This is a genomic window from Amnibacterium sp. CER49, assembly GCF_029846255.1.
GTDB lineage: Bacteria > Actinomycetota > Actinomycetes > Actinomycetales > Microbacteriaceae > Amnibacterium.
The window spans coordinates 1,178,653-1,231,233 of record NZ_JARVWQ010000001.1 but is presented as its reverse complement, the minus strand read 5'-3'; the positions used below and the strand labels follow the sequence as shown (position 1 = coordinate 1,231,233).

At 73.6% G+C, this 52,581-nt stretch carries 65 protein-coding genes and 2 tRNA genes (2 of these 67 cut by a window edge); 29 read left to right on the top strand and 38 right to left on the bottom strand.

Translation table 11 applies throughout. From position 1 onward, the window contains the following. On the bottom strand, positions 1-447 hold the 5' portion of the coding sequence (locus QDR37_RS05925; protein ID WP_279712683.1) for an SDR family NAD(P)-dependent oxidoreductase. The gene continues 315 nt to the left of window position 1, outside the view; only the first 447 of its 762 coding nucleotides appear in the window; it begins with the start codon at positions 445-447; its stop codon lies off the left edge, out of view. A 228-nt stretch (positions 448-675) separates the two neighbouring features. Here QDR37_RS05925 and QDR37_RS05920 point away from each other — a divergent pair, with 228 nt between their 5' ends. Then, on the top strand, positions 676-2,091 hold the full coding sequence (locus tag QDR37_RS05920; RefSeq protein ID WP_279712682.1) for a four-carbon acid sugar kinase family protein: 1,416 nt from the start codon (positions 676-678) through the stop codon (positions 2,089-2,091). Then, the gene (gene denD / locus QDR37_RS05915) at positions 2,088-3,074 is read left to right on the top strand and encodes a D-erythronate dehydrogenase (protein WP_279712681.1); all 987 of its coding nucleotides are present in this window, start codon (positions 2,088-2,090) and stop codon (positions 3,072-3,074) included. The genes QDR37_RS05920 and denD overlap by 4 nt, the downstream gene beginning before the upstream one ends. Positions 3,075-3,081: 7 nt before the next feature. On the opposite strand, the gene QDR37_RS05910 is transcribed toward denD, so the two are convergent. From QDR37_RS05910 to QDR37_RS05900, 3 genes are read right to left on the bottom strand one after another with little or no spacing between them, the layout of a single operon-like run. Further along, positions 3,082-3,750, bottom strand: coding sequence for a CE1759 family FMN reductase (locus QDR37_RS05910; RefSeq protein ID WP_279712680.1), 669 nt, complete (start codon positions 3,748-3,750; stop codon positions 3,082-3,084). Continuing rightward, positions 3,747-4,238, bottom strand: a complete 492-nt coding sequence (locus QDR37_RS05905) for a MarR family transcriptional regulator (RefSeq protein ID WP_279712679.1) — start codon at positions 4,236-4,238, stop codon at positions 3,747-3,749. The genes QDR37_RS05910 and QDR37_RS05905 overlap by 4 nt, the downstream gene beginning before the upstream one ends. 2 nt (positions 4,239-4,240) lie before the next feature. After that, positions 4,241-5,431 carry an LLM class flavin-dependent oxidoreductase gene (locus tag QDR37_RS05900; protein WP_279712678.1) on the bottom strand — a complete coding sequence of 397 codons (1,191 nt, stop codon included), beginning with the start codon at positions 5,429-5,431 and terminating at the stop codon, positions 4,241-4,243. Between the two features lie 226 nt (positions 5,432-5,657). Here QDR37_RS05900 and QDR37_RS05895 point away from each other — a divergent pair, with 226 nt between their 5' ends. Continuing rightward, positions 5,658-6,290 carry a hypothetical protein gene (locus QDR37_RS05895; protein ID WP_279712677.1) on the top strand — a complete coding sequence of 211 codons (633 nt, stop codon included), beginning with the start codon at positions 5,658-5,660 and terminating at the stop codon, positions 6,288-6,290. Between the two features lie 79 nt (positions 6,291-6,369). On the opposite strand, the gene QDR37_RS05890 is transcribed toward QDR37_RS05895, so the two are convergent. The 5 genes from QDR37_RS05890 to QDR37_RS05870 are packed head-to-tail and all read right to left on the bottom strand — an operon-like array spanning position 6,370 to position 9,772. Continuing rightward, entirely contained in the window at positions 6,370-7,614 is a 1,245-nt protein-coding gene (locus QDR37_RS05890) for an excalibur calcium-binding domain-containing protein (RefSeq protein WP_279712676.1), read from the bottom strand. Between the two features lie 55 nt (positions 7,615-7,669). Further along, positions 7,670-8,566: a DMT family transporter gene (locus QDR37_RS05885; RefSeq protein WP_279712675.1), complete on the bottom strand. Its 897-nt coding sequence runs from the start codon at positions 8,564-8,566 to the stop codon at positions 7,670-7,672. 39 nt (positions 8,567-8,605) lie between these two features. Beyond that, a complete protein-coding gene (locus tag QDR37_RS05880) occupies positions 8,606-8,962 on the bottom strand; it encodes a DUF3566 domain-containing protein (RefSeq protein ID WP_279712674.1) in 357 nt (118 codons plus the stop codon). Then, a complete protein-coding gene (locus QDR37_RS05875; protein WP_279712673.1) occupies positions 8,959-9,108 on the bottom strand; it encodes a hypothetical protein in 150 nt (49 codons plus the stop codon). Before QDR37_RS05875 ends, QDR37_RS05880 begins: the two co-directional genes overlap by 4 nt. A 46-nt stretch (positions 9,109-9,154) precedes the next feature. Next, positions 9,155-9,772, bottom strand: a complete 618-nt coding sequence (locus QDR37_RS05870; RefSeq protein ID WP_279712672.1) for a class I SAM-dependent methyltransferase — start codon at positions 9,770-9,772, stop codon at positions 9,155-9,157. Positions 9,773-9,848: 76 nt separating this feature from the next. On the opposite strand from QDR37_RS05870, the gene QDR37_RS05865 reads away from it, so the two are divergent. After that, a complete protein-coding gene (locus QDR37_RS05865; protein WP_279712671.1) occupies positions 9,849-10,889 on the top strand; it encodes an AAA family ATPase in 1,041 nt (346 codons plus the stop codon). Positions 10,890-10,943: 54 nt separating this feature from the next. After that, positions 10,944-11,717, top strand: coding sequence for an alpha/beta hydrolase (locus QDR37_RS05860; RefSeq protein ID WP_279712670.1), 774 nt, complete (start codon positions 10,944-10,946; stop codon positions 11,715-11,717). A gap of 3 nt (positions 11,718-11,720) precedes the next feature. On the opposite strand, the gene QDR37_RS05855 is transcribed toward QDR37_RS05860, so the two are convergent. From QDR37_RS05855 to QDR37_RS05840, 4 genes are read right to left on the bottom strand one after another with little or no spacing between them, the layout of a single operon-like run. Next, a complete protein-coding gene (locus tag QDR37_RS05855) occupies positions 11,721-12,167 on the bottom strand; it encodes a hypothetical protein (RefSeq protein ID WP_279712669.1) in 447 nt (148 codons plus the stop codon). Then, on the bottom strand, positions 12,164-12,718 hold the full coding sequence (locus QDR37_RS05850; protein ID WP_279712668.1) for a GNAT family protein: 555 nt from the start codon (positions 12,716-12,718) through the stop codon (positions 12,164-12,166). The genes QDR37_RS05855 and QDR37_RS05850 overlap by 4 nt, the downstream gene beginning before the upstream one ends. 3 nt (positions 12,719-12,721) lie before the next feature. Beyond that, complete coding sequence (locus QDR37_RS05845) at positions 12,722-13,216, bottom strand: 2'-5' RNA ligase family protein (RefSeq protein WP_279712667.1); 495 nt, start codon at positions 13,214-13,216, stop codon at positions 12,722-12,724. A 49-nt stretch (positions 13,217-13,265) separates the two neighbouring features. Then, complete coding sequence (locus tag QDR37_RS05840) at positions 13,266-13,814, bottom strand: hypothetical protein (RefSeq protein ID WP_279712666.1); 549 nt, start codon at positions 13,812-13,814, stop codon at positions 13,266-13,268. A 207-nt stretch (positions 13,815-14,021) separates the two neighbouring features. Here QDR37_RS05840 and QDR37_RS05835 point away from each other — a divergent pair, with 207 nt between their 5' ends. The 3 genes from QDR37_RS05835 (at position 14,022) to QDR37_RS05825 (ending at position 15,456) form a co-directional block, all read left to right on the top strand. Further along, the gene (locus QDR37_RS05835) at positions 14,022-14,405 is read left to right on the top strand and encodes a cupin domain-containing protein (protein ID WP_279712665.1); all 384 of its coding nucleotides are present in this window, start codon (positions 14,022-14,024) and stop codon (positions 14,403-14,405) included. 117 nt (positions 14,406-14,522) lie between these two features. Continuing rightward, positions 14,523-14,942 carry an ester cyclase gene (locus QDR37_RS05830; protein WP_279712664.1) on the top strand — a complete coding sequence of 140 codons (420 nt, stop codon included), beginning with the start codon at positions 14,523-14,525 and terminating at the stop codon, positions 14,940-14,942. A gap of 100 nt (positions 14,943-15,042) precedes the next feature. Next, positions 15,043-15,456, top strand: a complete 414-nt coding sequence (locus tag QDR37_RS05825; RefSeq protein WP_279712663.1) for an ester cyclase — start codon at positions 15,043-15,045, stop codon at positions 15,454-15,456. A 13-nt stretch (positions 15,457-15,469) separates the two neighbouring features. Here QDR37_RS05825 and QDR37_RS05820 read toward each other — a convergent pair whose 3' ends face one another. The 4 genes from QDR37_RS05820 to QDR37_RS05805 form a co-directional block, all read right to left on the bottom strand. Next, the gene (locus tag QDR37_RS05820) at positions 15,470-15,874 is read right to left on the bottom strand and encodes a nitroreductase family deazaflavin-dependent oxidoreductase (RefSeq protein ID WP_279712662.1); all 405 of its coding nucleotides are present in this window, start codon (positions 15,872-15,874) and stop codon (positions 15,470-15,472) included. 67 nt (positions 15,875-15,941) lie between these two features. Then, positions 15,942-16,616, bottom strand: a complete 675-nt coding sequence (locus QDR37_RS05815; RefSeq protein ID WP_279712661.1) for a hypothetical protein — start codon at positions 16,614-16,616, stop codon at positions 15,942-15,944. 201 nt (positions 16,617-16,817) lie between these two features. Then, a complete protein-coding gene (locus QDR37_RS05810; protein WP_279712660.1) occupies positions 16,818-17,810 on the bottom strand; it encodes a calcium-binding protein in 993 nt (330 codons plus the stop codon). 336 nt (positions 17,811-18,146) lie between these two features. Next, on the bottom strand, positions 18,147-18,587 hold the full coding sequence (locus QDR37_RS05805; RefSeq protein WP_279712659.1) for a helix-turn-helix domain-containing protein: 441 nt from the start codon (positions 18,585-18,587) through the stop codon (positions 18,147-18,149). 79 nt (positions 18,588-18,666) lie between these two features. Between QDR37_RS05805 and QDR37_RS05800 the strand changes: the two genes are divergently transcribed. Then, a complete protein-coding gene (locus QDR37_RS05800; RefSeq protein WP_279712658.1) occupies positions 18,667-19,863 on the top strand; it encodes an MFS transporter in 1,197 nt (398 codons plus the stop codon). Further along, a complete protein-coding gene (locus tag QDR37_RS05795) occupies positions 19,860-20,549 on the top strand; it encodes an SDR family oxidoreductase (protein WP_279712656.1) in 690 nt (229 codons plus the stop codon). Before QDR37_RS05800 ends, QDR37_RS05795 begins: the two co-directional genes overlap by 4 nt. 83 nt (positions 20,550-20,632) lie before the next feature. Here QDR37_RS05795 and QDR37_RS05790 read toward each other — a convergent pair whose 3' ends face one another. Beyond that, positions 20,633-21,112 carry a cupin domain-containing protein gene (locus QDR37_RS05790; protein WP_279712655.1) on the bottom strand — a complete coding sequence of 160 codons (480 nt, stop codon included), beginning with the start codon at positions 21,110-21,112 and terminating at the stop codon, positions 20,633-20,635. A 111-nt stretch (positions 21,113-21,223) separates the two neighbouring features. On the opposite strand from QDR37_RS05790, the gene QDR37_RS05785 reads away from it, so the two are divergent. After that, positions 21,224-21,805: a hypothetical protein gene (locus QDR37_RS05785; RefSeq protein WP_279712654.1), complete on the top strand. Its 582-nt coding sequence runs from the start codon at positions 21,224-21,226 to the stop codon at positions 21,803-21,805. A gap of 131 nt (positions 21,806-21,936) precedes the next feature. On the opposite strand, the gene QDR37_RS05780 is transcribed toward QDR37_RS05785, so the two are convergent. Further along, positions 21,937-22,617: a hemerythrin domain-containing protein gene (locus tag QDR37_RS05780; protein ID WP_279712653.1), complete on the bottom strand. Its 681-nt coding sequence runs from the start codon at positions 22,615-22,617 to the stop codon at positions 21,937-21,939. Between QDR37_RS05780 and QDR37_RS05775 the strand changes: the two genes are divergently transcribed. Together QDR37_RS05775 and QDR37_RS05770 are read left to right on the top strand one after the other, a co-directional pair. Continuing rightward, on the top strand, positions 22,564-24,153 hold the full coding sequence (locus QDR37_RS05775; RefSeq protein ID WP_279712652.1) for an Nramp family divalent metal transporter: 1,590 nt from the start codon (positions 22,564-22,566) through the stop codon (positions 24,151-24,153). The genes QDR37_RS05780 and QDR37_RS05775 overlap by 54 nt on opposite strands. Positions 24,154-24,430: 277 nt before the next feature. Then, a complete protein-coding gene (locus tag QDR37_RS05770; protein WP_279712651.1) occupies positions 24,431-25,090 on the top strand; it encodes an alpha/beta hydrolase in 660 nt (219 codons plus the stop codon). Between the two features lie 257 nt (positions 25,091-25,347). On the opposite strand, the gene QDR37_RS05765 is transcribed toward QDR37_RS05770, so the two are convergent. The 9 genes from QDR37_RS05765 to QDR37_RS05725 all read right to left on the bottom strand — a co-directional run bounded on the left by QDR37_RS05765 (position 25,348) and on the right by QDR37_RS05725 (position 30,747). Then, positions 25,348-25,420, bottom strand: a tRNA-Arg gene (locus tag QDR37_RS05765). A gap of 59 nt (positions 25,421-25,479) precedes the next feature. Beyond that, positions 25,480-26,499: a PHP domain-containing protein gene (locus QDR37_RS05760; RefSeq protein WP_279712650.1), complete on the bottom strand. Its 1,020-nt coding sequence runs from the start codon at positions 26,497-26,499 to the stop codon at positions 25,480-25,482. A gap of 157 nt (positions 26,500-26,656) precedes the next feature. Next, positions 26,657-26,746 (bottom strand) — tRNA-Ser (locus QDR37_RS05755). A 313-nt stretch (positions 26,747-27,059) separates the two neighbouring features. Next, positions 27,060-28,331 (bottom strand): MFS transporter, encoded by a 1,272-nt coding sequence (locus QDR37_RS05750; RefSeq protein WP_279712649.1) that lies wholly within the window; start codon positions 28,329-28,331, stop codon positions 27,060-27,062. Continuing rightward, the gene (locus tag QDR37_RS05745) at positions 28,324-28,797 is read right to left on the bottom strand and encodes a MarR family transcriptional regulator (RefSeq protein WP_279712648.1); all 474 of its coding nucleotides are present in this window, start codon (positions 28,795-28,797) and stop codon (positions 28,324-28,326) included. The genes QDR37_RS05750 and QDR37_RS05745 overlap by 8 nt, the downstream gene beginning before the upstream one ends. A gap of 198 nt (positions 28,798-28,995) precedes the next feature. Next, a complete protein-coding gene (locus QDR37_RS05740) occupies positions 28,996-29,385 on the bottom strand; it encodes an ACT domain-containing protein (protein WP_279712647.1) in 390 nt (129 codons plus the stop codon). Continuing rightward, positions 29,382-30,377 (bottom strand): LLM class F420-dependent oxidoreductase, encoded by a 996-nt coding sequence (locus QDR37_RS05735; RefSeq protein WP_279713564.1) that lies wholly within the window; start codon positions 30,375-30,377, stop codon positions 29,382-29,384. Before QDR37_RS05735 ends, QDR37_RS05740 begins: the two co-directional genes overlap by 4 nt. Positions 30,378-30,385: 8 nt before the next feature. After that, entirely contained in the window at positions 30,386-30,532 is a 147-nt protein-coding gene (locus QDR37_RS05730; protein WP_279712646.1) for a hypothetical protein, read from the bottom strand. After that, entirely contained in the window at positions 30,529-30,747 is a 219-nt protein-coding gene (locus QDR37_RS05725) for a hypothetical protein (RefSeq protein ID WP_279712645.1), read from the bottom strand. The genes QDR37_RS05730 and QDR37_RS05725 overlap by 4 nt, the downstream gene beginning before the upstream one ends. Positions 30,748-30,861: 114 nt before the next feature. On the opposite strand from QDR37_RS05725, the gene QDR37_RS05720 reads away from it, so the two are divergent. From QDR37_RS05720 to QDR37_RS05705, 4 genes are all read left to right on the top strand, one after another. Beyond that, positions 30,862-31,305: a nitroreductase family deazaflavin-dependent oxidoreductase gene (locus QDR37_RS05720; RefSeq protein WP_279712644.1), complete on the top strand. Its 444-nt coding sequence runs from the start codon at positions 30,862-30,864 to the stop codon at positions 31,303-31,305. A 61-nt stretch (positions 31,306-31,366) separates the two neighbouring features. After that, the gene (locus tag QDR37_RS05715) at positions 31,367-31,642 is read left to right on the top strand and encodes a hypothetical protein (protein WP_279712643.1); all 276 of its coding nucleotides are present in this window, start codon (positions 31,367-31,369) and stop codon (positions 31,640-31,642) included. Continuing rightward, on the top strand, positions 31,639-32,838 hold the full coding sequence (locus QDR37_RS05710; RefSeq protein WP_347882098.1) for a glycosyltransferase: 1,200 nt from the start codon (positions 31,639-31,641) through the stop codon (positions 32,836-32,838). Before QDR37_RS05715 ends, QDR37_RS05710 begins: the two co-directional genes overlap by 4 nt. Further along, on the top strand, positions 32,835-33,833 hold the full coding sequence (locus QDR37_RS05705; RefSeq protein ID WP_279712641.1) for a glycosyltransferase family 9 protein: 999 nt from the start codon (positions 32,835-32,837) through the stop codon (positions 33,831-33,833). The genes QDR37_RS05710 and QDR37_RS05705 overlap by 4 nt, the downstream gene beginning before the upstream one ends. Here the strand turns inward: QDR37_RS05705 and QDR37_RS05700 are convergent. Continuing rightward, the gene (locus tag QDR37_RS05700) at positions 33,830-33,961 is read right to left on the bottom strand and encodes a hypothetical protein (RefSeq protein ID WP_279712640.1); all 132 of its coding nucleotides are present in this window, start codon (positions 33,959-33,961) and stop codon (positions 33,830-33,832) included. The genes QDR37_RS05705 and QDR37_RS05700 overlap by 4 nt on opposite strands. A gap of 106 nt (positions 33,962-34,067) precedes the next feature. On the opposite strand from QDR37_RS05700, the gene QDR37_RS05695 reads away from it, so the two are divergent. Continuing rightward, positions 34,068-35,117, top strand: coding sequence for an LLM class flavin-dependent oxidoreductase (locus tag QDR37_RS05695; RefSeq protein WP_279712639.1), 1,050 nt, complete (start codon positions 34,068-34,070; stop codon positions 35,115-35,117). A 28-nt stretch (positions 35,118-35,145) separates the two neighbouring features. Here the strand turns inward: QDR37_RS05695 and QDR37_RS05690 are convergent, their stop codons facing one another. From QDR37_RS05690 to upp, 4 genes are all read right to left on the bottom strand, one after another. Next, entirely contained in the window at positions 35,146-36,420 is a 1,275-nt protein-coding gene (locus QDR37_RS05690; RefSeq protein ID WP_279712638.1) for an LCP family protein, read from the bottom strand. A 110-nt stretch (positions 36,421-36,530) separates the two neighbouring features. Then, the gene (locus QDR37_RS05685) at positions 36,531-37,970 is read right to left on the bottom strand and encodes a deoxyribodipyrimidine photo-lyase (RefSeq protein WP_279712637.1); all 1,440 of its coding nucleotides are present in this window, start codon (positions 37,968-37,970) and stop codon (positions 36,531-36,533) included. A gap of 399 nt (positions 37,971-38,369) precedes the next feature. Then, positions 38,370-39,044 carry a winged helix-turn-helix domain-containing protein gene (locus tag QDR37_RS05680; protein ID WP_279712636.1) on the bottom strand — a complete coding sequence of 225 codons (675 nt, stop codon included), beginning with the start codon at positions 39,042-39,044 and terminating at the stop codon, positions 38,370-38,372. 473 nt (positions 39,045-39,517) lie between these two features. Further along, entirely contained in the window at positions 39,518-40,156 is a 639-nt protein-coding gene (upp, locus tag QDR37_RS05675) for a uracil phosphoribosyltransferase (RefSeq protein WP_279712635.1), read from the bottom strand. Positions 40,157-40,189: 33 nt separating this feature from the next. Between upp and tadA the strand changes: the two genes are divergently transcribed. Beyond that, positions 40,190-40,666: a tRNA adenosine(34) deaminase TadA gene (tadA, locus tag QDR37_RS05670; protein WP_279712634.1), complete on the top strand. Its 477-nt coding sequence runs from the start codon at positions 40,190-40,192 to the stop codon at positions 40,664-40,666. On the opposite strand, the gene QDR37_RS05665 is transcribed toward tadA, so the two are convergent. Continuing rightward, positions 40,647-40,940, bottom strand: coding sequence for a hypothetical protein (locus QDR37_RS05665; RefSeq protein WP_279712633.1), 294 nt, complete (start codon positions 40,938-40,940; stop codon positions 40,647-40,649). The two genes, tadA and QDR37_RS05665, sit on opposite strands and share 20 nt — an antisense overlap. Before the next feature lie 100 nt (positions 40,941-41,040). Here QDR37_RS05665 and proC point away from each other — a divergent pair, with 100 nt between their 5' ends. From proC to QDR37_RS05650, 3 genes are all read left to right on the top strand, one after another. Next, entirely contained in the window at positions 41,041-41,841 is an 801-nt protein-coding gene (gene proC / locus QDR37_RS05660) for a pyrroline-5-carboxylate reductase (RefSeq protein ID WP_279713563.1), read from the top strand. Positions 41,842-41,931: 90 nt separating this feature from the next. Beyond that, a complete protein-coding gene (locus QDR37_RS05655; RefSeq protein WP_279712632.1) occupies positions 41,932-42,357 on the top strand; it encodes a metalloregulator ArsR/SmtB family transcription factor in 426 nt (141 codons plus the stop codon). Positions 42,358-42,487: 130 nt separating this feature from the next. Next, the gene (locus QDR37_RS05650; RefSeq protein WP_003792170.1) at positions 42,488-42,586 is read left to right on the top strand and encodes an AURKAIP1/COX24 domain-containing protein; all 99 of its coding nucleotides are present in this window, start codon (positions 42,488-42,490) and stop codon (positions 42,584-42,586) included. A gap of 3 nt (positions 42,587-42,589) precedes the next feature. Here the strand turns inward: QDR37_RS05650 and QDR37_RS05645 are convergent, their stop codons facing one another. Further along, positions 42,590-43,345 carry an HAD-IB family hydrolase gene (locus tag QDR37_RS05645; protein WP_279712631.1) on the bottom strand — a complete coding sequence of 252 codons (756 nt, stop codon included), beginning with the start codon at positions 43,343-43,345 and terminating at the stop codon, positions 42,590-42,592. Positions 43,346-43,405: 60 nt separating this feature from the next. On the opposite strand from QDR37_RS05645, the gene QDR37_RS05640 reads away from it, so the two are divergent. After that, the gene (locus tag QDR37_RS05640) at positions 43,406-43,657 is read left to right on the top strand and encodes a glutaredoxin family protein (protein ID WP_279712630.1); all 252 of its coding nucleotides are present in this window, start codon (positions 43,406-43,408) and stop codon (positions 43,655-43,657) included. A gap of 7 nt (positions 43,658-43,664) precedes the next feature. On the opposite strand, the gene QDR37_RS05635 is transcribed toward QDR37_RS05640, so the two are convergent. Both QDR37_RS05635 and aspS read right to left on the bottom strand, forming a co-directional pair. Continuing rightward, positions 43,665-44,735 carry an AI-2E family transporter gene (locus QDR37_RS05635; protein WP_279712629.1) on the bottom strand — a complete coding sequence of 357 codons (1,071 nt, stop codon included), beginning with the start codon at positions 44,733-44,735 and terminating at the stop codon, positions 43,665-43,667. Next, complete coding sequence (gene aspS, locus QDR37_RS05630) at positions 44,732-46,042, bottom strand: aspartate--tRNA(Asn) ligase (RefSeq protein WP_279712628.1); 1,311 nt, start codon at positions 46,040-46,042, stop codon at positions 44,732-44,734. Before aspS ends, QDR37_RS05635 begins: the two co-directional genes overlap by 4 nt. A gap of 115 nt (positions 46,043-46,157) precedes the next feature. Between aspS and QDR37_RS05625 the strand changes: the two genes are divergently transcribed. From QDR37_RS05625 to ccsB, 5 genes are all read left to right on the top strand, one after another. Then, entirely contained in the window at positions 46,158-46,793 is a 636-nt protein-coding gene (locus QDR37_RS05625) for a histidine phosphatase family protein (protein ID WP_279712627.1), read from the top strand. Continuing rightward, positions 46,793-47,362, top strand: a complete 570-nt coding sequence (locus QDR37_RS05620) for a TlpA disulfide reductase family protein (RefSeq protein ID WP_279713562.1) — start codon at positions 46,793-46,795, stop codon at positions 47,360-47,362. Before QDR37_RS05625 ends, QDR37_RS05620 begins: the two co-directional genes overlap by 1 nt. Beyond that, positions 47,359-48,093, top strand: a complete 735-nt coding sequence (locus QDR37_RS05615; protein ID WP_279712626.1) for a cytochrome c biogenesis protein CcdA — start codon at positions 47,359-47,361, stop codon at positions 48,091-48,093. The genes QDR37_RS05620 and QDR37_RS05615 overlap by 4 nt, the downstream gene beginning before the upstream one ends. Next, a complete protein-coding gene (locus tag QDR37_RS05610; RefSeq protein WP_279712624.1) occupies positions 48,077-49,708 on the top strand; it encodes a cytochrome c biogenesis protein ResB in 1,632 nt (543 codons plus the stop codon). Before QDR37_RS05615 ends, QDR37_RS05610 begins: the two co-directional genes overlap by 17 nt. Positions 49,709-49,798: 90 nt before the next feature. Further along, positions 49,799-50,752: a c-type cytochrome biogenesis protein CcsB gene (ccsB, locus tag QDR37_RS05605; RefSeq protein WP_279713561.1), complete on the top strand. Its 954-nt coding sequence runs from the start codon at positions 49,799-49,801 to the stop codon at positions 50,750-50,752. Between the two features lie 79 nt (positions 50,753-50,831). On the opposite strand, the gene QDR37_RS05600 is transcribed toward ccsB, so the two are convergent. After that, on the bottom strand, positions 50,832-51,827 hold the full coding sequence (locus tag QDR37_RS05600) for an o-succinylbenzoate synthase (protein ID WP_279712623.1): 996 nt from the start codon (positions 51,825-51,827) through the stop codon (positions 50,832-50,834). A gap of 47 nt (positions 51,828-51,874) precedes the next feature. Between QDR37_RS05600 and QDR37_RS05595 the strand changes: the two genes are divergently transcribed. Further along, positions 51,875-52,581, top strand: partial view of a 1,4-dihydroxy-2-naphthoyl-CoA synthase gene (locus QDR37_RS05595; RefSeq protein WP_279713560.1) — the 5' portion only. It continues 187 nt past the right edge of the window; only the first 707 of its 894 coding nucleotides appear in the window; the start codon lies at positions 51,875-51,877; its stop codon lies beyond the right edge, outside the window.

Below are 52,581 nucleotides of genomic sequence, written 5' to 3'. Positions count from 1 at the left end.
GTTCAGCCCGGTCGGGCTGCCCGTGAGGATGATCGAGCCGCCTCCGGTGTGGAGCATGGAGCGCACCGCGTGCTTCACGGTGAGGAAGGTGCCCGTGAGGTTCACGTCGATCGTGCGCCGCCAGTGCTCGAGCTCGAGGTCGGCCGCCTTGGCGTCGAGGCCGAACAGCTGCACGCCGGCGTTCGCGACGACGACGTCGGGGCTCCATCCGGCTGCTGCCAGCTCGGCGAACGCCCGCTCGACCGAGGACTCGTCCGCGATGTCCATCACGGCCGCCCGCCCTCGGCCCTCCGCGGTCGCGCCGGCCGCGGCCCGCGCCCCCTCGTCGTCACGGTCCGCGTAGACCACGCGCGCGCCCTCGCGCGCGAAGCGGTCGGCGACCGACCGGCCGATGCCCGTCGCCGCACCCGTCACGAGCGCCGTCCTGCCCGCCAGTCGACCTGTCATCCGACTCCTCCTCGCGTCCGGCAGTCAGCGTAGCAACCGGTCAACCGGTTGCGCAGGAGAGGCGCTCGACGGGCTCGACGCACACACGGGCCTCGGAGGAACACGCCCTATTGTTGCGCCTGTGCAACGAACGGTTGCGCATCGACGGCTTCGTACGGAAGGCGGGCGCACATGACGAGGACAGGCGTCCGACGCGGAGCGAGCGTCGAGCCGGGGCGCGTCTAGCCCGTGGCGGATCCCGACCAGGACCTTCCTTCCGCCCGGCCGGTACCCGTCGAGACCGTGCGACGGGCGCTCCCCGGCGCTCGCCGGACCGTCGTGCTCGACGACGACCCGACCGGCACCCAGACGATCCGCGACCTGCCCGTGCTCACGAGGTGGACCGCGGACGACATCGCGTGGGCGCTCGCGCAGCCGGCCCCCGCGTTCTTCGTGCTGACGAACTCCCGCAGCCTCGGTAGCGACGCGGCGCGCCGGCGCAACCGCGAGGTCGCGGAGGCGTGCTTCGACGCGGCGGAGGAGGCGGGCTTCGAGGTCGTCTTCGCGAGCCGGAGCGACTCGACGCTGCGCGGGCACTTCCCGCTCGAGACCGACGAGCTCGCGGCCGTGTCGGCCGAGCGCGGGCGTCCCGTCGACGCGGTCCTGCTCGTGCCCGCCTACGTCGACGCTGGCCGCGTCACCGTCGACGGCGTGCACCGGCTCCGCGGCGCCGACGGCTGGACGGCCGTCGGTGACAGCGAGTTCGCCCGCGACGCCACCTTCGGCTTCACGAGCTCGCGCCTCGCCGACTGGGTCGCGGAGAAGAGCGGTGGCCGCGTGCCTGCTGAGGCGACCGTGCCGATCCCGCTCGCCCTGCTGCGGAGCGACGCCGACGCGGTGGCTGAGCGGCTCGCGACCGCGCCGGGCGGTTCGGTCGTCATCCCCGACGCGCTGACCGACGACGACCTCCGTGCGGTCGTCCTCGGCGTCCTCGCCGCCGAGGCGCGGGGCCGCCGCTTCGTCTACCGGGTCGGGCCGTCGTTCGTTCGGGCGCTGGCGGGGCAGGACGCCTCGCCGCCGCTGCCGCCCGAGCGGCTCGCGGAGCTCGTGGGCCCCGCTCCAGGCCTCGTCGTCGTGGGCTCGCACGTCGGGCAGACGACGCGGCAGCTCGAACGCCTGCGAGACCGCACCGGGGCGAGCGAGGTCGTGCTCGACGTCGAGGGGGTCGTCCGCGGTGACGGCGCCGTCGAGGCGGCCCGCGACGCGCTGCTCACCGTGCTGCGCCGCGGGAACGGGCCCGCCGTGCTCGGCACCAGCCGGACCCGCATCACGGGTGCCGACGCCGATGAGAGCCTCGCGATCGCGCGCCGCGTGAGCGCGGCGGTCGTCGAGGTGGTCCGCGAGACCGTGCGCGACGGGTCGCCCGGCTTCGTGCTCGCGAAGGGCGGCATCACCTCGGCGGACGTCGCGACGGAGGCTCTCGGCATCGGACGCGCGTGGGCCCGCGGCACGCTGCTGCCCGGCATCGTCTCGCTCTGGCAGGCGGCCGACGGGCCCGCCTCGGGGATCCCGTACATCGTGTTCGCAGGCAACGTCGGCGACGACGACGCCCTCGCCGACGTCGTCACCCGGCTCGAAGAAGGACGGAAGGAGAAGGCGTCATGAAGATCGTCATCACCGGAGGCGGCGGCTTCCTCGGAGCGGCGCTCGCCCGGCGCCTGCTCGCCATGGACGGCGTCCGTGTCGGCGGGGCCGCGCCCGCACCCGTCGACCAGCTGCTCCTCGTCGACATCGCCGAGCCGCCGGCCGACCTGAAGGACGAGCCCCGCGTGCGCCCGGTCGTCGGGCAGGTCGTCGACGTGCTCGACGACCTCGACGGCGCCGACCTCGTCTTCCACCTCGCGGGTGTCGTGAGCGGCGCCGCCGAGGCCGACTTCGACCTCGGCATGGCGACGAACGTCGACGCGACGCGGGCGCTGCTCGAGCGCTGCCGGCGCCTCGGCACGAAGCCGGTGCTCGTCTTCACGAGCTCGAACGCGGTGTTCGGCGCGGATCCCGCCATCGGCCCGCTCGAGGAGGTCGACGACGACACCATGCCGCGGCCGCAGAGCAGCTACGGCATCCAGAAGCTCATCGGCGAGCTGCTCGTCGGGGACTACACCCGGAAGGGCTTCCTGCGGGGTCGCTCCGTGCGGCTGCAGACGGTCTCGGTCCGGCCCGGCAAGCCGAACGCGGCAGCGTCGAGCTTCCTGTCGGGCATCATCCGCGAGCCGCTCGACGGCTTGCGGGCGGTGTGCCCCGTGCCTCCGGACACCCCCGCGACGCTCTCCTCGCCGCGACGCACCCTCGACGCGATCCTGAAGGCGGCCGAGGTCGACGACGCGACCTGGGGCAGCACGACCGCGATGAACCTCCCGGCGCTCACGACGACACCCCGCGAGATGGCGGCCGCCCTCGACCGTGTCGCCGGAGCGGGGACGAGCGACCTCATCGACTGGCAGATCGACCCCGCCATCGCCGCGATCGTCGAGACCTGGCCGCCGAAGGTCGTCACCCGCCGCGCCGGCCGGCTCGGGCTCACGCCCGAGGAGTCGTTCGACGACATCATCCGCGCCTACATGGAGGACGCGGGCAAGCAGCCCCGCTGACGGGAGCTCAGCGGCCGCCGGCGGCGAGCCGCATCAGGTCGCTGTCGAGGTCGACGGCGTCGAAGCCCGGCGCGCTCGCCGCGCCCCCGAACGTGTGCTGGTAGCGATGCCACGAGGCCTCGCGCATGCGGTCGCGCACGCCGGCCTCGATCAGCACGACGAGCTCGGTGGCGGCGCGGTCGATGCGCTCGGAGAGGGACGACGAGCCCCAGTCGTCGCTCGCGGCGAAGACGCTCGTCGGCGTGGGCAGGGCGCGGAGGTAGGCGAACAGCGACCGGAGCTGCTCGTCGACGACGAGCGCGTGCCGGGCCGTGCCCGCCGTCGCCGCGAGCACGACCGGCGTCGCGATGAGGAGGTCCTGGTCGAGCACGTCGACGAACGACTTCACGAGGCCGCTGATGCCGGCCTTGTAGACGGGGGTCGCGACGACGACCGCATCGGCCTGCGCCAGGCGGTCGATCGCCTCCTGCACCGTCGCCGGTGCGAAGCCGGTGACCTGCGCGGAGGCGAGGTCGGCGGCGAGGGGCCGCAGCTCGACGACGGAGAGCTCGAGGTCGAAGCCGGCCTCGGCGGCCCTGATGACCGCCCGCTGCGCGATCCGGTCGGCGAGCATCCGGGTGGACGACGGATCGCTCGTGCCGCCGCTCACGATCACCAGGCGCCGGGTCGTGCTCATGAGGGGAGCTCCTGCTCTGCGGCGGTGCCGCGTGTCTCGGGGAGAAGTGCCCGCTGCGCCGCGGCGAGGCGGGTGCAGAAGGTCTGGAGGGTGCGCATCTCGTCGGGGGCGAGCGCGGCGCGCATGCGGCGCTCGACGCTGCGCGCGTGACGGGCGCCGATGCGGGACTGGAGCTCGGCGCCCTCCGGCGTGAGCGCGATGAGCACGCCGCGCTTGTCCTGCGGGTCGGGCGCACGGCGGACGAGGCCGCGCGACTCCAGGCGGTCGACGAGCCGGGACAGCGCGGGCTGGCTCAGCAGGACCGCGCCGTGCAGGTCGGAGAGCCGCTTCGCGCAGCCCGCCTTCTTCAACGTGTAGAGCACGTCGTACTCCTTGATGGAGAGCTCGTCCCACATCCGCTCGGCGGCGAAGCCGCGCAGCAGCGCGGCCTGCGCCTGGAGGAGCGTCTCCCACGACTCGTTCGCGAGCCGCACGTCGGCGTCGGCCATGGTCAGCCGACCAGCGGCAGCCGCGCCTGCACGGCCGGGTCGCTGTCCTCGTAGGGGGAGGCGCCGGTGACGTTGTCGCCCCGGTTCGGGCGCGGGCGCGGCTGCCGCGGCTCGGCGTCGCCGTACTTCGCGGCGACGAGCGAGGCGTGCGTCGGGGCGTCGGGCACGGACTCGGGACGGTTCTTCGCCATCTCGCGCCGCAGCACCGGCACGACCTCGCCGCCCAGCAGCTCCAGCTGGTCGAGCACGGTGCCGAGGGGCAGGCCGGCGTGATCGACGAGGAAGAGCTGCCGCTGGTAGTCGCCGAACGACTCGCGGAAGGTCAGGGTCTTGTCGATGACCTCCTGCGGGCTGCCCACCGAGAGCGGCGTGCCGGCCATGAAGTCCTCCATGCGCGGGCCGTTGCCGTAGACCGGCGCCTCGTCGAAGTAGGGCCGGAACGCACGGATCGCGTCCTGCGAGCGCTTCGCGATGAACGCCTGGCCGCCGAGGCCGACGATCGCCTGCTCGGGGGTGCCGTGGCCGTAGTGCGCGAAGCGCTGCCGGTAGAACTCGATCAGCCGGATGTAGTGCTCCTTCGGCCAGAAGATGTTGTTCGCGAAGAAGCCGTCGCCGTAGTAGGCGGCCTGCTCGGCGATCTCCGGGGTGCGGATGGAGCCGTGCCAGACGAAGGGCGGCACGTCGTCGAGGGGTCGCGGCGTCGAGGTGAAGCCCTGCAGCGGCGTGCGGAAGCGGCCCTCCCAGTCGACGACGTCCTCGCGCCACAGGCGGTGCAGGAGGTTGTAGTGCTCGAGCGCGAGCGGCAGGCCCTGCCGGATGTCCTGGCCGAACCAGGGGTAGACCGGCGCGGTGTTGCCGCGGCCGAGCATGAGGTCCATCCGGCCGTTCGAGACGTGCTGGAGCATCGCGTACTCCTCGGCGAGGCGCACCGGGTCGTTCGTCGTGATGAGCGTCGTCGCGGTGCTGAGCACGATGCGCTCGGTCTGGCCGGCGATCGCGGCGAGCAGCGTGGTGGGGGAGGAGGAGAAGAACGGCGGGTTGTGGTGCTCGCCGATGGCGTAGACGTCGAGGCCGACCTCCTCCGTCTTCTTCGCGATCGCGATGGCGCCCTGGATGCGCTCCGCCTCGCTGGGCGTCGTGCCGGTGACCGGGTCGCGGGTGATGTCGCTCACCGAGAACACGCCGAACTGCATGGCTGCTTCCTTCCCTCCGCGGGCACCGCCCGCTGTATGCAGATGCATATAACCACGGGTGGCGTCATTTCTTCCCGCCTGCTCGCCGACGGGTGCCCCCTCCTGGGGCATTGCTTCGACGATCGTGGAATACGACGATCGTTCTGCTCGGTAACGGGCATGAAGGTTCCGTCGTGGTGGGGGAGCGCCGTCGGCGCAGCGATGGGCCTTCCCTCGGGGGAGAACCATGTCTGGATCCGTGTCGGCGACGCTGCCGCGCAAGAAGCTCGTGCCGATCGTCCTCGCGGGCGGTCTGCTCGCCGCGGGGGTCCTCGCGGCCTCGACCACCGGGACGCTGGGCGGGTTCGTGGCGACCATCACGAACGGCACGAACACCGCGGCGAGCGGTGTGCTCACGATGCGCGCCGCGAGCTCGGACGGCACCGTGACGTGCGACAGCACCGACGGCGGGGGCGTGTCGGTGAACTCGGCGACCTGCTCGACGCTCGACGAGTTCGGCGGCAGCACGACGCTGATCCCCGGTCAGTCCCTGAAGACGACCGTGGCGATCACGAACTCCGGATCGGTGACCGCTCAGGCGTTCTCGCTCACCGCCGGCGACTGCGCGCAGTCGAACAACGGTGCGGTGAACGGCAGCGCGACCGACATGTGCGGGATGGGGCTCAAGATCGTCTCCGGTGGCACGACGCTCTACGACGGCACGCTCGCCGGCTTCAAGGCGAGCCCGGTGAACCTCAGCGCGCTCGCCGCGGGCAGCAGCCAGTCCTTCGACTTCACCGTCACGATCCCGAGCTCGGCCGGCAACGGCTACCAGGGCCTCAAGGCGTCGCTGCCGCTCACCTGGACGTTCAACAGCTGAGGCTCGGCGCTCCCGCGGTCTCGGGACACGCCCTGCGGGCGCTCCTCGAGAGCCGGACGGAGGCGTGAGGAGCCCGCGCTCACTCGCAGGCGACGCCGTCGCCGTCTCGGTCGAGGCCTGAGCGGTAGCCCGCGTCACCCGTGTGCAGCGGTGCCGCGCCCGCGGCGCGGGCGGCGCTGCAGTTGGCGTAGTAGACGTCCGACGAGCCGCTGGACGAGCCGGATCCGCTGGTCGTGGTCGTCGCGCCCCCGCCCGACGCGCCGGCCGTCGAGCCGCTCGTGCTCGACGGGGGCGAGCCCCCCGACCCGGGGCTCGGGGGAACCGGTGGCAGGAGGTGCGCCACCGCCGAGGTGTAGGCCCGCTGCGTCGGGCAGGTGGCGAGGATCCGAGCCATCGCGGCCTGCTCCGCCGGTGTGACCCAGAGCCCGTAGGCGGCCTTCACGCTCACCTGGTGCGCGACGTAGACGCAGCGGAACGACGTGACGGGCGGCAGCCAGGTGGCGGTGTCGCCGTCGCCCTTCTGCTCGTTGGTCGGTCCGTCGACGGCGAAGAGGTTGATCGGGTCGTTCGCGAGATCGATGCGCCTCGCCTGCGGGAGGCGCTGCGCCCCCGTCTGCCAGGCGTCGCCGAGCGAGACGACGTGATCGATCTGCACGGCCGTGCTGGTGCCCTGGCCGCGGACGAAGTCGATCGTGCGTCCCGTGTAGGGATCGTGCAGCACGCCGCTGAGCACGCGGCATCCGGATCCCGTCGTCGCCGTCAGGTCCCGGCGCAGCACGTCGTTGCGGGTGTCGCAGCCGTTGCGGTCGACATCGATCCACGCCGGGCCGAAGTCCGTGGTGCGGGCGTAGCCGGTCATCGGCGCGCGGCCCTTCACGGCGAGGGTCGCGAGGAGCGCGAGCGCGGTGCCGGCCTGCGGCTGCGACTCCGCGGTCGGGCGACGCGAGGCCGACCCCGAGGGTCTCGTCGTCGGGGTCGCGGTGCGCACCGCGGCGGTCCCGCTCGGCGCCGCAGCGGACGCGGAGGCGGTCGAGGCCGCTGCCAGGTCGGTGTCGTGCGGCGCGGCCGACGCCCCGACCCCACCGGCCCAGACGACGAGCCCGGCGACGAGCACCGCCGCGGCGGCCGCGCGGTTCTTGATGCGCAGCAGCCGCAGACTGCCTCGGGCGAGCGCGACGACACCCGCGACGAGCGCGACGAGGCCGATCGACCAGGCGAGTCCCGGGAGCCCCTGCGTCAGCCCGGCGATGAGCACGAGCAGCCCGGCGGCGCCGCCGACGATGGCGGGGCCGAGGTGCGGGGGACGTCGGCGGGGAGCGGGCACGCGGTCAGCGTAGGAACGCCGCGCGCGAGCCCCGCCCCTCGGCGGGGCGTGTCCCTCAGCGGACCTCGGACGGCTCCTCACCGGGCACCGCGGCAGGCGCGGCGGCGCGGTTGCGCCACGTGCCGAGCACGGAGCCCGCGACGATGAGCGGGAAGCCGACGGCGAGGCCGATCGTGATCGGCTCGTGCAGCACGAGCGCGCCGAGCACCACGGCCACGATCGGGTTCACATAGGTGATGAGGCTCGTGCGGGCCGGTCCCGCCTCGGCGATGAGCGCGAACATGACGAGGAACGCCGTGGCCGTGCAGACGACGGCGAGCACCACCACCGAGCCGATCGCCACCGGGGAGACCGACGCCGGCCACCGTGGCAGCGCGAACGGCGCGTACACGACGGCCGAGACGACGAGCGAGCCGGTGACCACGCCGATGCTCGGCAGGTCGGCGAGGAACCGCGTGATGATGATCGGTCCGACGGCGTAGCCGATCACGACGAGCAGCACCTCGAGCACGGCGGTGAGGTCGGTGGGTCGGAAGTCGAGGCCGACGAGCAGCCCGACCCCGCAGAACCCGACGAGCAGGCCGGCGACGCGACGGGCGTCGAGCCGGTCGTGGCCGAGGACGGTGACGAGCACGGCGGCCGCGATCGGCACCGTCGCGATGAGCAGTCCGGTCGTCGAGCTGTTCAGCCGTGTCTCCGCGTGCCCGAGCAGCACCCACGGGCCGACGATCTCGGCGACCGTGTAGGCGAGCAGCGGCTTCCAGCGCCGCAGCAGCGGGCGCAGCCCCCGGGCGCGGAGCGCGAGCGGCAGCAGGATCAGCGAGCCGATCACGGTGCGACCGAACGCCAGCACGACGGGGTCGAGCTCCCGCACCGCGAGGCGGATGAAGAGGTAGGGGATGCCCCAGATGATGCCGAGCGCGAGGAAGAGCACCCAGCCGCGCCGGGTCACGCTCGCGTCCTCACGCCCCCATGCTGGCAGGCCCGGCGCTCACTCCGCCGACACGAGGGTGACGGTGATGCCGCGGGTGCGGCGCGCGAGCAGCGCGTAGAGCAGGGGCAGCAGCACGGCAGCGAGCACGACCGCGACGCCGGCGAGCACCGCGAGCACGAGCGAGACCGTGAGCCCCGTGCCGAGCCCGAGCGCCTGGTCGATCTGCGCCCGGGACGAGGAGAAGGCGGCGCCGATCGCCTGCTGCAGGCCCGACGCCGCGATCAGCCAGAGCACGATGGAGGCGAGGAACACGACCCCGCCGGTCAGCGCGCCGCCGAGCAGGCCGGTCCGCAGGCAGGAGCCGAGGCCGATCCAGGCCGCCGTGAGCCGGAGGGTGCGCGAGGGGCCGCTCACCGGCGGCGGCCGCGGCGCAGGCGCACGGGATGCACGGCGCGCGCCTCGGCGATGCGCACGGCACGGCCCACGATGAGCGCGACGGCCACCGCGCTCGCCGCCCAGGCGACGAGCAGCAGCGGCGCGAGGTGGAGGAGATCATCCATGCCTCCGGTCTACGCACCCCGCGGTGAGACACCGCGAAGATGCGCGTCAGGCCGGGGCGGTGGCGACCAGGACGGTGTCGACCGCCTCGCCGCCGGAGACGGGCCCGTGCGTCTCCGCGTCGTCCGGTCCGCGCCGCACCCGCTCGCAGCGCACCACCTCGAGTCCGCCCACCGCGCCGGCGAGCAGCTCGGGGGTGTACAGGAGCGAGGGATCGGTGGGTCCCGGGGCGCCGGTGGCGAGGTTCTCGACGTCGTGGCCGAGCACGAGCAGCGTGCCGCCCGGCACGAGGGAGGCGGCCGCCGTGGCGAGCACGCGGCGCAGCGCCGGCTCCGGCAGGTGCAGGTAGGTGGCCACGACGAGGTGCTGCCCGGCCCGTGGGGCGAGCGTCGTGACGTCCGCCTGCAGCCAGGTCACGCGATCGGCGGCCTCCGTCGTGACGCGGACCGCGATCGCGAGGGCCTCGGCGGAGAAGTCGACCGCCGTCACCGTCCAGCCGCGCGCCGCCAGCAGCCGCGTGGTGCGGCCGTCACCGCAGCCCAGGTCGAGCGCCCGGCCGGGCGGCAGGGTCGCGACGACCTCCTGCACGATCCGCGGAGCCGCATGCGCCCAGATCCCCGACGCGGCCGCCGCCGCGTAGCGGGCGTCCCACTGGTGCGCGTCCACGCGCCCATCCTGGTGCCCAGCAGGGCATGTGCGGGGAGGACGCGGTGGGCCCGCATCCCGGACCTAGGCTCCCGGCATGCCCTCCGGCCGCAACCCCCTCTCCGAGCTGCGGGAGACGCTCAGCCGACTGAACGAGCAGCTCCCTCGGCCCGGCGTCGAGGGCGGCGGCGTCCTCGGCGACCTCCTCGGTCCGCGGCCCGGTCCTGCCCGACCGCTCGCCGCCGTGCAGGCCGACCTCGACGCGCTCGTCGGGCTCGAGACGGTGAAGGAGCAGGTGCGCGCGCTCGTCGCGTTCCTGCAGGTGCAGGCCCGGCGGAAGGCGCACGGCCTGCCGGAGGTCGCGACCTCGCAGCACCTCGTGTTCCTCGGCAACCCGGGCACCGGCAAGACGACGGTCGCGCGGCTCCTCGCCGAGATGTACCGCGCGGTCGGGCTGCTGTCGAAGGGGCACCTCGTCGAGGTCGACCGGGCGGGCCTCGTCGGCCAGTACGTCGGAGCGACCGCGATCAAGACCGACCGCGTCATCCGGCGCGCGCTCGACGGCGTGCTCTTCATCGACGAGGCGTACTCGCTCGCCCCCGAGGGGGAGGGGCGGCTCGACTTCGGGCCGGAGGCGATCGAGGTGCTGCTGAAGCGGATGGAGGACCACCGCCACCGCCTCGTCGTCATCGTCGCCGGCTACCCGCGGCTCATGGAGTCGTTCCTGCTGTCGAACCCCGGGCTGCGGTCCCGGTTCGCGCGAGAGATCACCTTCCCCGACTACTCGACCGACGAGCTCGAGGCGATCTTCGCCAGCGTGCTCGCGCAGCACGAGTACACGCTCGAGCCCGGTGCCGAGGTGGCGCTGCGACGGATCCTCGGCGGCCTCAAGCAGGGTGGTGAGTCGGGCAACGCGCGCTTCGTGCGGACCCTGTTCGAGCAGGCGCTCAACCGCCAGGCGCTGCGGCTCACCCGGGACCGGGAGCGCGGCCCCGAGTCCCTCGACCGCGACGACGTGACGACGCTCACCGCGGAGGACCTCACCGAGGCGGCGCGGGCGCTCGGTGAGGGGCAGGGGCAGGGCCCGGTCCCCGGCAGCGAGCCCGAGTCGCGCTGGCGGCGCTGGCTGCTCGGCTGAGCCGATCCGGCCTGCGGTCTTGTCGCCGAGGGCCGCGGATGCTCGGATGGAGCCGTGCAGCTCACCACCTCCGCCGACGGCACCCGCATCGCGTTCGACACGATCGGCGACGGCACGCCGGTGATCATCGTCGGCGGTGCCTTCTCGACCGCAGCGGCCGGGGAGCCGCTCGCCGCCGCGCTCGCCGAGGCGGGCTACCGGGGTGTCACGGTCGACCGACGGGGCCGCGGCGGGAGCGGTGACACCGCGCCCTATGCAGCGGAGCGCGAGGTGGAGGACCTCGAGGCGGTGCTCCACGAGCTCGGCGGCGACGCCGCGGTGCTCGGGCACTCGTCGGGGGCCGTGCTCGCGCTCTTCGCGGCCGCGAAGGGCGTGCGCTTCTCGCAGCTCTTCCTCTCCGAGCCGCCGTTCGCGTTCGGTGCCGACCACGGCTCGGACATGCCCGAGCGGCTGCAGGCGCTCGTCGACGAGGGCCGTCCGGAGGACGCGGTGACCCTCTTCCAGCGGGAGGGTGTCGGCCTGCCGGAACCCGTCGTCCAGCAGATCAGGCAGAGCCCGATGTTCGCGTCGCTCGTGCCGCTCGCGCAGTCCGTCGTCTACGACGCGACGCTGACGCGAGCGGTGTCGACGCCCACCGCGGCGATGACCGCGGTGTCGGCACCGGTGACGATCCTGCGCGGCGAGCCGACCTTCCCGTTCCTCGTCGAGGCGTGCGAGCGGCTCGCCGCGGCGATGCCGCAGGCCGAGCTGGTGGTCGTCCCCGAGTCGCACGACCACGGCGTCGATCCGGGCGGTACGACGCGCGAGATCGCATCGCGCCTGCGGTAGCCGTCAGGGCGCGAATGCCAGCACGACGGTCACGGCTGTCGCGACGAGCGTGAGGAACGCGATCACCGTGCCCGCGATCGCGAACGTGCGCGAGTTCTGCGCGGTGGCGCGGGCGTCGTCGCGGATCGCGATGTCCGCCTCGAGCAGGGCGCGCATCACCTCGGTCTGCTCCTGCAGCGCGTCGACCACCTGATCGAGGTCCGGTGACGCCGGCGCCGCCGGTCCGCCCCAGCCGGCGTCGGACCGCGGCCGCCGCCTGCGATCCGAAGCCCGCCGTTCCGCGGCTCGGGCGAGCGCGTCGAGGCGGGCCGCGATCCGAGGGTCGGTCGGAGCGGGGCCCGGGAAGAAGCGCTCGAAGACGGTCTGGTCGCGTCCGCGCGAGCGAGGCGTGGGCGGCGTCGCCGGACCGGTCGACGGACCGATCGGTTCGGACTGCTGCTCGTCGCTCATCGCTGCACCTCCGCAGCGAGCCGGCTGTACATGAAGAGGTCGCGCCGCTCGTCGCCGATTTGCTCCCACGACCGCAGCAGGCCCTCGCGGCGGTACCCGGCGCGCTCCGCCGTCCGCCACGACGCGCGGTTCCAGGGCTCCACGGAGAGCTCGAGCCGGTGCACGTCGTCGAGACCGGCGCCCCAGGCCGTGATCGTGGTCAGCGCATCGACGGCGTGGCCCTGCCGGCGCGCCGAGGGCACGATCCAGTAGCCGATGCTGACGCGGCCGCGGTCGAGGTCGCGCAGCCAGAGGCCGATCTGCCCGATCGCCCGGTCGTGCTCGTCGGCGATCGCGAAGGAGTAGCCCATCCGGCTGCGCAGGCGGTCGTGCTGCCGCTCGAGGAAGGCGGCCGCCAGAGCCCGATCCGGCTCGGCCGGCACGGTCGTGAGCACCGGGATCAGCGGGTCGGTCGCGGCCTCGAGCACGGCGGGCAGATCCCGCTCGGCGAAGGCCCGCAGCCGGACCCGCTCGCCCGCGAGCTCGGGCAGCGTGAGCGGTGCCTCGTCCACGCCCTACTCCGACAGGCCGGTGGGGCTGCCGAGCGGCACGACCGCGGCGACGACGGGGCGACCGGGCGTCGCGCCGAGGTCGAGCACCGCGATCCGGTCGAACGTCACCGCCTCGCCCTCACCGAGCGAGCCCCAGGACGCAGCGGTGACGTGCGGTCGGAAACCGGCGCCCGCCCACTCGGGCACGTCGGGCGCGAATCCCGGCAGCGCGAGGAGGTCGCCGAGCAGCGCCTCGTGCAGCGCGACGACCGGCTCCGCCTGCCGCAGCACCGTCACGGGCACGTCGCGGTCCGGCCCGAACCCCTCGACGTGGTCCCCGACCACCGTGATCGGGTCGCTGAGGACGGCGCGGGGACGCACACGGGCGACCACGTCCGCGATCGGCGCATCGATGCGGAACGACTGCAGGACGGAGGCGTGACAGGGCCAGTCCGCGCCTGTCGCGGTGAAGCCCGCGGCAGTCGGCGGCAGCTCCAGCGTCAGAGCGAGGTGCGGCATGGCGCGAGCGTATGGGGTGCTCGTCGCGCTCGCCGCGCGGGACCCGGGGTCAGAAGCGTTCGAGAAGCGGCCCCCGGCAGTGGAGCGCCGGAGAACGGCCGATGGTCCGGGTGCCGCCCCGGAGTGTGAGCACGACCGGCACGAAGCGGGCGGTGTCGCGGATGGCGGTCACGTTCATCGCGCCGTCCGAGCAGGTGGTGGGATCGAGCAGCGCGACACGGAGGGGGCGCCCGGCGGTGAGCGCGAACGCGCGTGCGCCGCCGGGGACCGGGTCGCTCGCCGTCCGTCCGCTGACGGAGACGGCGGCGGCCGGCAGGGCGCAGGCGGTCGACCGGGTGCGCACCTCGAACCCGAGCACCCAGTTCCCCGCGGCGCCCTGGCCGCTGCCGAGCGGGTGCGCGTCGACCTGGGCGAGCGTGCAGGCCGGCGGGCTCGGCGCCGCGGCCCGTGTCGTCCGGACGGCGGGCGCCCGGGTCGGAGCCGGCCCGCTCGGCGCGCTCGTCCGCGCGGGGATCGAGGTGCTCGTGCACGCGGCGAGCACCAGCGGCACGCTCAGCGCAAGGGTGAGGGCGGCCGCTGCGCGCGTGCACACGGCCATCCGGGACCTCGCTCTCCGCGGGGACGCGGCCGCGTGGGAGCAGTGTGCCGTGACGTCAGACCGCACGGAAGACGCGGCAGAGCCGATCGGACGGGACCGAGGCCTCTGGCCGTTCGCCTTCTCGGCCAGTACGACGGCTGGTGGGTGGAGCGGTCGGCGCTGCTCCGATGCGCCGACCCTTCCGCTCGGAGGGAAGGGAGGAACGCCATGTCCCAGCACGGCACCACCTCCAGGCTCGTGCGGAAGAGCCTGGACCACCCGGAGGAGGATCGGCCGTTCCGGGGCCGCAGCGGTCACCTGCAGCTCGTCAACCTCGAGTCGGGCGCGGTGGGCCGCGCCACGTTCGAGCCGGGCTGGCGGTGGACGGAGCACGTCGGGCCGATCGCCGGCACCGATCTCTGCGAGGCGGCGCACGTCGGCTACTACGTGAGCGGCCACATGGTCGTCGAGACCGCGGACGGCGAGCGCATGGAGTACGGCCCAGGCGACTTCGCGGCGATCGCACCGGGCCATGACGCCTGGGTCGTCGGCAGCGAGCCGTGCGTCTTCCTCGACTGGCAGGGCTTCGCCGACTACGCCAAGCCGCGGTGACGTCGACCGGCACGCCTCGCGCAGGCCCGGGCCTTTCGCATCTGGCAGCCGCCGACGGGCGGAGCAGGATGCGCCCCGTTGTCGATCGGACGACGGAGGGACAGGACCATGGAATCGATGGACCAGCTGGTGCGCGAATCGCTGGAGCACTTCAACGAGGGCGATTACGACGCGATACGGGGGCTGATGGGCCCGGGCTTCTCCTACGAGGAAGCCGGCACGGGACGCCGCCTCACCGATCCGGACGAGGTCGTCGCGGCCTTCCGCGCGTGGCGGACCGGGTTGCCCGACGTGCACGGCACGCTCGAGCGGGTGCTCATCGACGGGGACACGGTCGCGATGGAGATCCGCTGGCGCGGCACCCACACCGGCACCCTCGCGACCCCGGGCGGCGACCTGCCGCCGAGCGGGCGCCCGATCCACGTCTGGTCGACGATGTGGCAGGAGTGGCGGGACGGCCGACTGGTCTCGGAGCGGCACCACCTCGACGTGCTCTCGCTGCTCGCGCAGGTCGGCGCGATCCCGGTGCCGGCGTGACCGGTGCCGGGATCCTCCGGCCGACCGCGCGCGCCGTCTCTGCAGCATCGAGTGCCTGCACGGGCTGCGCGGCAGGCGCCGGCGAAGCCGCGTGCGGCGGATGAGTACCGGGACGACGACGCCGAGCGCCGCCGGAGTCGTCCGCGACTACCTGGAGGCGATCGCCGGGCGCCAGGACCTCGAGCCGTTCCTGGCGCCCGACATCACGTTCGGACTCGCTGCGGACGAGCATCCGCTGCGCGGCGCGTCCGAGGTGACGCGGGCCGTGCGGCACCACTACGAGCAGGAGTTCGACGCGCGCCCCGAGGTCGTGCGGCTCGTCGCCGACGAGCGGAGCGCCGTCGCGGAACTGCTGTTCGTCGGCAGGCACGTGGGTCGGTACGCCGGCCTCCCGGCGACGGGCCGAGTGGTCCGGGTCCCCCTCGCCATGGCGTTCGACGTCGAGGACGCGGTCATCGTGGCGATCCGCCTGTACTACTCGCCCGAGGGGGTGCTGGCGCAGCTCCGCGGCTGACGGCTCGCGGTGCTCAACCGAGGGCACCCTCCTCGGCCTCGCGCATCAGCCGGAAGTCCTCCCGATGCAGCAGCGTGAGCACGAGCTGGGCCGGGAACCCGAAGGCACGGCGGCCGGTCGCCGTCGGGAACGGCTCGACCGCGACGATGCGGTGCGTCTCGCCGTGCACCACGAGCTCGCAGCCGCCGGCCGCGACGACGTTGCGGTACCAGTTCACCCGCGGGCCGTAGGTGAGCTCGGCGACGAACCCGCCCGGCACCGGCGCGACCATGATCGGTGTCTCGAAGACCCGGCCGCTGCGTCGGCCGACGTGCCGCACGATCGAGAACGGACCACGCCCGGAGCCCGCGAGTCGCAGCGTGAGGCGGTTCAGGGTGTGCTTGATCAGCCAGAGCCACGCGGCACGGATGCGTCCCATGGCCGCAGGATGGCGCTCGGGCGGTCCTCCCTGCAAGGACGAGGGCCGCCGGGCGCCGTGGATCAGGTCAGCTGGTCCAGGCGTCCGTCGCGGGTGAGGTGGTCGCGGTGGCCTGGCCGGCGCTCGCCGCGATGCTCGTGAGCGACGGCATCGAGAAGTATGCGCTCTGGCAGGCGTTCGGCGCGCTGCTGCCCATCGCCGCGTCGTTGGTGAACGTGACCGTCAGCGTCCCGCCCGCGGCCACGGTGAGCGGCGACGTCAAGGTGTGCGCGGAGCCGCTCGTGCCGGTGGCGAACGCCCAGCCGACCGTGCTGCCGGTGCCGCCCGTGGTCGCGTCGCACCCGGTGACCGCGGTCGTCAGGCCCGAGTTGCTGTAGCCCGCCGCGTAGGTGGTGCTCGTCGGCAGGTTCACGCCCGTGATGGTCACCGGGAACGCGTTCGGGTTGCTGATCTGCGCGACGACGTCGCCGCTGCCGCCCGGGAAGAGCGCGTTCCCCGGGGAAGGTGAGGCCGTGGCGGTGATCGTCAGGTTCGTGACGGTGCCCGCCTTGCTCTCGGCGCTCGAGCCGGAGTTCAGCCCGACGAGCCAGTTGGTCGCCGCGTAGGACGCGGTTCCCACGAGCACGACGCCGACGGTCGCGGAGGCGATCCGTGCGCCGAGCGACCAGGTGCGCACGCCGCGCCCGGGGCCGCGGTGACGGCCCGAGCCCCGGGCGGAGTCCTTCTGCTGGGTGCCCGACATGCGGAGCCTTCCCTTCCCCGGCGCCGCGCGCCGTGCGGAGCGGCCCTCTGCCGGTCCCCCGAGGTGTCTCGGTCATCGAGAAAGGTACGGATCGAAGGAAGGGTGTGCCGCCCCCAGTACGGGTGGACGCGGCGGCGGAAGTGCGGCCGGAAAGACGGAGGGCCGGCCCACGAGTCGTGGACCGGCCCTCGCGCGCATCGCTCAGGCGCCGGCGCCGCCGGTGCCGGGGTCCGTGCTGGTGCCGCCGGTGCCCGGGTCGGTGGTGGTGCCGGTCGAGCCGTCGTCCTCGCTGTCCGCGGTCTCGGTGTCGTCGCTGCTCGGGTCCTCGACGGTGTCCGACGAGCCCTGCATGAACACGTCCGCGCCGTCGCCGCCGTTGTCCGTGTCGGCGCCGATGCCCCCGTCGAGCGTGTCGTCGCCGGCATCGCCGTTCAGGTGGTCGTTGCCGCCGTCGCCGTAGAGGTCGTCGCTTCCGTCGCCGCCGTTCGCGGTGTCGTCACCGCTGCCACCGTTGAGGACGTCGTTGCCGCCGTTCCCGTTCAGCTGGTCGTTGCCGGGGCCGCCGTTCTCGGTGTCGTCACCGCTGCCGCCGTTCAGGGTGTCGGCGCCGTAGCCGCCGCTCAGCTCGTCGATCCCAGGACCGCCGTTCTCGACGTCGTTCCCTTCGCCGCCCGACAGGGAGTCGTTCCCGTAGCCGCCGCTCAGGGTGTCGGTGCCGTCCCCACCGCTCTCGACGTCGTTGCCGTCGCCGCCCGACAGCGAGTCGTCGCCCGCGTTGCCGCTGAGGTGGTCGTCCCCCTCGCCGCCGCTCAGGACGTCGTTGCCGTCACCGCCGTAGAGGACGTCGTTGCCGGAGTCGCCGCTGAGGTGATCGTTTCCGGTGCCGCCGTAGACGGTGTCGTTCCCGGCCCCGCCGGAGATCCGGTCGTCGCCGGCGCCGCCGTCGAGCACGTCGCTGCCGCTCGAGCCGCAGATGAGGTCGTTACCCCCGCCGGCGTGGATCACGTGTCCCGCGGCGCGGACGACGATGACGTCGCTGCCGGCGGTGCCGTCGACGACGTGCGGGCTGCTCGCGCCCACGACGATGGTCGCGGTGTGGCCGAAGCAGGTCGGCTGCGTCGCCGCGGACGCGGCGGTGGCGTGCAGGGCCACGCCTGCGAACGGGATGGACAGCGCGACCGCGGCGAGGCGCACGCGACGACGAGTGAACAAGGGGACTCCCACCGGATCCGGAACGAGCGGCGATCGCGGCTCGAGGCAGATCGTGGGGGACGAGCGGCCGCTTGCACGGGCACCGCTCCGAGGGGTCGCCGCCCCAGTTCGGGGGTCCCGTCTCTCGCCGAGCGCCGGCGGGTCGAACCGGCCAGAAGGGGAGCCCGCGCCTGGGTGATCCTCAGCGGATTCGAGTCCGGGGCATGCGTGATGCCCGGACCGCTCCGCGCTCCTCCGGTCCGTTCCGCCCGACGTGCGACGAGAGGCGGGACTCCTTCGATACGCGACACGGCGGTCGTCGCGAGGAGCCCGGCCTGCTCAGCGGCGGCTGACCGCGACCTCGTCCGGCTCGAGCGAATGCCCGTCCTCGTCGACGAAGGCCACCCGCACGGGCCGACCCAGGCGGTCGCGGTAGCGGATGCCCGCGTCCGCCTCGGCCGGAAGGTGCTCGCCGCCCCACCCGCCGAGTGCCCCGAGGACGACCTCGAACTCGTGTCCCGCGGCGGTGAGCCGGTACTCGGTCCGCGTGCGGCTGCCCTCCTCCTGGTAGGCGGTGCGCTCGAGCAGACCGAGCTCGACGAGGCTCGACAGACGGTTCGCGAGCACGTCGCTCGCGATGCCGAGGCGGTGCCGGAAGTCGGAGAAGCGCGTCGTGCCCATCGCGGCCTCGCGGAGCACGAGCAGCGACCAGCGCTCGCCGACGGCGGTGATCGTGCGCGCGATCGAGCACCGCCCCTCGCTGGGATCCGTGACGGGCATGACGCCCATCCTAGCCCTGGGTTGGCGAACCGGTTCCAGGTGCTAGGTTGGGCGAACCAACTCAGACTTGGAGGGCTGCATGGCCTCATCCCGCCGCACCGCGTTCGGCACCGGCGCGCTGACCGCCGCTCTGGCGCTCTGGACGAGCGGTGCGCCCTCCGTCGTGTACCCGTCCTACGGCCGCGAGTGGTCGCTGCCGCCCGCGCTCACGACGGCCGTGTTCGGCGTGTACCCGGTGAGCCTCCTCCTGGTTCTCGGGCTCTTCGGCGGCATCAGCGACCGCGTCGGTCGCCGGGCGGCCATCGTGCTCGGGCTCGCGCTGATGGCGGTCGGCACCCTCGCCTTCGCTCTCGCGCCGTCGGTCGAGGTGCTGCTCGTCGCGCGAGCGGTCACCGGCGTCGGCGTGGGCTTCGCGCTGAGCCCCGCCACGGCGCTGCTCGCGGAGCACGCGCGCCCCGGCCGGGGACACATCGCGGGTGCTGTCGCGACCGCGTCGACGGCCGCGGGGCTCACGGTCGCGCTCGTGCTCGGCGGCGCGTTCCTCGCGCTGCTGCCCGACCCCCTGCACCTCTCGTACTGCCCGCTGCTCGCCGCCGTCCTCCTCACGCTCCTCCTGGCACTCCGTCTTCCTGGAGGCGGAGCCGGAGCCGGTGTCGGTGTCCAGCTGCTCCGGGTCGAACGCTCCCTCCGCGGCGTGGTCGTCCAGGGCGCGCTCGGCGTCGCTGCGGCCTACGGCACGGGCGGCGTCGTGCTCGCCCTCGGTGCCGACGTCGCCGTCGGTCTGCTGCACACCGCGTCGCCCCTCGTGATCGGACTCGTGCTCGCGCTGTCCGCCGTCACGATCGGTGTGACCGCGCTGCTCGCGCGCGGACTCCGCGCCGCCAGTGCCGCGCCTGCCGGTGCCATCGGCATGGTGGTCGGGCTCGCGGCCCTCGTCGCAGCGAGCATCACGGGGTCACTCGTCGTCTTCCTCGTGTCGATCGTGCTCACCGGCATCGGCTACAGCCTGCTCTTCTCAGCCGGCGTCGGCGTCGCGGCCGAGCTCGCACCCGCGGCGCACCGGGCGTCGACGGTCTCCGCCGTGTACTTCGCCGGCTACGCGGTCCAGGCCCTCACGGCGATCGGCCTGGGCCAGCTCGCCACGGCGGAGGGGCTGCTGCCGGCGATCGCCACCGGCGCCGCCGTGCTCGCGACCCTCGCGGTGATCGCCGGAGCCGCCCCGTTCGTCCGCGCGCACCGCGCGGCCCGCTCCGCTCTCGAAGGGAACCCCGCATGACCTCGCTCGAATCCGCAGTCGTCCTCGTCACCGGTGCGAACGGAGGTCTCGGCACCGAGTTCGTCCGCCAGGCGCTCGCTCGCGGCGTGCCCAAGGTGTATGCGACCGCGCGCACGCCCCGCTCCTCGGACGACCCGCGGGTGGTCCCGCTCGCGCTCGACGTCACCGACGAGGCGTCCGTCGCCGCCGCTGCCGCGGCGAGCCGGGACGCGACGGTGCTCGTGAACAACGCCGGCGTGGCGTCCGTGCAGCCGAGCCTGCTCGCGACCTCCGACGACGAGCTCCGCCGCCTGCTCGAGACCAACGTGGTCGGCCTGCTCGCGGTCACCCGGGCGCTGGCGCCGGCGCTCCAGCAGCACGGCGGCGCCATCCTCAACGTCGCGTCCGTCGCGAGCTGGCGTGCTCGCGGTGCCCTTGCCGCGTACGGTGCGACCAAAGCGGCCGTCTGGTCGATGACCGACGCGCTCCGCGGCGAGCTCGCTCCCGCCGGCGTCCACGTCCTCGGTCTCTACCTGGGGTTCACCGACACCCCGATGACGGCGGGTCTCGATGTGGCGAAGGGCGACCCCGCCGACGTCGTCCGTGCGGCCTACGACGGGCTGGAGGCCGGTGCGTACGAGGTGCTCGCGGACGAGGTCACGCGTCAGGTGCGCAGCGGGCTCAGCGAGGTGCTGACGCCCGCCTGAGCGTGCGGAGGGAGTCGATCCCCGAACGATTCGTGAGCGGAGCCGCGTGCGGAGCCGCACGTCGGCGACCGGGCGCGCCGTGCTCAGGACGGCGAGTACGGCTCGGTGGCGTACCTCGCCATCAACGCGAGGATCTCGGCGGGGACGAGCATGCCGTCCGGTCCGGGGCGGAGATGCTGCAGCTCTCGGAAGTACCCGATGTACCGCTCGGGCGTCACGACGAGCAGCAGCGAGGCCGGCTCGTCGGGATCCGCGTTGCCGAAGGTGTGCGGCGTCCCCATGCCGGCGACGAAGGTGGAGCCCGGGCCGAGCACGTGTTCCGTCGAGCCGCTGCGGAAGCGCACTCGGCCGGTGAGTACGAAGAAGGACTCGTCGTGCGCGTGGTGGATGTGCTGCGGAGGGCCGCCCCACCCGGGCGGCATGCGGCACTCGACGAGCCCCGCCCGGCCTCCGGTGGTGCTGCCGTCCTCGAGCACGCGGTGCACGACGGGACCGGCGGGCAGCAGCTCGCCGTCCTGCGGGTCCAGGACGGACACTCGCGGCATGAGCTCGTGCTCGGACATGAGGGCATCCTTTCGTTTGAGACGTCCGTCTCAGAATGAGATGCCCGTATCATGCTGCGCATGCCCGGCGATGTCAACGGAAGCGACCCAGGAACTCCGGCGAGTCGTCGGATGCGTGAGCGTCTGACCGCGGCGGCTCGCGCGCAGCTCCGCGACGGCGGCCCGATGACGGTGGAGGCCGTGGCGGCGCGGGCGGAGGTGTCACGGGCGACGGCCTACCGGCACCTCCTCAACAACGACGCGGTCCTGCTGTGGGCGACGCGGCCGGTCGAAGAGCTGGATGTCGCTGCCCTCCTCGGGCAGGGCGGCGGCGCGCCCACCGACCTGGTCGATCGAGCCGAGGCGCTGGTCCGGTCGACAGCGCGGTGGGCGTTCGACCATGAGCGCGAGCTGCGGGCTGTGCTCGCGGTCTCCCTGGCGGAGGGCAGCGACCAGCATGGATCGTCCCGGCGGGGGCGCATGCAGCGGGACCGGTGGATCGACGATCTGCTGTCGGGGCTCCCCGCTGACGTGCCCGAGGCTGCACGCCGGCGCTTGCGCGCGGCCCTGATGCCGCTGTTCGGTGCCGATGCGGTGGTCTGGACCCGCGACGTGGCCGACCTGCCGGTCGCCGACGCGGTCGAGGTGCTCGTCTGGATGGCACGCACGCTGGTCACCGCGGTCCTCCGGGAACGAGGATCGCCGGCGTCCTGACGGTTCGCATGCCCGTGACCCTCGACGGCCGGCCTGCACCAGGGGCGCTGCCGACGGTTCGGCCGACTCGATCTCCTGGTTCCACCGCCCGGGTGCCGGGTCCGTCTCGGTGCTCCTGGCAGCGTCCGGCTTCAGGTGCGCTTGCCGAGAGGGAGGGTGGCGCGGGTTCGGTGGTAGCGCGGGGTGAAGAGCAGGCGGTTGAGGAGCCGGACGGGTGGGGGGAGGCGGGCGAGCATCGTGGCTCGCTCCGCGTCGTCGGCGAAGGCGAGGATGCGGGGGAGCAGGTCGGCGACTTCGCGGAGGCTGAGGCCCTTCACCATGTTCCGCTCGATCCGCCGGCACTCGGGCGGGGGCACGCGTGTGGCGAGGACGGGGACCGCCTCGCGTTCCTCGAGGGCGAGGTGATCGAGGATCGCGGCCTGGACCTGCGTCAGCGCGACCAGCAGGTCAGCGCGGTCGGCCGCGAGTCCAGCCGTGGTGACGACGGTCGGGAGGGCATCGAACCGCCTGTCGACCCCGCTCAGCTCCGACTCGATGCGGCGGTGCTGCGCGCTGAGGTCCTCGAGCGTGGGGCCGATCCCGGGGGCGTGTCTGGTCAGGGTCGGCCAGATGCCCTCGTCCTCTGCGCGGAAGTGGTGACGCACGGCCCCTGAGAAGCTCCGCCACCAGCGGGAGAGCGCTTCAGCTGCGTCGGCGTCGTCGGCACGGAGCGCGCGCACCTGTTCGATGAGGTCGGCGAGCACCCCGCGGAACTGGTCGTGGTCGAGGGTCCAACCACGGACGTCGTTGTCCTGCGTGTCAGCCTCATCCACGGTGCCTCCACTGCTCGACCTTCGCGAGTCGAACGGCCGCAATCTACTGCCGGACGGAACGCGACCCGAACGCAGCGCGTCTTGGGTCGGGCGGCCGCGGGCCCGCTCCAACCAAATCTTTGTTCTTTCTCGGCGGCTGCCCAGGATGCTGCCCCCGTGAGTTCGGACACCGAGGAGACGGCGACTCAAGGTGTTGCGCCGGAGCTGGATCGCGGCACGGATCGCGAGCCGGGGCACATCGATCAGCGTCGTTCGCCGATCGCGCGGTTCTTCGGTGTGCTGGGGCCGGGTCTGGTGACGGGGGCGGCGGATGACGACCCGTCGGGTGTGGCCACGTATGCGCAGGCGGGTGCGACGTACGGGATGGGCATGCTCTGGACGGTGCCGGTGTCGTTGCCGTTGATGATGGGCGTGCAGGAGATCTGCGACCGGATGGCGTTGGCCACCGGGGACAGCCTGGGCAAGCTGATCCGACGCAGGTTCCCGCGGGCGGTCGTGGCGGTGCTCGGGGTGCTGGTGGTGGCGCTGATCGCGGCGAACTGCCTGAACCTCGCGGCGGATCTGATGGCGATCGGGCAGGGCATGCAGCTGCTGCACGCGGGACCGGCGCCGGTGTGGAGCGCGGTCGCCGGGATCGCGATCGTCGTCGCGCTGCTGGCCGGGTCCTTCCAGGCGATCGGCCGGATCTTCAAATGGTTGTGCCTGTTCCTGCTGGTGTACGTCGCCGTGCTGTTCTTCGCCCACGTCTCCTGGGCCGACGTCGGCCGCGGCCTGCTCGGTCTGCAGGCCCGCCTCTCGCCGGCCTATCTCGGCCTCGTGGTGGGCGTGCTGGGCACCTCGATCTCGCCCTACATGTTCTTCTGGCAGTCCGCGCAGCGGGTCGAGGAGCTCCGCGCCGAACCCCTCGAGGGAGACCTCGCCCCACCACTGAAGGACCGCAGCCGCACCGAAGCCAGACGCCGCCTCCGCAACGGGCGCGTCGACGTGTTCACCGGGATGGCGTTCAGCGTCCTGATCATGTTCGCGATCATGGCCGCCACCGCCGCGACCCTCGGCGCGCACCACCGCACCGTGAGCAGCGCCGCTGAAGCCGCTCGCGCGCTGGAGCCCATCGCGGGCAGCTACGCCGGCATCCTCTTCGCCGCCGGGTTCATCGGCTCCGGCGTCCTCGCCGTGCCCATCCTCGCCGCTTCCGGGGCGGCGGGCCTGTCGGGGCTGCTCGGCAAGGAGTGGGGGCTGGACCGCAGCCCGCGGAAGGCGCCGGTCTTCTACGCCCTCCTCGGTGTCGGACTCATCGCCGGAACCGTCCTCAGCGTGATCGGCACCGACCCGATCGGGCTGCTCGTGCTCTCCGCGATCGTCAACGGCATCGCCGCCGGTCCGTTCCTCATCGTGATGATGCTCATCTCCCGCGACCGCGCCATCATGGGCCGCTACCGCAACGGACGCCTCGCCGCAGCGGTCGGATGGACCACGACGGTGATCATGTGCGCCGCCGGCGGGTACGGCATCTGGTACACCATCACCGGCGGCTGAGCGCCTGGCCGCGCGATCGCGAGCACGACGCAGCCCTGAGGTCTGGTCTGCGACAGGTGGGGGCTCCTCTTGCGCTCCCGGAGGGACGCGAACCCGACCTTCTGATCCGTGCTCGGAACGATCGGCGTCCGACCCCGGGCGAACTTCGGCCCTCCCGAGGGTGGCGCGCGCATACGGATCTCGGTGAGGAGGCGCGGTGATTCCCGGCTTCGTGCGCCTCGGCAGGCCCTGGACGGGTGGGACGATCGCTGAGGCAGGCCGCCACTAGCATGCCGACATGTCGCGCCCGGTGATCCTGGTGCACGGGCTCTGGCATCAGCCGGAGCACCTCGCACCCCTGGTCGAGGCCCTCGCCGACGCGGGTGTGCAGGCGACCGCACCGCGACTGCACCGCGGCTCGTTCGAAGCGGATGCGGCAGCTGTGCAGGAGGCCGTGGATGCGGCGGAGGCCGCGCCGGTGCTCGTCGGCCACTCGTACGGCGGCGCGGTCGTCACCGACGTCGAAGGCGCAGCGCACCTCGTCTACCTCGCGGCGTTCGTGCCGGACGTGGGCGAGACCACCGCATCGCTGAACGGGCGGGACGGGCTCATCAACGCCGCCCTCCGCGTGCGGGACGACGGGGCGACCGAGGTGCGGCCCGAGCTCGCGGATCAGCATCTCTACGCGGACTGCACGCCCCAGCAGCGGGCGCGGGCGCGCGCACTGCTCGTGCCGCAGGCCTCGCAGTACCGGCACGGTTCACCCACTCGCACCGGTTGGCGCACCACGCCCTCGACCTACATCCTCTGCACCGAGGATCGGGCCGTCGCGCCCGCCACACAGCGGCGGATGGCCGAACGCTGCACCTCCGTCGTCGAGCTGCCCGCGAGCCACTCCGCCTACCTCAGCCGTACCGAGGAGGTCGCGCGCATCATCGCCGAGGCCGCAGAGGTCTGACGCAGGTCGCCGGCGCGGCTTCTCGATCCTCCAAGCCCCGAAGACGAGGAAGAGGGCCGCCCTCCCGGACGACCCCGTTCTTCGTTCTGCGCGCCCGGAGCGACTCGATCCCTACTCGCCCCTCCACCCGCCGCTGCGCGGCGCGCGGAGCCTCTGGCGGGCAGGGGCCCCCACCCCTGGGAGCGGCTTCTCGATCCTCCAAGCCTGGAAGACGAAGAAGAGGGCCGCCCTCGCGGACGACCCTCTTCTTCGTTCTGCGCGCCCGGAGGGACTCGAACCCCCAACCTTCTGATCCGTAGTCAGATGCTCTATCCGTTGAGCTACGGGCGCAGGCCGGCCGAAACCGACCGGACAACCCTACAGCACGGCCGGAGGGGCGGCCCGCGGGGTCAGCGGTCGCGGTGCGACCAGGCGAGCAGCTGCTCGAGCGGCCACGTCGTGACGATCCGCTCGGGCGGGACGCCGTTCTTCGCCGCGCGCTCGGCGCCGAGGCCGAGGAAGTCGAGGTGGCCCGGCGCGTGCGCGTCGGTGTCGATGCTGAACAGGCACCCGGCGTCGAGGGCGCGCTGGATCAGGTCGTCCGGCGGGTCCTGGCGCTCCGGGCGCGAGTTGATCTCGACCGCCACGCCGCGCTCGGCGCACCTCGCGAAGACGCGGTCGGCGTCGAACTCCGACTGCGGGCGGGTGCCGCGGCTGCCCTCGACGAGGCGCCCGGTGATGTGGCCGAAGACGTCGAGGTGCGCGTCGTCGAGCGCGCCGAGCATCCGGGCGGTCATCGTGTCGTGGTCGGCGCGGAGGTGCGAGTGCACGCTGCCGACGACGACGTCGAGCCGGTCGAGCAGCTGGGGCGTCTGGTCGAGGGTGCCGTCCTCGAGGATGTCGACCTCGATGCCGGCGAGCAGCCGGAAGCCGTCGGACCCGGCGTTGATCCCGGCCACCACGTCGAGCTCCTGCTCGAGGCGCTCCGGCGACAGGCCGTTCGCGATCGTGAGGTGCGGGGAGTGGTCCGTGAGCGCGAGGTACTCGCGGCCGAGCGTGCGCGCGGCGTCGACCATGAGCTCGATCGGCGTGGTGCCGTCGGACCACTCGCTGTGGCTGTGCAGGTCGCCGCGCAGCCGGGCGAGGAGCGCGCGGCCCTCGGGCGAGAGCTCGGCGTCGGCTCGCGCACGGAGATCGGCGAGGTAGCCGGGCACGTCGCCTGCGAGGGACTGCTGGATCACCTCGAGCGTGCGGCCGCCGATGCCCTTCGTGCGCTTCAGGCGGCCGTCCTCCGCCCGGGCGGCGAGCTCGTCCGGGTCCAGGCCGGCGATCGTCGCGGCGGCGCGCCGGAAGGCCTGGATCTTGAACACCGGCGCGCGCTCGCGCTCGAGACGGAAGGCGATCTCGCTGAGCGCCGCGACGGGGTCCACGCGTCGATTCTGGCCACGCGCGGCTGATCGTGCTCCGGATCCTTGCCGTTCCGCAGGCGCCGGAGCGGCCAGGATCCGGAGCAGCCGGGCGGAGGGAGGGCGCAAGGAATGTGCGCAGGAAAGCGAAGAGGCGCCGCGGATGCGGCGCCTCGAGCTGCGGAGACGGTGGGATTTGAACCCACGGAGCCCTAATAGGGCTCTCCACCTTAGCAGGGTGGTGCACTCGACCGGACTATGCGACGTCTCCCGGCGCCGGAAAGCATAACCGCTGCCGGGGCGAAGCGACCGCGACCTGCCGCGCCTCGTACGCAATCCCCGAATCGGGTCCTTGGTCGATTGCGACGCCGAGAAGCGCGTCGATAGATTGGCGCGCGCCGATCCGCCTCCCCGGTCGGCGCACGTCTTGAGCCCCCGTCCCGTCTTCGGGCTGCCTTCCGGCTGCCCGCGTCAAGAAGTCTCACCATTCGACCGTTCGGGCCGTCGCTGGTGAGATCAGGGGGGCCGCCCGCCTGCAAATGGGTATGCAGCGCAGACGGCCTCCCGCCCTCTCGGGGTCGTCCTCAGTCGGCGTTGCCGACCGCCAGGCCGCCGACGACCGGGTTCCGCTGCTCGATCTCGTCCAGCTGGTCGAGCACCGGCTGCACGGTCTCCCCGTTGTCGGCGGCCGCGAGCGCCTTCCGCACCGTGCTGAGCACGATGGCGGCGACCAGCACGGCGCCGGCGCCGATCAGGAACGGCAGGTGCGCCTGCGGGTCGATCGCCTCGACGATCTGCCCGGCGACGAACGGGGCGAGCCCGCCGCCGATGAAGCGGACGAAGCCGTAGGTCGCCGATGCGACGGGACGCTCGACGGGAGCGATGCTCATGACCGCGGTGGTGACGAGGGTGTTGTTCACGCCGATGAAGGCGCCGGCGATGATCACGCAGGTGATGACGACGGCGGGAACGGTCGACCAGATGCCGATGACGGCCAGGTCGATCGCCATGAGCGTGAAGTTGCCGTAGAGCGTCCTCGCCGTGCCGAGGGTGCGCTGGAGGCGCGGGGCGACGAACACCGAGAAGACCGCCACGAGCACGCCCCAGCCGCAGAAGACGACGCCGAGCAGGATCGGGCTGTCGATGCCCATGAGGAACGGCGAGTAGCCGAGCAGCGTGAAGAAGCCCCAGTTGTAGAGCAGGCCGACGACGCTCGTGGTGGCGAGCGAGCGGTGCTTCAGGGCGGCGAGGGGCTCGCCGAGGCGCTGCTTGCGGGCGGGGGTCGCCGTCTTCGGGAGCAGGAAGAGGATCGCGAGCAGCGCGATGGCCATGAGCACGCTCACGCCGTAGAACGGCCCGCGCCAGCTGATGCTGCCGAGCACGCCGCCGATCACGGGGCCGAGGGCGATGCCGACGCCGAGCGCCGTCTCGTAGAGGATGATCGCGCCGGCGAAGCCGCCCGAGGCGCTCGCCACGATCGCCGCGAGCGACGTGGCGATGAAGAGCGCGTTGCCGAGGCCCCAGCCGGCACGGAAGCCGACGATGCCGCCGATCGAGCCCGAGGAACCGGCGAGCGCCGCGAAGGCGACGATGAGGATCAGGCCGGTGATCAACGTCTTCTTCGCCCCGAGGCGGCTCGAGACCCAGCCGGTGACGAGCATCGCGACGGCGGTGATCACGAGGTAGCTCGTGAAGAGCAGCTCGACCTGCGTCGGGGTGGCGTGCAGCTGCCCGGCGAGGCTCTTCAGGATCGGGTCGACGAGCCCGATGCCCATGAAGGACACGACGCACGCGAAGGCGACGGCCCACACGGCGCGGGGCTGGCGGAAGGGGGACTGGACGGGCGCGTCATGCATTCGTGAGTGCTCCGGGAAGGGATTCGGTGCGGGGGTCGGGAAGCGCGGTGAGCCGCTGCAGCGCGGGCAGCGCGGCGAGCAGGGCGGCCTGGTCGGCGTCGTCGAGGATCGTGAGGCGGTCGGCGATGCGCCGCGTGCGGTCGGCACGGTGGCGCTCGAGCCGCTCGGTGCCCTGCGACGTGAGCTCGACGCGGATCGCGCGGCGATCGTCCGGATCGGCCGTGCGGCGGGCCCAGCCGCGCTCCTCGAGCCGGTTGACGAGTGAGGTCATCGCCGGCTGGCTGATGCCCTCCTGCGTCGCGAGGTCGGTGATGCGCTGGGGGCCGCCCGTCGCGAGCCGGTCGAGGAGGCTGAGGCCGCTCGCCGAGATGTCGGTGGCGGTGCGGGTGCGGCGGAGCCAGGCGACGACCTGCTCGAACGCGGAGCCGAGGGCGAGCTGCTCCTCGGTGGGGGCCACGGAAACCATAGATGCAAGTCTATCAGCAGACTATATAACCTGCTGATGCTTCTGGACCTGGACCGGACACCTGCCAGTCGCCCAGTGGAGAGGTCCCAGCCGCACACCCCGTGTAGGTGATCCGTCCTCGTGTAGGGGCGATCGTCGCGTGTCGCACCTACGGCAGAGCGAAGTACCTACGGCCGGTACGCGGCGGAGCCGCGGGGCTCAGCCGCCGAGGGTCCGCAGGATGCCGAGGGCGTCGTCCGCGCGGTCGTGGGGCACGAGCAGGTGGTCGTGGTGGAAGCCCGCGAGCACGTTGCAGCTGATGCCGGCGCGGGCGAGCGCGCTGCTGGTCGCGGCCGTGAGGCCGACCGCCTCGAGCGCCGAGTGCACGCGCAGGGTGATCCACGTGCCGATCCAGCCGATGGGCAGACCGAGCCGCTCGGCGTCCGCGCGCGCCAGGACGACGGTCACGCCCTCGTCCTCGGTCACGGTGGCGAGCGCGGGCAGCCGCGCCGCGGCGTCGGCCGGCACGGTGACGAGCACGACCTCGCGGTGCGCGACGACGGGCTGCGCCGCGCGCAGCAGCGTCGTGAGGTCGCGCTCGGCGGTCACGACTGCAGCGCGGGGACCACCTCGCGGGCGAAGAGCTCGGCCGCGCTGGGATCGGTGGCGATGAAGGGGAAGTAGATGATCGCGTAGCCGAGGCCCCGGTCGCGCACGGCCTGGAGCCGCTCGACGATCTGCTCGGGGGTGCCGACGGCGGGCGAGCCCTCGACGCGGTACTCCGCCACGAACCGCTTGGCGCCCTCGGCACCGAGATATGGCGTCACCTTCGCCTCGAGCGCCTGCAGCTGATGCTCCACCTCGCGCTCGGTCGGCGCGATGATGCAGTTGTAGTTGGCGCTGCGCACGATCGATGCGTAGTCGCGGCCCAGATCGCGGCAGTGCTGCTCGAGCACGCGGCTCTTCGCCTCGAACTCGTCGGGGGCACCTGCGAAGTTCGTGTACTGCGCGTACTCGGCAGCGATGCGGAGGGTGACCTTCTCCCCGCCGCCCGCGATCCACATCGGGATGCCGCCCTGCTGCAGCGGGCGGGGCTGCACGATGGCGCCGTCGACGTCGTAGTACTCGCCGTGCAGGGTGGCCGTTCCGGTCGTCCAGGCCTGCTGGAAGATCTCGACGCCCTCCCGGAGCCGGCCGAGTCGCTCCTTGACGGGTGGGAAGCCGTAGCCGTACGCGCGCCACTCGTGCTCGTACCAGCCGCCGCCGATGCCCATCTCGGTGCGACCTCCCGAGACGATGTCGACGGTGGCGGCGACCTTCGCGAGGTAGGCGGGGTTGCGGTAGCTCATGCAGGTGCACATCTGTCCGAGCCGCACCCGCGACGTGGAGGCCGCGAAGGCCGCCATGAGCGTCCACGCCTCGTGCGTCGCCTCCTCGCTCGGCACCGGCACCGTGTGGAAGTGGTCGTAGACCCAGATCGACTCCCACGGCCCCGACTCGGCGAGCGCGGCGACGCGGCTCATCGCGCCCCACTGCTCCTCGGGCGGGATGCCGACGAGGTCGTGCCGCCACCCCTGGGGCACGAACATCCCGAATCGCAGCGCCTCGGTCACGACAGTCCCTCCTGCTTCGCCTCGTCCGTCAGGCCCGCCTCGCGCAGGTCGTGCTCGGACACCTCGCCCGCACCGGCGGCCGTGCCGGCGTCGCCGATCACCGCCCGCGCTACGGGGTCCTGCTCGTCGCGCGGATCGCTCACGGCTGCGACGGCTCCGGGCTCGCGTCGAACTCGGCCCACGCGCGCTCATAGGTCTGCTGCTGCGCGGGCTCGGTCTCGAAGTAGCCGTCGTAGATCGCCTTGCCGCCCGACTCGGGGAAGTCGGACCGGCGCGCGACGGCCTTCGCGAACTCGCCGATCTCGTCGGTGCGGTACTGCTGCTCCCGCAGCCAGGCGGGGAACGTGAGCGTCGGCATGGGAGCGATCCTGGTGCCATCGCTTCCACGGTCGCTGAGCGCACGGTCGGGCGCCGCTACCCTCGGACGCCGGGCGGCCGGGTTCCGAGTCCGGGCCGGACACGAGGAGGACGCATGCCGCTGACGGGCGAGTACGAGCCGAGCACCGAGGCGTGGGCGCGCAAGCAGGCCGAGACCTACGAGGCGACCGACGGCCGCGAGGCCGACACCCTCCGTGGCGTGCCGATCATCGTCCTCACGTCCGTCGGCGCGAAGAGCGGGCGGCTGCGCAAGAACGCCCTCATGCGCGTCGAGCACGAGGGCCGCTACGCCGTCGTCGCGAGCAAGGGCGGCGCACCCGAGCATCCCGCCTGGTACCACAACCTCGTGCAGGAGCCCCACGTCGAGCTCCAGGACGGGGCGGAGCGCCACGACTACACGGCGCACCTCGCCACGGGCGAGGAGCGCGAGGAGTGGTGGGAGCGGTCCGTCGCCGTGTGGCCCGACTACGCGGCGTACCAGACCCGGACCGACCGGCAGATCCCGGTGTTCGTGCTCGAGCGCCGCGACGAGGCCTGACCGCCGCGCGACCGCGCATGGACTCGGGACCGTCCCAGCACGCGCTCCTAGCGTCCCGCCCATGAGCGATGCGCAGCGAGCGGCCGGGGCCGAGGGGTCCCTGTCCCACGTCCCGGGTGAGGACCAGAACGACGGCAGCGCCGCGGGCGTCGCGCCCGGCGGCACGAGCCTCGAGGCGGGGCTCGACCCCCAGGCACCGGCGATGGACTCCCTCGACAACAGCGGTGACTCGATGGGTGACGACGCCGCGCTGCCCGAGGAGGGGCTCCCCGGCGACGGCGACTCGATCGCAGGCGAGGCGGATGCCGCCACCGGGGACGGCCCGGTCACGCCCTGAGCGGGGGAACCGCGCGGCCGCTGCGGATCGCGCTCGTCGCCGGACCGGTCAGGGAGGACCGTGACGGGGTCGCCGGCTACGTGCTGCGGCTCGCGCGCGAGCTGACCGGCGCCGGCGCGGTGGTGCGCCTCGTGCACACCGGGGCGACGCCCGCCGGCGTCCGGGGCGTCTCCGTGGGGCGCCGCTGGTCGCCGGTCGCGCTGCTGCGGGCCCGGCGGGCGCTCGCCGGCGCCGATGTCGTGTCGGTGCAGTTCGCGCCCTCGATGTACGGCTTCCGTGCGTGGGTGGGCCTGCTGCCCCTCGCGGCTGGTCGCCGGCCGATCGTGCCGACCCTGCACGAGTACGGCTGGTGGACCTGGGCCCGGCAGGTCCCGCGGACGGCCTGGCGTGCGCTCGAGCCGCGGCGGCTCGTCGATCGCGAGACGGCGCTGCTCGTGCCCCGCGCAGCCCGCGTCGTCGTCACGAACGCGGCCCACGCCGAGGACGTGCGCCGGCGGTTCCCGGACCTGCCGGTGGTGGCGATCCCGATCGGGGCGAACGTGGCCGTCGCGACGTCCGAGCCGGCCGAGGTGCTGCGCCCGTCGGTCCGCGTGGAGCTCGGGGTCGCCCCGGACGCCGTGCTCCTCGCCTTCTTCGGCTTCGTGCATCCCGTGAAGGGCATCCGGTACCTCGGCGAGGCCGTCGCGCGGCTCGCGGCGGAGGGACGCGACGTGCACCTGCTCGTCGTCGGCGGGTTCGAGTCGACGGCGCTGCCCGCCGCCGAGGCCCTCGCCTTCGAGGCCGAGCTGCGGGCGCACCTCGCCGCCGCCGGGGCCGGCGACCGCGCGCGCATCACCGGGTTCCTCCCGGAGGAGGCCGCCTCGCGGCTGCTCGCCGCCGCGGACGTCGCCGTGCTGCCCTTCACCGCCGGGGTCACGACGAAGAGCGGCTCCCTCCTCACCGTGCTCGCGCACGGCCTGCCGACGGTCGTCACCGCGGCACCGGAGCCGGATCCCGAGCTGGTGGACGGCGCCACCTGCGTCGTGGTGCCGGCGGTCCGCGACGCCCCCGCGCTCGCCGACGGGATCCGGCGCGTGCTCGACGACCCGGCGCTCGCGACCCGCATCGCCGCGGCGGGGCGGGCGCTCGCCGCGCGGCGCGACTGGCCGGACATCGCCGCGCGGCACCTCGCGCTGCTCGCGGAGGTCGCGAGGTGACGCCCCGGACGATCGTCGTCGTCGACACGATGGGCGGCCTCGGCGACCTCGTGCTCTCGCTGCCCGTGCTCGAGGGCCTCGCGCGAAGCCATCCGGCGGCACGCCTCACGGTGGTCACGACGGCCCCGTGGCACGAGCTGCTCCTCCGCGATCCGCGGATCGCGGAGGTCGTGCCCGTGCCGGGCAAGGACGAGGCCACGATCGTCGGTGTCGCCACCGGCGTGCTCGAGCGGATCCGACCCGACCTCGCGATCACGACGAACCGCCAGTTCGGGCTGCCCGTGCTGCTGCAGCGCACCGCCCGCCGCGCGGTCACCGACCTCTGGCGGCGGCCACCCGCCGACGAGCTCGTCGACCTGCGCTACCTGCGGCTGCTCGTCGCCGACGGCGTGGTGGCGGCGCGGTTCGCGGACCTGCCCCCGCGGCTCGTGCTCGGACCGGACGAGCTCGACGAGGCGGCCGAGCTGCTCGGCCGGCTCGCCGCGGGTCCTCCGGTGCTGCTCTTCCCCGACTCGGGGATGCCCGTCAAGCGATGGCCCGTGCCGTCCTGGCGCGCGCTCGTCGGCGAGCTGCGCCGGAGGGGCGCGACGCCGGTGGTCGTCGCCGAGGACGCGGCGCTCCGCGACGTCCTGGTCGAGGCGGGCGCCGTGCCGTCGCCGTCGCTGCCGCTCCGAGCCCTGGCCGCCCTCTGTGCTGCGGCGGCCCCGCGACACGGAGCCGCGGTCGGTGGGGACACCGGGCCGGTCCGGGTCGCGACCGCGGCCGGGCTTCCCGCGGTCGGGCTGTACGGCGCGACGCTCGCCCTCCGGTACGGCCTGCGCGAAGGCCTCGGCACCAACGTGCAGGGCTGGGCCGCCTGCCCGGAGCGCCGCCCGACCGCCATCACCGAGCAGGCGTGCTGGTGGACGGGCACCTGCCCCTTCACCCGCGACGGGACGCCGCGGTGCATGGCCGAGATCCGCCCCGAGCAGGTGCTCGCGGCGCTGCGGCCCTAGGTCGTCGCGCCGTCGGCCGGTTCGGCGTCCGCCGCCTCCCGCTCCGCCGGCACCACGCCCATGCGCGCGTTCGCCACCTGGCGGTCCTTCGGCTCCGGGTCCTCCATCGGCGCGCTGCTGTCCGTCATGGCGGGACGGTACGGCGGCCGCAGGACGACTCGCGAGGGCCGTTCGGCGGATCCTCGGGCAGAACCCATTCGGAACACGGGAGGCGGACGTGCGGTTGACGCCGAGGTGGAGCGCATCGGATTCCTCACCTTCGGGCACTGGCAGCCCATCCCCGGCTCGGTGGCCCGCACGGCCGCGGACGCCCTGCTGCAGACGGTCGAGCTCGCGGTCGCGGCCGAGGAGCTCGGGGTCGACGGCGCCTACGTGCGCGTCCACCACTTCGCGCCGCAGCTCTCGGCGCCGTTCCCGCTGCTCGCGGCGATGGGCGCGCGCACGAGCCGTATCGAGCTCGGGACGGGCGTCATCGACCTCCGCTACGAGAACCCGCTGTACATGGCCGAGGAGGCCGCGGTCGCCGACCTGCTCACCGGCGGCCGGCTGCAGCTCGGGGTGAGCCGCGGCTCACCCGAGCCGGCCCTGCGCGGCTCCGAGGCGTTCGGCTACGTGCCGGGCGACGACGAGACCGACGCCGACCTCGCCCGGGCGAAGGCCGAGGTGTTCCGCGCGGCGATCGCCGGCGCGCCGATCGTGCGCGCGAACCCGCGGATGACCGGTACCGACGGCGGCCTCGCGATCTCGCCCCTGTCTCCGGGCCTGCCGGACCGCATCTGGTGGGGCGCCGGCACCCGCGCCACCGCCGAGTGGGCCGCGGAGCAGGGCATGAACCTCATGAGCTCGACACTGCTCACCGAGGACACCGGCGTGCCCTTCGACGAGCTGCAGGCCGAGCAGATCGAGCGCTACCGGGACGCCTGGCGCCGCGCCGGATGGCAGCGCGAGCCGCGCGTCTCCGTGAGCCGCAGCGTGATGCCGATCACGACCGACGAGGACCGCTACTACTTCGGCGGCCGTGGGGGAGCCGAGTCGCAGGACCAGGTCGGCGCACTCGACGGCGGCCTCGCCCGGTTCGGGCGCAGCTACATCGGCGAGCCCGACGAGATCGCCGAGGAGCTCGCCCGCGACGCCGCCGTGCAGGCGGCCGACACCCTGCTGCTCACCGTGCCGAACCAGCTCGGCGTCGACTACAACGCCCGGCTGCTCGGCACGGTCGTCGAGCAGGTCGCACCCGCACTCGGCTGGGTCCCGCCGGCGCAGCGCTCCGCCGTACCGGCCTGAGCCCGGCCGGCGACGCCCGCCCCGCCGCCTACCGGGCGGCGATCGAGCAGGTCTGCTGCGCCGCGGTCTGGCCGCGCAGCCCGTCGATCACCGGGGACGACGGCTTCTTCGCGGCCGGCTGCTTCGCGGTCGAGGAGGTGCCGGACGACGATGTGCCGGACGACGACGTGCTCGACGACGACGTGCTCGACGAGGACGAGGGTGCGGTGCTCGTCGCCTTCTTCTGCGCGGTCGGCGCGAGCTTCGTGCTGAGACCGAGCGACGACGCGTCGAGCGCGACCGGTCGGTCGGATCGCAGGCGCCACATCAGGCGGCCGGCGAGGGCGGTGTCGGGCACGACCTTCGCCGTGTCGTAGGGGTCCTGGCCCGTCGGGTACTGCACGAACACGAGGTGCTGCAGGTTCATGTCCTTGAGCGCGACCGCCATGTGCACGATGGTCTCGACGTTGGCCATCGACGTGGACAGCTGCACGTTCTGCGCGGCGGCGCTGGCGAGGCCGTAGAGCCGCGTCGGGTTCGTGAAGGTGTTGCTGCTCATCATCGTCCGCATCAGCGACGACATGTAGGCCTGCTGCGACCCGATGCGCGACAGGTCGCTGCCGTCGCCGACGCCGTGGCGGCTGCGCAGGTAGGCGAGCGCGGTGCGGCCCGAGATGACGGAACGGCCCGCGGGCAGCTTGAGACCGGACTTGGGGTCGTCGATCGGGGCGGTCACGCAGACGGGCACGCCGCCGACCGCGTCGGCCATCTTGACCGTGCCCTCGAAGCTGAACAGCGCCGCGTAGGGGATCTGGACGCCGGTGAGGTGCTCGGCGGTGTTCACGACGCAGCTGAGGCCGCCCCGCGCGTACGACGTGTTGAGCGGCTGCTGGGTGACGGCCGCGCCGACCTCCTTGGTCGTCGGGTCGACGCAGGCGGGCTGGTCGATGACGAGGTCGCGGGGAAGGCTGACCACGACGCCGCTTCTGTGGTCCGCGGCGACGTGCACGAGGATGTTCACGTCGTTCAACGTCGCCTGCCGCGAGGCGCCCCACGAGGACTGCCCCGGGGCGTTGTCCGCCCCGACGAGCAGCACGTTGAACGCCCCGTCCATCGCGGCGAGCGACGACTTGCCGCCGATGTCGACGGCGTTCGCGGCGACGGCCCGCGTGAGCGACCAGACGCCGTAGGCGGCGATCGAGATCGAGCTGACGAGGACGACTGCGAGCACCACCGCGACCGCCTTGAGCGGGCCCGCGACACCGGAGCGGGTGCGCTGCACGGCGTGGCGCGGGGACGCCCCCGGGTGCTCGTCGATCCTCATGTACGGCCCTCCATGGCGGTCGGCCCGCGTCCGTCGGGTCGTACGAGGCCGGAACGGAGCGTAGACAGACGCGGGCTGAAATCCGCGGAAGGCGCACCGCCTTCGGCGCTTCAGCCCCGCTGCCGCACCTGCTCGAAGGCGGCGAGGGCCTCGTCGCGGGACCGTTTCAGGTCGACGATCGGCGCCGGGTAGGCCTCCGCCGGGTCCGCGCCGTCGAGCACGAGCCCGTCGCGGGCGTTCCACGGCTCCTCGAGGGCCTTGCCGGACAGGCCCCGCAGCTCCGGCACCCAGCGGTGCACGTACTCGCCGTGGGGGTCGAACCTCCGCGCCTGGAGCACCGGGTTGAAGACACGGAAGAACGGCGCCGCGTCGGCGCCGCTGCCCGCCACCCACTGCCACTGCGCCGTGTTGTTCGCCGGGTCGGCGTCGACGAGGGTGTCCCAGAACCACTGCTCCCCGATGCGCCAGTCGTACCGGAGGTTCTTGATGAGGAACGAGGCGGTCACCATCCGGGCGCGGTTGTGCATCCAGCCGGTGCTCCAGAGCTGCCGCATGCCCGCGTCGACGAACGGGATGCCCGTGCGGCCCTGCTCCCAGGCGCGGAGCCTGCGCGGGTCGACCTCCGCCCACGGGAAGGCGTCGAAGGCGCGGTGCACGTTGACGGTGGCGAGCTCCGCGTGGGTCGCGAGGGTGTCGTAGTTGAACTCGCGCCAGCCGAGCTCGGAGAGGAAGCGCTCCTTCTGGTGCGGGCCGGCGTCGGCGGCCTGCACGGCGTGCCACACGGCGTAGGGGCTGACCTCGCCGAACTTCAGGTGCGGCGAGAGCCGCGAGGACGCCTCGGCTGCGGGCAGGTCGCGGCCCTCGTCGTAATGCCGGAGGCGGTGCTCGACGAACTCCTCGAGCCGGCGCTGCGCGCCGCGCTCGCCCGGCAGCCACGTCTCGCGCAGGCCCGCGGACCAGTCGGGGGTGGAGGGCAGCAGATCGAGAGCCTCGAGACGCTCGCTGCGCGGCGGTGGGGCGGCGTGCAGCGACCGCGGCGCGGGCAGCGGTTCGCGCGGGGTGACGGTGCGGAGGAACGCGCGCCAGAACGGGCTGAACACCGAGAACCGCTCGCCGTCGGCGGTGGTGAGGTCGCCCGGCTCGTGCAGGAGCGAGCCGGCGAAGGAGCGGACGGAGGCGCCGAGGGCCTCGACGGCGTCGGCGACCCGCTCGTCCTGCTGCCGCTCACCGGGCGCGTAGCGCCGGTTCAGCCACAGCGACGAGGCGCCCGACTCCGTGAGCACCGCGGGCACCTGCTCCACGGGGTCGCCGCTGCGGGTCACGAGGGACGCGCCCCGCTTCTCGAGCGAGCCGGCGAGCGACTCGAGGCTGCGGTGCAGCCACCAGCGGCTCGCCGCGCCGAGGTTGCGGGCGGCGGTCCCCGAGTCGTCGAAGACGTAGAGCAGCACGAGGGGCGCGCCGGACTCGGCGGCCTCGCGCAGGGCGGGGTGGTCGCTGACCCGCAGGTCGTCGCGGAACCAGACGACGGCGGGGGAGCCGGGGGCGGGCATGCCGGGCATCCAAGCAGCCGTTCCTGCGCGGCGGAGGCCGTCGCACGCAGCGGGCGGGGGCTGCGGAACCGCGTCGGAACCCGTCCCGAACCGCTGCGGGAAGGGCTCCGAACTCATGAGTGAGGGCCGGTCGCAGAGGCGGCGACCGGCCCTCTCCCTTGCACCAAGAGTGTCCTGCAATCACGCGCGGCGCCCGCCACAGCAAACGGTCGACGCGAGAGCGACGGTATTACGGTTCGGTAACGGCGCGCCAGGGGCTTCGGCGTGTCGAGGGCCACGGGTTCGCTGTGAGCGCGTCCCGGGGGGCGTCGTCCTGGGTCGCGTGCCGGGTCCTGCGCGTCGCGCCGCGGCACCGCATGCAGGGCGCCGCAGCCCGCGGCTGGCGAGGCCGCCCAGGTCTCAGAAGCGGTCGGGGCTCGGGGTCTCGCCGTAGCGGATCACGACGTCGGCGTGCCGGTCGAAGCGGTAGCCGCTGCCCCGGATGGTGCGCACGATGTCGCCGTAGTCGCCGAGCTTGGCGCGCAGCCGACGCACGTGCACGTCGATCGTGCGCTCGTTCGGCACGTCGGCGCCCTCGGCGTCGGCCCAGAGGCCCGTGATGATCTCGGTGCGCGGCACCGTGCGGCCCTCGCGGAGCACGAGGAACTGCAGCAGCTCGAACTCGCGGTACGTGAGGGCGGCGTTCTCGCCGTCGATCTTCAGGCGCTTGCGGCCGAGGTCGAGGGTGATGCCGGTCCGCCGGCGCGGAGCGAGGGCCGTCGGCGCCTCGGGCGTCACGGCGCGGTCGGTGAGCGCGCGCCGGACGATGTCGAGGTCGCGGCCGCCGGCGCCCTCCGGCGCGAGGGCGACGGCCGCGTAGGTCTCGGCGTCGGGCGCGAGCTCGCCGGTCAGTCGGCGGAGCGAGTCGACGAGCGCGGGCAGGTCGACGCCGGCGGCACGGGCCTTCGCCTCGTCGAGACCGACGAAGAGGGCGAAGCCGCGCACCTCGGCGCCGTCCGGCACGAGCCGGAGAGCGGGCCGCTCGGCAGCGGCGGCGGAAGCGGTGGGAACGGGGGAGACAGGAGCGAGCGACATGGCGGAAGCAGACCTTCGGCGAGGGGCGCGCGCCGGACGGGGCGCTGCGCGGAGGATGGATGTGCGGAACCGATGCCCGGGATGCGGGCCGAGCGACGCGTCGCGCGATCAGCGGCGACGCGGGTGCCCGCTGCGGGAGCGCGGGCGGCTAGGAACGGTTCAGCGACACATTCGGCGGCGGAGGACGCCCGCCATCATCGCGAGCGACGGCCGGGCCTCGTGGGCGGTCGTGCTACGAGCGATGATGGACATGCCCGGAATGCTGCCCGAGACGTTCGGCGCGTGTCAAGCCGCCCCGGCGCTCCGCGCCGCTTCCACAGGTCGGGTTGGATCCCCCGACATGCCGGATCCGGCGGCGCGAGCCCAGCCCGCGAACCGCGGAACCGGCCTGGGCCGACGCCTGCCGGTACCGGCACGATGCGAAGCAGCGGGACGGTCGTGCAGGTGGGGAAGCGGGGCAGCGGAGCAACCGGTCAGCTGGGGACCGTGCCGTAGAGGCGATCGCCCGCGTCGCCGAGGCCCGGGATGATGTAGCCCGACTCGTCGAGCCGCTCGTCGAGCGCGCCCAGCACGATCGTGAGGTCGCGGCCGGCCGTCGCGCGCTCGATCGCCTCGAGCCCCTCCGGGGCGGCGAGCAGGCAGACGGCCGTCACGTCGACGGCCCCGCGGTCGAACAGGTAGTCGATCGCCGCGAGCAGGCTGCCCCCGGTCGCGAGCATCGGGTCGAGCACGAAGCACTGCCGGTTCTGCAGGTCCGGTGGCAGGCGCTCCGCGTAGATCGCCGGCGACAGCGTCTCCTCGTCGCGCACCATGCCGAGGAAGCCCACCTCGGCGCTCGGGATGAGCTTGATCATCCCCTCGAGCATCCCGAGGCCGGCCCGCAGGATCGGCACGACGAGCGGCCGCGGGTCGCTGATGGCGAGACCCGTCGTCACCGCCACCGGGGTCTCGATGCGCACCGGCTCGGTGCGCACCGCCCGCGTCGCCTCGTAGGCGAGCAGCGTCACGAGCTCCTCGGCCAGGGCCCGGAAGGTGGGGGAGGGGGTGCGCCGGTCACGCAGCACGGTGAGCTTGTGCGTGACGAGCGGATGGTCGGCGACGTGCACGCGCATGCTGTCAGGGTAGTGAGCGGCGGGAGGGCGGACATGGCACCGGGTCGGTGGGGCACGGCGATGAGGGCCGCGCTCGACGAGGCGCGCGGCGCGCTCACCACGGGCGACGTGCCCGTCGGCGCGGTCGTGGTCGCCGCCGACGGCACCGTGATCGGCCGCGGCCGCAACGAGCGGGAGGCGACGGGCGACCCGCTCGCCCACGCCGAGGTCGTCGCCCTGCGCGACGCGGCGGCGGCGCTCGGCGGCTGGCGGCTCGACGACGCGACCCTCGTCGTCACGCTCGAGCCGTGCGTGATGTGCGCGGGCGCTGTGCTCGCCGCCCGGGTGCCGCGGCTCGTCTTCGGCGCCTGGGACGAGAAGGCCGGCGCCGCCGGCTCGGTGCAGGACGTGCTGCGCGACCGGCACCTGCCGCACGCGATCGAGGTCACGGGTGGCGTCGAAGCCGACGCGTGCGCCGCGCTGCTGCAGCAGTTCTTCGCGGATCGCCGCGCTACTCGAGCGCGCGGATGACGATCGTCTCGGTCGGGGTCGCCTGATCGGCGGCGACGTCGGGCTCGACGAAGATCGCGGCGCCCTTCGGGGCGAGCCGCGCGGCCGCCAGCTGCACGTGCGCGATGGCGTTCACCACCTCGGGGAAGGGCAGCAGGGGCGGCAGGCCCACCCGCACGGCCACGAGGACCCGCTCCGTCGCGGTCTCGCGCCCGATGCGCACCGTGCCGACGTTCCGCACGTTCCGCACGCGACCCGCCGCCTGGGCGATCGCCGTGCCGAGCTCGTCGCTCATCGCACCTCCCGGCTCGTGCCGCAGTCTACGGCGGCGGTGCAGCACATCCCTAGGCTCGGGGAGCGTGACCGACACCCCGCTCGTCCCGTCCCCCGTCGCGATGCTCGGGGGAGGCTCCATGGGCTCCGCCGTGCTCGCCGGCCTCGCCGCCGCGGGGGTGCCCGACCTCCGGGTCACGACGCGCAGCGCCGCCCGATCGGCCGGCTTCGTCGGGGTGCCCGGCGTCACCGCGCTCTCGCAGGAGGAGCGGCCGGACGCGAACCGGGAGGCGGTGCGCGGCGCGCGGCTGGTCGTCGTCGCGGTGAAGCCGGCGCAGGTGGTCGACGTGCTCCGTGAGGTGGCCGGTGACCTGACCGAGGGCGCCGTCGTGGTGAGCGTCGCGGCCGGCATCCCGATCCGGGCGATGGAGGCGGTGCTGGCCGCCGGGACCGCGGTGCTGCGCGCGATGCCGAACACGCCCGCCGCCGTCGGGGAGGGGGTCACCGGCGTCGCCGCGGGCTCCGCGGCAGGCCCGGAGGCGGTCGCGGCGACCGTCGCGGCGTTCCGCACGGTCGGCGACGTGCTCGAGCTGCCCGAGGAGCGCATCGACGCGCTGTCCGCGGTCTCGGGGTCGGGGCCCGCGTACGTCTACCTGTTCCTCGAGCGGTGGATCGACGCGGCCCGCCGTCTCGGCTTCTCCGCCGAGGAGGCGAGCCGGCTCGTCACGGGCACGGCGGCCGGCGCGCTGCGGCTGCTCGGCGCAGGCGACGATCCGCCCGCCGAGCTGCGCCGCCGGGTCACGAGCCCGAAGGGCACCACCGAGCGCGCGATCGCGGTGCTCGAGGCGCACGATCTCGGAGCGATCCTGGACGAGGCGATGGCCGCCGCGATCGCCCGCGCCCGCGAGCTCGCCGCCGGCTGAGGCCGACGCATACGCCGACGCGTATCGATCCCCTCGTTCGAGGGGGATCGGGCATGGCGCGGCGGACCCGGAAGGAATACGCTCGGCCCTGTGGCGGACCTGTTCGACGTCATCGCTGACCCGACGCGGCGCGAGCTGCTCCGTGCGCTCCTCGAGCAGGCCGAGGCCGACGGGCCGGGCGAGGCGAGCGTGGGCGAGCTCGTCAACCGCCTCTCGCTCAGCCAGCCCACGGTGTCCAAGCACCTGAAGACGCTCCGCGAGTTCTCGATCGTGTCGGTGCGCGAGCAGGGTCAGCACCGCTTCTATCGGCTCGAGCCGTCGCGGCTCGAGCCGATCGCCGAGTGGCTCGGCGCCTTCGTCAAGCCGAGCGTCACGGAGCAGCCCGCCACCGAGCAGACGGCGGCCGTCGCCGCCGCCGCTCCCGCGAAGCCGCTGCCCCCGCGGGTGCGCGCGGCAGCCGTCCGCCTCGGCGCCTCCGCCGCCGGCCTCACCACGCGGTTCCGTCGCGCCTCCTGACTCCGCCTGCCGCTGCGCCGAGCCCCCGGGATCCCGGTCCGCCTGAGAGCGCCCTCGCGCGTCCGGTAGACTGCCGGGGTCCTTCCGCGGCCTCTGACGGCGGCCGCCGTCGAGATCACGAGGAGATCCCATGGGTTCGGTCATCAAGAAGCGCCGCAAGCGGATGGCGAAGAAGAAGCACCGCAAGCTGCTGCGCAAGACCCGCCACCAGCGCCGCAACAAGAAGTAGCGGTCAGCCGGCCGCCTTCGCCGCGGCCCGCACCCGCCGCCGCTCGGCCCGGATGCTCGCCGGGTCGAGCCGCAGCGACCGCCAGCCCGCCCGCCGGGCGTGCGCGGCGAGCGCCCGATCCGGGTTGATCGCCACCGGTGTGCCCACGGCGGTGAGCAGCGGCAGGTCGTTGATCGAGTCGCTGTACGCGTAGCAGTCCTTCGGGTCGCAGCCCCGAGCGAGCATCAGCTCCTCGGCGGCGCGCGCCTTCTCCGGGCCGTGCATCGTCGGTCCCTGCAGCGCGCCCGTGAAGACCCCGTCGCGCACCTCGAGGCCCGACCCGATGCCGCCGGTCGCGCCGAGCTCCTCGGCGATCGCCTGCGCGAGGAAGTCGGGCGTCGCCGAGATCAACCAGACCTCGTGCCCCGCATCGAGGTGCTCCTCGAGCAGCGCCCTCGTCTCCGGCCAGACGCGCGACCGGATGTGGCCCATCACCGTCTGCGCGAGGTCGTGCACCCGCTCCGCGGACTGGCCCGCGAGCAGCTGCATCCCGCGTGTGCGCGCGCTCTCGAGCATGCTCAGCCGCTCGCCGGTGCGGCGGAACCGCAGCGCCTGCCACCCGAACCGGGCGAGGTCCTTCAGCGGCACGATGCCGAGGGAGCGCGCCGCCCGGGCGACGAACAGCAGGCTCGCGCCGTTCACGAGCGTCTTGTCGATGTCGAAGAACGCCGCGACCGGCAGCGCGGCGGCGGGCTGCTGGGAGGCGTCGTCGTCGGCCATGCCGAGATCGTAAGCGGGGGAGCACCGGCATCCTGGACGGCCCTCGCCTACGCTTGCCGCATGCCCACCGTCACCCTCATCGGCAAGCCGGGCTGCCACCTCTGCGACGACGCGCGCGCGGTCGTGCAGGACGTGCTCGGCGACCTCGAGCGCCAGGGACGGCCCGTGCGGCTCGTCGAGCGCTCGATCCTCGACGACGCCGGGCTGCAGGAGGCCTACGGCGAGGACATCCCCGTCGTGCTCGTCGGTGAGCGCTTCTTCGCACGCTGGCACGTCGACCCGGAGCGGCTCCGGGCAGAGCTCACCGCCTGAGGCGCCGCTACTCGTTCCACGACTTGATCGCGGTCCAGGCGACCGCAGCGGTCGGCACCGCCAGCACGGCGCCGACCACGCCGGCGAGCAGGGCCCCGGCCGTGAGCACGAGCAGGATCACGAGCGGGTGCAGCGACACCGTGCGGCCCATGATGAGCGGCTGCAGCAGGTTGCCCTCGAGCTGGTTCACGACGATCACGATGAGGACCACGATCAGCGCCGTCACCGGCCCGCCCGTCACGAGGGCGACGAGCGCGCAGACGACGCCGGCGATCGTCGCGCCGACCACCGGGATGAACGCCGTGACGAACACGAGCACTGTGAGCGGGATCGCGAGCGGCACCCGCAGGATCAGCAGGCCGGCGCCGATGAACACCGCGTCGACGAGCGCGACGAGCGCCGTGCCCCGCACGTAGCCGCCCATCACGCCGACGCTCCGGTTGCCGATGCGGTGCGCACGGGCGCGCCGGACGTCGTCGAGGGGCCGGAGCAGGAACTCCCAGATCGTCCGGCCGTCCTTCAGCAGGTAGAAGAGCACGAACAGCAGCAGCACGATGCCCGTGACGATGGAGACCGTCGTCGAGAGCCCCGCGAGCGCCCCCGACGCGAAGGCGCCGCTCGTGAGGAACGAGACGCCCTGCTTGCGGGCCTTCTCGAGCTGCGACGAGTCGATCGGGAGCCCGCTCCGCTTCACGAACGACTGCAGCTGGCCGATGCCGTCGTTCGCCTGGGAGACGAGCGTGCCCCACTGCGCGATCACCGCGAGCGCGACGCCGGTGAGCACGGCGCCGAGCACCACCACGGTGAGCACCAGGGTGAGGAAGGCCGCGAGCCCGTTCGGCACGTGCAGCCGCCTGAGGAACGACACCACGGGCGCGAACGCCGCGGCGAGGATGATCGCGAGCAGCACCGGGATGACGAGCACGCGGAGGTTCGCCGCCTCGGTGACCACCGCCACCCCGAGGGCGAGCACGATCAGCACCTGGAGGCAGCGGATCGCGGTGCGGCCGAGCAGGTCCGTCCAGGGCCCCGCGAGCCGCTCGCGGAGTCCGGGGCGGGGCTCGCCGCCGTCGGTCACGGTCGCAGCCGGTTCGGTCCGCGGAACAGGTAGGTCGTCTCGCGGATGCTCTGCCGCTCGAGCATCAGCATGAGCACGCGGGCGAGCCCCATGCCGAAGCCGCCGTGCGCGGGGATGCCGTAGCGGAAGAACTCGAGGTAGCCGGCGAGCTCGTCGGTGTCGAGGCCCTTCTCGCGGGCCTGCGTCTCGAGCACGTCGACGCGGTGCTCGCGCTGCGCGCCGGTGGAGATCTCCGTGCCTCGGTAGACGAGGTCGTAGCTCTTCGTGAGGGCCGGGTCGGCCTCGGAGCGCATGTGGTAGAAGGGCCGGATGCTCGACGCGTAGTCGGTGAGGAACACGAAGTCGTGCCCGAGCTCCTCGCGCACGTACGCGGCGATGCGGCGCTCGCCCTCGGGGTCCATGTCCTCGTCGGCGCGGGGCACGACGTAGCCGCGCTCGGCGACGATGCGCTTCGCCTCGGCGAGGGGGATGCGGGGGAACGGCCGCGACGGGACCGTGACGGGAATCCCGAGCACGCGCTCGAGGTCCTCGCCGTGCTTGTCGCGCACCGCCTCGAAGCCGGCGACGAGCACCTCCTCGTGCATCGCCATGACGTCCTCGTGGCTGTCGATCCAGCTGATCTCGGCGTCGATGCTCGTGAACTCGGTGGCGTGCCGGGCGGTGAAGGACGGGTCGGCGCGGAACGCGGGAGCGATCTCGAACACCTTGCCGAAGCCGGCGGCCTGCGCCATCTGCTTGAAGTGCTGCGGGCTCTGCGCGAGGTAGGCGGTCGACTCGAAGTACGGCACCTGGAACAGCTCGGCGCGCGACTCCGACGGCGACGCCATGAGCTTCGGCGTGTGGATCTCGACGTAGCCGTGCTCGACCCACCAGGTGCGCAGCGCGTGCTCGAAGGTCGTCTGGACCTGGAAGACGAGCTCGTTCCCCGGGTTGCGCAGGTCGAGGAAGCGCCAGTCGAGGCGCTTGTCGACGCTCGAGTCGGCAGCGATCGGCTGCTCCGGCTCGCTCGCGGTCACGACGTCGAAGGCGGCGACGGCGACCTCGAGGCCGCCGAGCTTCACGCGCTCGTCGTGCTTCAGCGTGCCCGAGACGCGCACGAAGCTGCCCAGCGGGACGCTCGCGATCGCGCGGGAGACGTCGTCCTCCTCGGCGGGACGCTGCCGCACGAGCTGGACGGCGCCGCTCTCGTCGCGGAGGACGACGAACTGCACCTTCTTCTGATCGCGGACCGTCTCGACCCACCCGCCGACGGTGACGGGGCCCTCGGGCAGCTGGGCGAGGTCGCGGACGAGGGTGCGGTCGGTCACGGGCGGGAAGCCTACCGGCGGCCCTCAAGCGGGCGCCGGGTCCTGAGCAATCGGACGCACGCCCTGGGCTCCACCGCGCGCAGCCCTCTTACACCCGGTTCGTACACTGTCCGGAATGGTCGCCGCAGCGCTCCACCTCGTCCGTCACGGCGAGGTGTTCAACCCCGAGCACGTGCTCTACGGCCGTCTCCCCGGCTTCCGCCTGTCCGCGCGCGGCGTCCTCATGGCCGCGATGACCGCGCGGGCCATCGCCGATCTGCCCGTCACCCGGGTTCTCGCGTCGCCGCTGCAGCGCACCCAGGAGTCGGCGCAGCCCATCGCGGAGCAGTTCGGCCTCCCCATCGAGACCGATGAGCGGGTCATCGAGGCGGGTAACCTCTTCGAGGGCCGCGTCACCGGCCGCGGCATGATCGGCAGGGAGCTGCGGGCGGTCGCCCACCTGCGCAACCCGATGAAGCCCTCGTGGGGCGAGCCCTACGTCGAGATCCGCGACCGCATGCGGCAGGCGGTGCTCGACGCGTTCGCCACGACGGCCGAGGGGCACGTCGTCATCGTGAGCCACCAGCTGCCCATCGAGACCGTCCACCGCAGCGTGAACGGCCGGATGCTCGCGCACGACCCGCGCAACCGGCGCACCGCCCTGTCGAGCATCACCTCGTTCGCCCGGCGGGACGGCCGCGTCATCGAGACCGCGTACGCCGACCCGGCGTTCCCGATGCTGTCGGTCGCCGTCGACGAGGGCGCCTCGTGATGCGCCGCCTCGCCGCGCCCGCGGCCCTGCTCGCCGTGCTGCTGCTCGCCGGCTGCACCCAGTCGGGCGCGCAGGCCTCCGACCCGGGCGGCGTCTCCATCGACGGCGTGGAGGAGTGGCACCACCCGACCACCGCCCCCGTCTCCTTCTCCGGACCGACGGCGGACGGCGGCACCTTCCGCTCGAGCACGTACGCGGGCCAGGTGCTCGTCGTGAACTTCTGGTACGCGGGCTGCGGCCCGTGCATCGCCGAGGCCCCCGACCTCGAGCGGGTGGCGAAGGACTTCGCCGGCAAGGGCGTGCAGTTCGTCGGCGTGAACATCCGCGACGAGGCGGGCGAGGCGCAGTCGTTCGCGACGCAGCACAGGGTGAGCTACCCGAGCATCGTCGACCAGGCGAACGGCGGTGCCGCGCAGCTCGCGTTCGCCGACAGCATCCAGCCGAACGCGACCCCGACGACCCTCGTGGTCGGCAGGAAGGGCCGCGTCATCGGCCGGATCCTCGGTCCGATCAACGAGTCCGTGCTCGCCACGCTCATCAAGTCGGCCCGGTCCGGGCAGGACTCGTGAGCGCCCTCGTCGGCGACGGCGCGCTGCTGCTCGGCGCACCGGTCGCGCTCGCCGCGGGCGCGCTCTCGTTCGCATCGCCCTGCGTGCTGCCGCTCGTGCCCGGCTACCTGGGCTACGTGGGGGGCATGGACGGCAGCGGCACCGCCCGCCGCCCCGGCGGCCGCCTCGCGCTCGCCGCGGCGCTGTTCGTGCTCGGCTTCTCGGTCGTCTTCGTCGCGACGGGCTTCGTGTTCGGTTCCGCCGGGTTCTTCCTCGTGCACTGGCGCGACCTGCTCACGCGGATCTCGGGCGCGATCGTGCTGCTGCTCGGGCTCGTCTTCATCGGCGGCCTCGGCCCGCTGCAGCGCACCGTGAAGCCGTCGTGGCAGCCGCGCACCGGCCTCGTCGGGGCACCGCTGCTCGGCGCGGTCTTCGCGATCGGCTGGACGCCGTGCCTCGGTCCGACGCTCATCGCGATCCAGTCGCTCGCGCTGCAGGGCGGCTCCGCCGGGCTCGGCGCGCTGCTCGCGTTCGTCTACTCGATCGGCCTCGGCCTGCCGTTCGTCGCGCTCGCGGTCGGTCTCGGCTGGGCGACCCGCACCGTCGCGTTCCTGAAGCGGCACGTGCGCGCGATCAACCTCGCGGGCGGCGCGCTGCTCGTCGTGATCGGTCTGCTCATGATCTCCGGCGTCTGGCTCTCCGCGGTCGGCGCCCTGCAGGCCTGGTGGGGTGGGTATGAGCAGGCCATCTGACTTCGCGGACGACGGCTTCGGCGACCTCCGCGGCGATGGGCCGCAGAACCCGCGCCTCGGCGCGCTCGAATGGCTGCGCTGGGCGTGGCGCCAGCTGACGAGCATGCGCACGGCCCTGCTGCTGCTGCTCGCGCTCGCCGTCGCCGCGGTGCCGGGATCGCTCATCCCGCAGAACTCGGCCGACCCGAACGGCGTGATCAACTGGAAGGCGAGCAACCCCGGCCTCGTCGGCGTCGCGAACGCCCTGCAGCTCTTCGACGTCTACACGTCGGCCTGGTTCTCCGCGATCTACCTGCTGCTCTTCATCTCGCTGGTCGGCTGTGTGGTGCCGCGCATCGCCTACCACCTGAAGGCGCTCCGCGCCGCGCCGCCGCGCACCCCCTCACGGCTCGGCCGGCTGCCGGCGTACCGCAGCGAGAGCAGCCCCGGCGACCCCGCGCGGGCGCTCGACGCGGGGGAGCGGCTGCTGCGCCGCCGCCGCTACCGCGTCGCGCGGTACGGCGACAGCCTCTCGGCCGAGCGCGGCTACCTGCGCGAGACCGGCAACCTCCTCTTCCACGCGGGGCTCGTCGGTGTGCTCGTCTCGGTGTTCGTCGGCAGCGGCTTCACGTACACCGGCCAGCGCGTCACGGTCGAGGGCGAGACCTTCGTGAACAACCAGTCGAACTACGACTCGCTCTCGACCGGACGCTTCTTCACCGACTCGACGCTGCAGCCGTACTCGCTGAGGCTCGACTCGCTCACGGTGAAGTACGAGCAGCAGAACCCCGCGGCCCTCGGCGAGCCGCTCGACTACACGGCGCGCGTCACGACGAGGACGCCCGGCCACGAGCCCGTGCACCGGATCATCAAGGTGAACGACCCGCTCGAGATCGGCGGCAGCGCCGTCTACCTGCTCGGCAACGGCTACGCCCCGCACATCACCGTGCGCAACGCGAACGGCTCGATCGCGTTCTCCGGCTCCGTGCCGTTCCGTCCCCAGGACTCGAACATGACCTCGCTCGGCGTCGTGAAGGCCGAGCACACCACGAGCCAGGCGAGGCAGATCGGCCTCGTCGGCTTCCTGTACCCGACCGTCGGCAAGCTCTCGACGGGCGCCGACACCTCCATCTTCCCGAGCCTCGGTGACCCGCTCGTCAGCTTCAACGTCTGGGCCGGCGACCTCGGCCTGAACGGGGGCGCCACCCAGAACGTGTACGTCCTCGACACGAGCCGCATGAAGCAGGTCGCGGCGCGGACCCTCGCGAACAAGCCCATCCAGCTCACCCGCGCGCAGCCGACGGCGACCCTGCCCGACGGGCTCGGCACCGTGCACCTCGACGGCATCGCGCGCTACGCCGCGCTCGACATCCACCACGACCCGTCGCAGGGCTGGGTGGCGGGCTTCGTCGTGCTCACGGTCGCGGGGCTCCTCACCTCGCTGCTCGTCCCGCGCCGCCGGATGTGGCTGAAGGTGACCGACGACCTCGACGGCGGGCTGCGGCTCGAGTACGCGGCGCTCGCCCGCGGCGACGACCCCGGTCTCGAGCGGGCGGTGGGCGAGTTCGCCCATGAGCACCGCCGCGAGCTCGAGGCGCCGACCCCCTCCGCCGAACGCGTACCCGCAGGCGTCTGACGGGGGCGGGGCGCCCTCCCGGGGGCGCTTAGGCTGCTTCCCGTGAGAACCCCGCTCGATCAGCTGTCGGTGCTCCTGCTGCTGTCGGCCATGGCGCTCTACGCGATCGCCTTCGTCGCCTTCGCCCTCGACCTCGCCCGCCGCTCCAGCGAGGCCACGCAGCTCGCCGACGCGCGCGCCGGCGTGCGACGCACCACCACCGCGGCCTCGGTCGGTGGGGGCGGCACGGCCGTGCTCGAAGCGGCCCCGCCCGCGCCGCCGCTGATCGTCTCGGCGAAGCGCACCGCCGCCCGTGTCGGTGTCGGCATCACGATCGCGGGCTTCGTGCTGCACCTCGGCGCCGACGTGCTCCGCGGCGTCGCCGCCGCCCGCGTGCCGTGGGCCAACATGTACGAGTTCTCGATGACGGGCACCCTCATCATGGTCGGGCTGTTCCTGCTCGCCCTGACCCGGGTCGACCTGCGCTTCCTCGGCTCGATCATGACCGGGCTCGTGCTCGTGCTGCTCGGCATCGCGACGATCGGCTTCAAGGTGCCCGTCTCGCCGCTGCCGCCGGCCCTGCAGTCGTACTGGCTCGTCATCCACGTCTTCGTCGCGATCCTCGGCACCGGCTTCTTCACGCTCTCCGGCGCGGTGTCGGCCGTGCAGCTCGTCCAGTCGCGCCGGGAGCGCGCGCTCGCCGCCGGCCGTCCTGCGACGCGGCTGCGTCTGCTCGCGACGTTCCCCGACACGAACCGGCTCGAGAACATCGCCTACCGCATCGCGGTGGTCGGCTTCATCCTCTGGACGTTCACGCTCATCGCGGGCGCCATCTGGGCGAACCACGCCTGGGGCCGCTACTGGGGCTGGGACACGAAGGAGGTGTGGACGTTCATCATCTGGGTCATCTACGCCGGCTACCTGCACGCCCGCGCCACCCGCGGCTGGCGCGGTGACGGCTCCGGCTGGCTGAACCTCATCGGCTACGCGGCGGTGCTGTTCAACTTCGGCGTCGTCAACGTCTTCTTCCACGGCCTGCACGCCTACAGCGGCCTCTCCTCCTAGGTCCCGATACCGCGTGTCGGTACTCCGCTCCCGTGTAGGTGCGACACGCGGCGTCGGTACCTACGGCCGGGCGAAGTACCTACACGCGGTCAGGTCGTGGCGGGGAGCAGGACCAGCAGCGTTCGATGCGGGCGCGCCACCAGGCCTCGCGGTCGACGGGCGCCGCGTGCTCCGCGAGGAGCGCGGCGGACGGCTCGATCCGGCGGACCGCGACGGTCCCGTCTTCGGGCACGAGCGGGCTCGCGGTGACGTCCGCCGCGAGCAGGGCCGCGGTGCCGAGGCCGCAGTCGTAGGGCAGCTCCGGCAGGGCGGCGGCGAGCGCGGCGCCCATCGCGAGACCGACCGACGTGTCGATCGCGCTCGAGACCACCGCGGGCAGGCCCGCCTCCTGCACGATCGACAGCGCACGGGTGATGCCGCCGAGCGGCGCGGCCTTGATCACGAGCAGGTCCGCGGCCCCGGCGCGCGCCACCTCGAGCGGGTCGTCCGCCTTCCGCACCGACTCGTCGGCGGCGATCGGGATCGCGAGGTCGCGGATGCGCTGCCGCAGCTCGGCGAGCTCGTCGAGGCGCGCGCAGGGCTGCTCCGCGTACTCGAGGTCGAACGGCGACAGGGCGCGCAGGGCGTGCTCCGCCTCGTCGACGTTCCAGGCCGCGTTCGCATCGATGCGGATGCGCCCCTCGGGTCCGAGCGCGCGACGCACGGCGCGGACCCGGTCGACGTCGTCGGCGAGCCGCTGCCCCGGCTCCGCCACCTTCACCTTCGCGGTGCGGCAGCCGGGGAACCGCGCGAGCAGCGCCGCGACGCCCTCGGCCGGCAGCGCCGGCACGGTCGCGTTCACGGGGATCCGGTCGCGGCGCCGAGCCGGCTCGGCGCCCCAGCCGAAGTCGATCGCGGCGGCGAGCCACGCGGCCGCCTCCGCGTCGCCGTACTCGGGGAAGGGGGCGAACTCCGTCCAGCCGCGAGGGCCCGGGAGCAGCGCGGCCTCGCGGACCGTGATGCCGCGGAACCGCGTGACCATCGGGAGCGTCACGACGTGCAGGGAGCCGAGCAGGTCGTCGAGCCGGGGGTGCACGGGCCCATCCTCGCGCGGCGCACGTCGAGAGGCCGCCTCGTACGCTGCTGCTCGTGACGGTCTCCGAGCTCTTCGATCCCGCCGAGTGGCGCGAGGCGGAGGTGGCGGCCTCCTTCACCGACGTCACCGCGCACCGCAGCCTCGACGGCCGCATCGCCCGGGTCGCGATCAGCCGGCCGGAGGTGCGGAACGCGTTCCGGCCGCGCACCGTCGACGAGCTCGCCCAGGCGCTCGAGGACGCCCGCACCGACAGCGCGGTGGGTGTGGTGCTGCTCACCGGCAACGGGCCGAGCCCGAGGGACGGCGGCTGGGCCTTCTGCTCCGGCGGCGACCAGCGCATCCGCGGCCGAGACGGCTACCGGTACGAGGGCGCGACGGGCCCGACGGGCGGGCGCCTGCACATCCTCGAGGTGCAGCGCCTCATCCGCTTCATGCCGAAGGTCGTGATCGCCCTCGTGCCCGGCTGGGCGGCGGGCGGCGGACACTCGCTGCACGTCGTCTGCGACCTCACGATCGCGAGCCGCGAGCACGGTCGCTTCAAGCAGACCGACGCCGACGTCGGCTCGTTCGACGCCGGCTACGGCAGCGCCTACTTCGCCCGACAGGTCGGGCAGAAGCTCGCCCGCGAGGTGTTCTTCCTCGCCGACGACTACGACGCGCAGCGCGCCTACGAGATGGGCGCCGTGAACGCGGTCGTGCCGCACGAGGACCTCGAGCGCACCGGCATCGCGTGGGCCCGGACGATCCTCGGCAA

Coding starts and splice junctions, on each gene's coding strand:
- proC (WP_279713563.1), top strand. CDS start 41,041: ATGCTCGGGGGAGGCTCCATGGGCTCCGCCGTGCTCGCCGGCCTCGCC.
- QDR37_RS05685 (WP_279712637.1), bottom strand. CDS start 37,970: ATGCCCGCCCCCGGCTCCCCCGCCGTCGTCTGGTTCCGCGACGACCTG.
- QDR37_RS05875 (WP_279712673.1), bottom strand. CDS start 9,108: ATGGATGATCTCCTCCACCTCGCGCCGCTGCTGCTCGTCGCCTGGGCG.
- QDR37_RS05785 (WP_279712654.1), top strand. CDS start 21,224: ATGCGTGAGCGTCTGACCGCGGCGGCTCGCGCGCAGCTCCGCGACGGC.
- QDR37_RS05910 (WP_279712680.1), bottom strand. CDS start 3,750: ATGAGCACGACCCGGCGCCTGGTGATCGTGAGCGGCGGCACGAGCGAT.
- tadA (WP_279712634.1), top strand. CDS start 40,190: ATGGCACCGGGTCGGTGGGGCACGGCGATGAGGGCCGCGCTCGACGAG.
- QDR37_RS05805 (WP_279712659.1), bottom strand. CDS start 18,587: ATGCCCGTCACGGATCCCAGCGAGGGGCGGTGCTCGATCGCGCGCACG.
- QDR37_RS05720 (WP_279712644.1), top strand. CDS start 30,862: ATGCCGCTGACGGGCGAGTACGAGCCGAGCACCGAGGCGTGGGCGCGC.
- QDR37_RS05895 (WP_279712677.1), top strand. CDS start 5,658: ATGTCTGGATCCGTGTCGGCGACGCTGCCGCGCAAGAAGCTCGTGCCG.
- QDR37_RS05645 (WP_279712631.1), bottom strand. CDS start 43,345: ATGGCCGACGACGACGCCTCCCAGCAGCCCGCCGCCGCGCTGCCGGTC.
- QDR37_RS05900 (WP_279712678.1), bottom strand. CDS start 5,431: ATGCAGTTCGGCGTGTTCTCGGTGAGCGACATCACCCGCGACCCGGTC.
- QDR37_RS05835 (WP_279712665.1), top strand. CDS start 14,022: ATGTCCCAGCACGGCACCACCTCCAGGCTCGTGCGGAAGAGCCTGGAC.
- QDR37_RS05700 (WP_279712640.1), bottom strand. CDS start 33,961: ATGACGGACAGCAGCGCGCCGATGGAGGACCCGGAGCCGAAGGACCGC.
- QDR37_RS05820 (WP_279712662.1), bottom strand. CDS start 15,874: ATGGGACGCATCCGTGCCGCGTGGCTCTGGCTGATCAAGCACACCCTG.
- QDR37_RS05650 (WP_003792170.1), top strand. CDS start 42,488: ATGGGTTCGGTCATCAAGAAGCGCCGCAAGCGGATGGCGAAGAAGAAG.
- ccsB (WP_279713561.1), top strand. CDS start 49,799: ATGGCGCTCTACGCGATCGCCTTCGTCGCCTTCGCCCTCGACCTCGCC.
- QDR37_RS05640 (WP_279712630.1), top strand. CDS start 43,406: ATGCCCACCGTCACCCTCATCGGCAAGCCGGGCTGCCACCTCTGCGAC.
- QDR37_RS05665 (WP_279712633.1), bottom strand. CDS start 40,940: ATGAGCGACGAGCTCGGCACGGCGATCGCCCAGGCGGCGGGTCGCGTG.
- upp (WP_279712635.1), bottom strand. CDS start 40,156: ATGCGCGTGCACGTCGCCGACCATCCGCTCGTCACGCACAAGCTCACC.
- QDR37_RS05625 (WP_279712627.1), top strand. CDS start 46,158: ATGGTCGCCGCAGCGCTCCACCTCGTCCGTCACGGCGAGGTGTTCAAC.
- QDR37_RS05790 (WP_279712655.1), bottom strand. CDS start 21,112: ATGTCCGAGCACGAGCTCATGCCGCGAGTGTCCGTCCTGGACCCGCAG.
- QDR37_RS05845 (WP_279712667.1), bottom strand. CDS start 13,216: ATGCCGCACCTCGCTCTGACGCTGGAGCTGCCGCCGACTGCCGCGGGC.
- QDR37_RS05725 (WP_279712645.1), bottom strand. CDS start 30,747: ATGCCGACGCTCACGTTCCCCGCCTGGCTGCGGGAGCAGCAGTACCGC.
- QDR37_RS05750 (WP_279712649.1), bottom strand. CDS start 28,331: ATGCATGACGCGCCCGTCCAGTCCCCCTTCCGCCAGCCCCGCGCCGTG.
- QDR37_RS05800 (WP_279712658.1), top strand. CDS start 18,667: ATGGCCTCATCCCGCCGCACCGCGTTCGGCACCGGCGCGCTGACCGCC.
- QDR37_RS05825 (WP_279712663.1), top strand. CDS start 15,043: ATGAGTACCGGGACGACGACGCCGAGCGCCGCCGGAGTCGTCCGCGAC.
- QDR37_RS05770 (WP_279712651.1), top strand. CDS start 24,431: ATGTCGCGCCCGGTGATCCTGGTGCACGGGCTCTGGCATCAGCCGGAG.
- QDR37_RS05795 (WP_279712656.1), top strand. CDS start 19,860: ATGACCTCGCTCGAATCCGCAGTCGTCCTCGTCACCGGTGCGAACGGA.
- QDR37_RS05610 (WP_279712624.1), top strand. CDS start 48,077: ATGAGCAGGCCATCTGACTTCGCGGACGACGGCTTCGGCGACCTCCGC.
- QDR37_RS05690 (WP_279712638.1), bottom strand. CDS start 36,420: ATGAGGATCGACGAGCACCCGGGGGCGTCCCCGCGCCACGCCGTGCAG.
- QDR37_RS05715 (WP_279712643.1), top strand. CDS start 31,367: ATGAGCGATGCGCAGCGAGCGGCCGGGGCCGAGGGGTCCCTGTCCCAC.
- QDR37_RS05855 (WP_279712669.1), bottom strand. CDS start 12,167: ATGAGCGACGAGCAGCAGTCCGAACCGATCGGTCCGTCGACCGGTCCG.
- QDR37_RS05840 (WP_279712666.1), bottom strand. CDS start 13,814: ATGGCCGTGTGCACGCGCGCAGCGGCCGCCCTCACCCTTGCGCTGAGC.
- QDR37_RS05830 (WP_279712664.1), top strand. CDS start 14,523: ATGGACCAGCTGGTGCGCGAATCGCTGGAGCACTTCAACGAGGGCGAT.
- QDR37_RS05680 (WP_279712636.1), bottom strand. CDS start 39,044: ATGTCGCTCGCTCCTGTCTCCCCCGTTCCCACCGCTTCCGCCGCCGCT.
- QDR37_RS05865 (WP_279712671.1), top strand. CDS start 9,849: ATGCCCTCCGGCCGCAACCCCCTCTCCGAGCTGCGGGAGACGCTCAGC.
- QDR37_RS05620 (WP_279713562.1), top strand. CDS start 46,793: ATGCGCCGCCTCGCCGCGCCCGCGGCCCTGCTCGCCGTGCTGCTGCTC.
- denD (WP_279712681.1), top strand. CDS start 2,088: ATGAAGATCGTCATCACCGGAGGCGGCGGCTTCCTCGGAGCGGCGCTC.
- QDR37_RS05815 (WP_279712661.1), bottom strand. CDS start 16,616: ATGTCGGGCACCCAGCAGAAGGACTCCGCCCGGGGCTCGGGCCGTCAC.
- QDR37_RS05905 (WP_279712679.1), bottom strand. CDS start 4,238: ATGGCCGACGCCGACGTGCGGCTCGCGAACGAGTCGTGGGAGACGCTC.
- QDR37_RS05745 (WP_279712648.1), bottom strand. CDS start 28,797: ATGGTTTCCGTGGCCCCCACCGAGGAGCAGCTCGCCCTCGGCTCCGCG.